Origin of the sequence: Streptomyces echinatus (assembly GCF_014203595.1) — a bacterium.
Classification (GTDB): Bacteria; Actinomycetota; Actinomycetes; order Streptomycetales; family Streptomycetaceae; genus Streptomyces; species Streptomyces echinatus.
Genome location: NZ_JACHJK010000015.1, coordinates 167,136 through 224,107 on the forward strand (window position 1 = coordinate 167,136; position 56,972 = coordinate 224,107).

General features: G+C 71.7%; 47 protein-coding genes and 1 pseudogene (1 of these 48 only partly in view). 21 read left to right on the top strand and 27 right to left on the bottom strand.

The genetic code is table 11. The features are described from left to right. The 8 genes from tpiA to uvrC form a co-directional block, all read right to left on the bottom strand. A protein-coding gene (gene tpiA, locus FHS34_RS33490) for a triose-phosphate isomerase (protein ID WP_184972511.1) crosses the window boundary here: on the bottom strand, positions 1–658 show its 5' portion. It extends 119 nt beyond the left edge of the window; only the first 658 of its 777 coding nucleotides appear in the window; the start codon lies at positions 656–658; its stop codon lies off the left edge, out of view. Positions 659–664: 6 nt separating this feature from the next. After that, a complete protein-coding gene (locus tag FHS34_RS33495; protein WP_184972514.1) occupies positions 665–1,876 on the bottom strand; it encodes a phosphoglycerate kinase in 1,212 nt (403 codons plus the stop codon). Between the two features lie 132 nt (positions 1,877–2,008). Further along, positions 2,009–3,019 carry a type I glyceraldehyde-3-phosphate dehydrogenase gene (gap, locus tag FHS34_RS33500; RefSeq protein WP_184972516.1) on the bottom strand — a complete coding sequence of 337 codons (1,011 nt, stop codon included), beginning with the start codon at positions 3,017–3,019 and terminating at the stop codon, positions 2,009–2,011. A gap of 298 nt (positions 3,020–3,317) precedes the next feature. Next, positions 3,318–6,272 (bottom strand): M14 family metallopeptidase, encoded by a 2,955-nt coding sequence (locus FHS34_RS33505; protein ID WP_184972518.1) that lies wholly within the window; start codon positions 6,270–6,272, stop codon positions 3,318–3,320. Positions 6,273–6,424: 152 nt separating this feature from the next. Beyond that, positions 6,425–7,414 (bottom strand): DNA-binding protein WhiA, encoded by a 990-nt coding sequence (whiA, locus tag FHS34_RS33510; RefSeq protein ID WP_184972520.1) that lies wholly within the window; start codon positions 7,412–7,414, stop codon positions 6,425–6,427. Beyond that, positions 7,405–8,472, bottom strand: coding sequence for a gluconeogenesis factor YvcK family protein (locus tag FHS34_RS33515; protein ID WP_184972522.1), 1,068 nt, complete (start codon positions 8,470–8,472; stop codon positions 7,405–7,407). Before FHS34_RS33515 ends, whiA begins: the two co-directional genes overlap by 10 nt. Next, positions 8,469–9,491, bottom strand: a complete 1,023-nt coding sequence (rapZ, locus tag FHS34_RS33520) for an RNase adapter RapZ (RefSeq protein ID WP_184972524.1) — start codon at positions 9,489–9,491, stop codon at positions 8,469–8,471. The genes FHS34_RS33515 and rapZ overlap by 4 nt, the downstream gene beginning before the upstream one ends. Continuing rightward, positions 9,488–11,731 (bottom strand): excinuclease ABC subunit UvrC, encoded by a 2,244-nt coding sequence (gene uvrC / locus FHS34_RS33525; protein ID WP_184972526.1) that lies wholly within the window; start codon positions 11,729–11,731, stop codon positions 9,488–9,490. Before uvrC ends, rapZ begins: the two co-directional genes overlap by 4 nt. A 632-nt stretch (positions 11,732–12,363) precedes the next feature. Here uvrC and FHS34_RS33530 point away from each other — a divergent pair. After that, on the top strand, positions 12,364–13,311 hold the full coding sequence (locus FHS34_RS33530) for a hypothetical protein (RefSeq protein ID WP_184972528.1): 948 nt from the start codon (positions 12,364–12,366) through the stop codon (positions 13,309–13,311). Between the two features lie 67 nt (positions 13,312–13,378). On the opposite strand, the gene FHS34_RS33535 is transcribed toward FHS34_RS33530, so the two are convergent. Further along, positions 13,379–13,801, bottom strand: coding sequence for a Rieske (2Fe-2S) protein (locus tag FHS34_RS33535; protein ID WP_184972530.1), 423 nt, complete (start codon positions 13,799–13,801; stop codon positions 13,379–13,381). 681 nt (positions 13,802–14,482) lie between these two features. Between FHS34_RS33535 and FHS34_RS33540 the strand changes: the two genes are divergently transcribed. Continuing rightward, positions 14,483–15,700, top strand: coding sequence for a LacI family DNA-binding transcriptional regulator (locus FHS34_RS33540; protein ID WP_184972532.1), 1,218 nt, complete (start codon positions 14,483–14,485; stop codon positions 15,698–15,700). Then, positions 15,697–16,617, top strand: a complete 921-nt coding sequence (locus FHS34_RS33545) for a carbohydrate kinase family protein (protein WP_184972534.1) — start codon at positions 15,697–15,699, stop codon at positions 16,615–16,617. The genes FHS34_RS33540 and FHS34_RS33545 overlap by 4 nt, the downstream gene beginning before the upstream one ends. 283 nt (positions 16,618–16,900) lie before the next feature. Here FHS34_RS33545 and uvrA read toward each other — a convergent pair whose 3' ends face one another. Next, entirely contained in the window at positions 16,901–19,927 is a 3,027-nt protein-coding gene (gene uvrA, locus FHS34_RS33550; RefSeq protein ID WP_184972536.1) for an excinuclease ABC subunit UvrA, read from the bottom strand. Positions 19,928–20,151: 224 nt separating this feature from the next. Here uvrA and FHS34_RS33555 point away from each other — a divergent pair, with 224 nt between their 5' ends. The 5 genes from FHS34_RS33555 to FHS34_RS33575 all read left to right on the top strand — a co-directional run bounded on the left by FHS34_RS33555 (position 20,152) and on the right by FHS34_RS33575 (position 24,647). Next, on the top strand, positions 20,152–20,838 hold the full coding sequence (locus tag FHS34_RS33555; protein WP_184972538.1) for a maleylpyruvate isomerase family mycothiol-dependent enzyme: 687 nt from the start codon (positions 20,152–20,154) through the stop codon (positions 20,836–20,838). Between the two features lie 67 nt (positions 20,839–20,905). Beyond that, positions 20,906–21,562, top strand: coding sequence for an MBL fold metallo-hydrolase (locus FHS34_RS33560; protein WP_184972540.1), 657 nt, complete (start codon positions 20,906–20,908; stop codon positions 21,560–21,562). A gap of 490 nt (positions 21,563–22,052) precedes the next feature. Then, positions 22,053–22,937, top strand: a complete 885-nt coding sequence (locus FHS34_RS33565; protein ID WP_184972542.1) for an ABC transporter substrate-binding protein — start codon at positions 22,053–22,055, stop codon at positions 22,935–22,937. Continuing rightward, positions 22,934–23,854, top strand: coding sequence for an amino acid ABC transporter permease (locus FHS34_RS33570; RefSeq protein ID WP_184972544.1), 921 nt, complete (start codon positions 22,934–22,936; stop codon positions 23,852–23,854). The genes FHS34_RS33565 and FHS34_RS33570 overlap by 4 nt, the downstream gene beginning before the upstream one ends. A 22-nt stretch (positions 23,855–23,876) precedes the next feature. Further along, positions 23,877–24,647, top strand: coding sequence for an amino acid ABC transporter ATP-binding protein (locus FHS34_RS33575; RefSeq protein ID WP_184972545.1), 771 nt, complete (start codon positions 23,877–23,879; stop codon positions 24,645–24,647). Between the two features lie 13 nt (positions 24,648–24,660). On the opposite strand, the gene aroQ is transcribed toward FHS34_RS33575, so the two are convergent. After that, complete coding sequence (aroQ, locus tag FHS34_RS33580) at positions 24,661–25,134, bottom strand: type II 3-dehydroquinate dehydratase (protein WP_184972546.1); 474 nt, start codon at positions 25,132–25,134, stop codon at positions 24,661–24,663. 177 nt (positions 25,135–25,311) lie between these two features. On the opposite strand from aroQ, the gene FHS34_RS33585 reads away from it, so the two are divergent. Then, positions 25,312–26,613: an MFS transporter gene (locus FHS34_RS33585; protein WP_372478626.1), complete on the top strand. Its 1,302-nt coding sequence runs from the start codon at positions 25,312–25,314 to the stop codon at positions 26,611–26,613. A gap of 26 nt (positions 26,614–26,639) precedes the next feature. Here FHS34_RS33585 and FHS34_RS33590 read toward each other — a convergent pair whose 3' ends face one another. The 6 genes from FHS34_RS33590 to FHS34_RS33615 all read right to left on the bottom strand — a co-directional run bounded on the left by FHS34_RS33590 (position 26,640) and on the right by FHS34_RS33615 (position 35,212). Continuing rightward, positions 26,640–27,740 (bottom strand): calcium:cation antiporter, encoded by a 1,101-nt coding sequence (locus FHS34_RS33590; protein ID WP_184972548.1) that lies wholly within the window; start codon positions 27,738–27,740, stop codon positions 26,640–26,642. 180 nt (positions 27,741–27,920) lie between these two features. Then, positions 27,921–28,919: a TerC family protein gene (locus FHS34_RS33595; protein WP_184972550.1), complete on the bottom strand. Its 999-nt coding sequence runs from the start codon at positions 28,917–28,919 to the stop codon at positions 27,921–27,923. A gap of 222 nt (positions 28,920–29,141) precedes the next feature. Continuing rightward, the gene (locus tag FHS34_RS33600) at positions 29,142–31,229 is read right to left on the bottom strand and encodes a TerD family protein (protein WP_184972552.1); all 2,088 of its coding nucleotides are present in this window, start codon (positions 31,227–31,229) and stop codon (positions 29,142–29,144) included. Positions 31,230–31,393: 164 nt separating this feature from the next. After that, entirely contained in the window at positions 31,394–31,972 is a 579-nt protein-coding gene (locus FHS34_RS33605) for a TerD family protein (protein ID WP_184972554.1), read from the bottom strand. 173 nt (positions 31,973–32,145) lie between these two features. Next, positions 32,146–34,293, bottom strand: coding sequence for an excinuclease ABC subunit UvrB (uvrB, locus tag FHS34_RS33610; RefSeq protein ID WP_184972556.1), 2,148 nt, complete (start codon positions 34,291–34,293; stop codon positions 32,146–32,148). Positions 34,294–34,342: 49 nt separating this feature from the next. After that, positions 34,343–35,212, bottom strand: a complete 870-nt coding sequence (locus FHS34_RS33615) for an MHYT domain-containing protein (protein ID WP_184972558.1) — start codon at positions 35,210–35,212, stop codon at positions 34,343–34,345. 279 nt (positions 35,213–35,491) lie between these two features. On the opposite strand from FHS34_RS33615, the gene FHS34_RS33620 reads away from it, so the two are divergent. Further along, entirely contained in the window at positions 35,492–36,364 is an 873-nt protein-coding gene (locus FHS34_RS33620; RefSeq protein WP_184972560.1) for a glycerophosphodiester phosphodiesterase, read from the top strand. Positions 36,365–36,404: 40 nt separating this feature from the next. Then, on the top strand, positions 36,405–36,959 hold the full coding sequence (locus FHS34_RS33625) for a methylated-DNA--[protein]-cysteine S-methyltransferase (protein WP_184972562.1): 555 nt from the start codon (positions 36,405–36,407) through the stop codon (positions 36,957–36,959). Positions 36,960–37,012: 53 nt separating this feature from the next. Here FHS34_RS33625 and FHS34_RS33630 read toward each other — a convergent pair whose 3' ends face one another. Further along, positions 37,013–37,444, bottom strand: a complete 432-nt coding sequence (locus FHS34_RS33630) for a VOC family protein (protein ID WP_184972564.1) — start codon at positions 37,442–37,444, stop codon at positions 37,013–37,015. A 102-nt stretch (positions 37,445–37,546) separates the two neighbouring features. Between FHS34_RS33630 and FHS34_RS33635 the strand changes: the two genes are divergently transcribed. Then, complete coding sequence (locus FHS34_RS33635; protein ID WP_184972566.1) at positions 37,547–38,455, top strand: pseudouridine-5'-phosphate glycosidase; 909 nt, start codon at positions 37,547–37,549, stop codon at positions 38,453–38,455. Beyond that, the gene (locus tag FHS34_RS33640; RefSeq protein WP_184972568.1) at positions 38,440–39,375 is read left to right on the top strand and encodes a carbohydrate kinase family protein; all 936 of its coding nucleotides are present in this window, start codon (positions 38,440–38,442) and stop codon (positions 39,373–39,375) included. Before FHS34_RS33635 ends, FHS34_RS33640 begins: the two co-directional genes overlap by 16 nt. A 201-nt stretch (positions 39,376–39,576) precedes the next feature. On the opposite strand, the gene FHS34_RS33645 is transcribed toward FHS34_RS33640, so the two are convergent. Continuing rightward, positions 39,577–40,371, bottom strand: a complete 795-nt coding sequence (locus tag FHS34_RS33645) for a methyltransferase domain-containing protein (protein ID WP_184972570.1) — start codon at positions 40,369–40,371, stop codon at positions 39,577–39,579. A 177-nt stretch (positions 40,372–40,548) separates the two neighbouring features. Here FHS34_RS33645 and corA point away from each other — a divergent pair, with 177 nt between their 5' ends. Beyond that, a complete protein-coding gene (gene corA / locus FHS34_RS33650; protein WP_184972572.1) occupies positions 40,549–41,676 on the top strand; it encodes a magnesium/cobalt transporter CorA in 1,128 nt (375 codons plus the stop codon). A gap of 85 nt (positions 41,677–41,761) precedes the next feature. Here the strand turns inward: corA and FHS34_RS33655 are convergent, their stop codons facing one another. Beyond that, complete coding sequence (locus FHS34_RS33655; RefSeq protein WP_184972574.1) at positions 41,762–42,403, bottom strand: nucleoside/nucleotide kinase family protein; 642 nt, start codon at positions 42,401–42,403, stop codon at positions 41,762–41,764. A gap of 256 nt (positions 42,404–42,659) precedes the next feature. On the opposite strand from FHS34_RS33655, the gene FHS34_RS33660 reads away from it, so the two are divergent. The 3 genes from FHS34_RS33660 to FHS34_RS33670 all read left to right on the top strand — a co-directional run bounded on the left by FHS34_RS33660 (position 42,660) and on the right by FHS34_RS33670 (position 45,676). After that, positions 42,660–43,355, top strand: a complete 696-nt coding sequence (locus FHS34_RS33660; RefSeq protein WP_184972576.1) for a DUF2293 domain-containing protein — start codon at positions 42,660–42,662, stop codon at positions 43,353–43,355. Between the two features lie 109 nt (positions 43,356–43,464). Next, complete coding sequence (locus FHS34_RS33665) at positions 43,465–43,944, top strand: anthrone oxygenase family protein (RefSeq protein ID WP_184972696.1); 480 nt, start codon at positions 43,465–43,467, stop codon at positions 43,942–43,944. A 244-nt stretch (positions 43,945–44,188) separates the two neighbouring features. Continuing rightward, positions 44,189–45,676, top strand: coding sequence for a glutamate synthase subunit beta (locus FHS34_RS33670; protein WP_184972578.1), 1,488 nt, complete (start codon positions 44,189–44,191; stop codon positions 45,674–45,676). Between the two features lie 52 nt (positions 45,677–45,728). On the opposite strand, the gene FHS34_RS33675 is transcribed toward FHS34_RS33670, so the two are convergent. Next, positions 45,729–46,247 carry a carboxymuconolactone decarboxylase family protein gene (locus FHS34_RS33675; protein ID WP_221509789.1) on the bottom strand — a complete coding sequence of 173 codons (519 nt, stop codon included), beginning with the start codon at positions 46,245–46,247 and terminating at the stop codon, positions 45,729–45,731. Between the two features lie 46 nt (positions 46,248–46,293). On the opposite strand from FHS34_RS33675, the gene pdxR reads away from it, so the two are divergent. After that, the gene (pdxR, locus tag FHS34_RS33680) at positions 46,294–47,766 is read left to right on the top strand and encodes a MocR-like pyridoxine biosynthesis transcription factor PdxR (protein ID WP_184972580.1); all 1,473 of its coding nucleotides are present in this window, start codon (positions 46,294–46,296) and stop codon (positions 47,764–47,766) included. A 369-nt stretch (positions 47,767–48,135) separates the two neighbouring features. On the opposite strand, the gene FHS34_RS33685 is transcribed toward pdxR, so the two are convergent. From FHS34_RS33685 to FHS34_RS33695, 3 genes are all read right to left on the bottom strand, one after another. Continuing rightward, the gene (locus tag FHS34_RS33685; protein WP_184972582.1) at positions 48,136–48,945 is read right to left on the bottom strand and encodes an SAM-dependent methyltransferase; all 810 of its coding nucleotides are present in this window, start codon (positions 48,943–48,945) and stop codon (positions 48,136–48,138) included. 112 nt (positions 48,946–49,057) lie between these two features. Beyond that, positions 49,058–49,312, bottom strand: coding sequence for a DUF397 domain-containing protein (locus tag FHS34_RS33690; protein ID WP_184972584.1), 255 nt, complete (start codon positions 49,310–49,312; stop codon positions 49,058–49,060). Then, a complete protein-coding gene (locus FHS34_RS33695) occupies positions 49,313–50,173 on the bottom strand; it encodes a Sco1979 family transcriptional regulator (RefSeq protein WP_184972586.1) in 861 nt (286 codons plus the stop codon). It lies immediately after the preceding gene. A gap of 189 nt (positions 50,174–50,362) precedes the next feature. Between FHS34_RS33695 and FHS34_RS42865 the strand changes: the two are divergent. From FHS34_RS42865 to FHS34_RS33710, 3 genes and pseudogenes are all read left to right on the top strand, one after another. Then, positions 50,363–51,049: pseudogene (locus tag FHS34_RS42865) on the top strand (ATP-binding protein); the annotation flags it as partial. A gap of 338 nt (positions 51,050–51,387) precedes the next feature. Then, the gene (locus FHS34_RS33705) at positions 51,388–51,810 is read left to right on the top strand and encodes a hypothetical protein (RefSeq protein ID WP_184972699.1); all 423 of its coding nucleotides are present in this window, start codon (positions 51,388–51,390) and stop codon (positions 51,808–51,810) included. 471 nt (positions 51,811–52,281) lie between these two features. Then, positions 52,282–54,339, top strand: coding sequence for an ABC transporter ATP-binding protein (locus tag FHS34_RS33710; protein WP_225817753.1), 2,058 nt, complete (start codon positions 52,282–52,284; stop codon positions 54,337–54,339). A gap of 52 nt (positions 54,340–54,391) precedes the next feature. Here the strand turns inward: FHS34_RS33710 and FHS34_RS33715 are convergent, their stop codons facing one another. From FHS34_RS33715 to FHS34_RS33725, 3 genes are all read right to left on the bottom strand, one after another. After that, positions 54,392–54,568, bottom strand: coding sequence for a DUF8839 family protein (locus FHS34_RS33715; RefSeq protein WP_184972590.1), 177 nt, complete (start codon positions 54,566–54,568; stop codon positions 54,392–54,394). Positions 54,569–54,720: 152 nt separating this feature from the next. Then, a complete protein-coding gene (locus FHS34_RS33720) occupies positions 54,721–55,365 on the bottom strand; it encodes a DUF899 domain-containing protein (protein WP_184972592.1) in 645 nt (214 codons plus the stop codon). A 195-nt stretch (positions 55,366–55,560) separates the two neighbouring features. Next, complete coding sequence (locus tag FHS34_RS33725) at positions 55,561–56,940, bottom strand: amidohydrolase (RefSeq protein ID WP_184972594.1); 1,380 nt, start codon at positions 56,938–56,940, stop codon at positions 55,561–55,563. Positions 56,941–56,972 lie beyond the last annotated feature (32 nt).

A 56,972-nucleotide genomic window follows, 5' to 3' on the forward strand; every position in this document is an offset into this window, starting at 1 on the left:
CGGAGCCGCCGTACTGGATGCGGATCTTGTCGGCCACGTCCTGCGAGTACAGCTCGGCGAGCTTGGCGCGGATGGCGGCGCAGACCTCCTGGGCGTCCTCGGCGCCGCAGACCTTGCCGGTGCCGATGGCCCAGACGGGCTCGTAGGCGATCACGACGGTCTCGGCCTGCTCGGCCGGGAGGTCCTTCAGGCCGCCCTCGACCTGGGCGAGGGTGTGGGTGACGTGGTTGCCCGCCTCGCGGACGTCCAGTTCCTCGCCGACGCACAGGATCGGGGTGAGGCCGTGCTTGTAGGCGGCCTTGACCTTGGCGTTGACCAGTTCGTCGGTCTCGGCGTGGTACTGCCGGCGCTCGGAGTGGCCGATCACCACGTAGGTGCACTTCAGCTTGGACAGCATCGGGCCGGAGATCTCGCCGGTGTAGGCGCCGGAGTCGTGCTGCGAGATGTCCTGGGCGCCGTACTTGATCTTGAGCTTGTCGCCGTCGACCAGGGTCTGCACGGAGCGCAGGTCGGTGAAGGGCGGCAGGACGGCGACCTCGACGGCCTCGTAGTCCTTGTCGGCCAGGGCGAAGGCGAGCTTCTGGACGTGCGCGATGGCCTCGAGGTGGTTGAGGTTCATCTTCCAGTTGCCCGCCATCAGCGGCGTGCGCGTGCTCATTGAGAGTCAGTCCTCCAGTGCGGCGAGGCCGGGGAGCGTCTTGCCCTCGAGGTATTCGAGGGAGGCGCCGCCACCGGTCGAGATGTGGCCGAATGCCTTCTCGTCGAAGCCGAGCGTACGCACGGCCGCGGCGGAGTCACCGCCGCCCACGACGGTGAAGCCGTTCGAGTCGACGAGGGCCTGGGCGACCGCCTTGGTGCCCTCGGCGTAGTCGGGGTGCTCGAAGACGCCCATGGGACCGTTCCAGAACACGGTCGCGGCGTCGGCGAGCTTCGAGGCGTAGAGCTCTCGGGTCTTCGGGCCGATGTCCAGGCCCTCCTGGTCGGCCGGGATCTTGTCCGCGGCGACGGTCGTCGGGTTGGCCGGCGCCTTCGTCTTCAGGTCCGGGAACTCCGGCGAGACGAGGACGTCGACGGGGAGCACCAGCTCGACGCCCTGCTTCTCGGCGCGCTCCATGTACTCGGTGACGGCCGGGAGCTGGTCCTCCTGGAGGAGGGAGATGCCGACCTCGTGGCCCTGAGCCTTGAGGAAGGTGTAGGCCATGCCGCCGCCGATGAGGAGGCGGTCGGCCTTGGCCAGCAGCTCGTCGATGACGGCCAGCTTGTCGGAGACCTTGGCGCCGCCGAGCGCGACGACGTAGGGGCGCTTGACGTCCTCGGTGAGCTTCTTCAGGACGCCGACCTCGGTGGCGATGAGGTGACCGGCGTAGTGCGGCAGCCGGGCCGGGAGGTCGTAGACGGAGGCGTGCTTGCGGTGCACGGCGCCGAATCCGTCTCCGACGTAGACGTCGGCGAGGCCGGCCAGCCGGTCGGCGAAGGCACCGCGCTCGGCGTCGTCCTTGGCCGTCTCGCCGGGGTTGAAGCGCAGGTTCTCCAGGACGGCGACCTGTCCGTCCGAGAGGCCCGCGACCGTGTCCTGGGCGGACTGCCCGACGGTGTCGGTCGCGAAGGCCACGGCGGAACCGAGGAGTTCACCCAGGCGGGAGGCGGCGGGAGCGAGGGAGAAGGCGGGGTCCGGGGCGCCCTTGGGGCGGCCCAGGTGCGAGGCGACGACCACCTTGGCGCCCGCGTCCGCGAGGGCCTTGACGGTGGGCAGGACGGCGCGGATGCGGCCGTCGTCGGTGATCGTCCCGCCGTCCAGCGGCACATTGAGGTCGGCGCGGACGAAGACCCGCTTTCCGCTCACGCCGTCGGCGAGAAGTTCGTCGATCGTCTTCATGGGTGGACTCCTGAGGAGGGCTCGTGGTGCACCTGATCGTAAAAGGACGTGGTCAGTACGTGGGACAGGGCCCGGACAGCGCGACGGTGCGCTGCCCGAGCCCTGCTCTCACTTCGGGGTCCTGCTCGACGATCAGAGCTGGTCGCCGACGAAGACCGTGAGGTCGACGAGGCGGTTGGAGTAGCCCCACTCGTTGTCGTACCAGCCGAGGATCTTCACCGAGTTGCCGTCCTGAACCATGGTCAGGGAGGAGTCGAAGGTGCACGAGGCCGGGTCGCCGACGATGTCCGAGGAGACGATCTCGTCCTCGGTGTACGCCAGGTAGCCCTTGAGGTCGCCGTCCTCGGCGGCCTTCTTGAACGCGGCGTTGACCTCGTCCTTGGTGACCTCGCGCTGGAGCTGCACGACGAGGTCGGTGGCGGAGCCGGTGGGAACCGGCACGCGCATGGCGATGCCGTCCAGCTTGCCCTTGAGCTGGGGCAGGACCAGGGCGGTGGCCTTCGCGGCACCCGTCGTGGTCGGGATGATGTTCTCGGCGGCGGCACGGGCGCGGCGCAGGTCCTTGTGCGGGAAGTCCAGGATGCGCTGGTCGTTCGTGTACGCGTGCACCGTCGTCATCAGGCCCTTGACGATGCCGAAGTTCTCGTCGAGGACCTTCGCCATCGGCGCCACACAGTTGGTGGTGCAGGAGGCGTTGGAGATGACGTGGTGGTTCGCCGGGTCGTACTTGTCCTGGTTGACGCCCATCACGATGGTGATGTCCTCGTCCTTGGCCGGGGCCGAGATGAGGACCTTCTTCGCGCCACCGGCGATGTGCTTCGCGGCGTCTTCCTTCTTGGTGAAGATGCCGGTGGACTCGATGACGATGTCGACGCCCAGCTCGCCCCACGGGATGTCGGCCGGGTTGCGCTCGGACAGCACCTTGATGGTGTGACCGTCGACGGTGATGGTGTCGGCGGTGTGGGAGACCTCCTGCTTGAGGCGGCCCAGGATCGTGTCGTACTTCAGCAGGTGAGCGGTGGTCGCGGTGTCACCCAGGTCGTTGACAGCCACAACCTCGATGTCGGCACCCTGCTCCAGGAGTGCGCGGAAGTAGTTACGACCGATACGACCGAAGCCGTTGATGCCTACGCGGATCGTCACGAACCGATCTCCTCGTTGGTACGCCGGCCATGCGGTGCCGGCGAGCTCTGTTTGGGATGTCCCCGACCACCACCGACCCTACCTCTCTGAGGGCCCCTGAGTGACATCGAGATGCCGCATACACGGGCAGGCAGTCCGTACCCGTCAGTAGGGGTACGGACCACCTCGGATCGGCAGTGGATTCGTCCGCATTTATTGCGGAATGCCGGGCACTCTTGGCGCCTTTTTCACTCGTTCGTGAGCGGGTCGGCTCACTTGATGGGTACCCCGTTCGCGCACCGTTGATAGGGGGTTCCGCTCACCTGTCGAGTGCGTCGAACGCCTTCCTCAGCAGGGCCGCCCGATCGGCCGCCGACGGCACCTGTTCGAGGCCGAAACCGAGCAGCACGGTGTCGTCCGTCGCGACGGCTCCGTAGGTGTTGAACAGGGTCCCGGTCCGCGTCCAGTCCTTCAGTACCGCCGGGCTGCCCTCGGGCGGTCCGGCCGCCTTCCAGGCGCCCAGCGACGACTCGAAGCCCTCGGTCTCCTTCGCCGTGCCGCCGACGACCAGTGAGGCGTCGTCGGCGAGGACGCCGTGTCCGCCGCTGCCGGGGTCGGTGATGTAGCTGATCGAGATCTCGACGGACTTCCCGGCGTACGCGCTCAGGTCGAAGCCGACCTGCCGCCAGCCGCCGGAGCTGCCGGTGAGGCTGTTCCAGGCACCGGTGGTGCCGGTCGCGGCGCAGGAGTTGCCGGTGAGCGTCAGATAGTGCTTCAGCCAGGGGTGCTCACCGATCAGGAACCCGGCCCCGCAATCGGCCGGCACGTCCGTCTTCGTGGCCCCTCCGGCCTCCGGCAGCGTGGTCCAGTCGTCGGCGCCCACGATGTGCGCCTCGACCACCGCGTGGTCGTAGCCGGGCTCGGTGTCCCACAGCAGCCGGGTGCTCAGGGCCGGCCTGTCGGCCGCGGTGACACCGGTGAGGTCGATGGTGCGGGTGAGGCGCTTGTAGGCGTCGTCGGTGTGCACGGCGGCGGCCATGGAGGTGCCGGTGTACGGCCCGTACGGGTTGACGGTTCCGGCGAACGCGCCCGCGCCCGCACTCCTGAACTGCGGGTAGGTGGTGGCCGGCAGCTCGTCGGAGGTGACGCCGTAGGTGCCGGCCTTGTCGAGCGGGTTGCCGGGGGCGTCGCCGAGGGCGCCGGTGACGCCGTCGAGCGCGCCGGAGCCGGTGAAGCCCGTGGCCCCCTTGGTCGAGGTACGGCTGTAGGCACCCAGGTAGTACTGGCTGAAGTCGTCCGACAGGGTGCCGTCGCCGAGGTCGACGCTGCCGCCGGCCAGCTCACCGGCCTCGATCAGCCGGCCGCCCTGGTTGAGGTGGGCGCGCAGCTGGAGCTGGGTGGGGTTGGCGGGGCCCTTCGTGCCCGAGTAGTGCACGACCGTCCGGAAGTGCCCCAGCACACCGAGCGCGTCCGGCACGCCCTGGGTGGCCACGTTCCACACGATCGCCCGGTGGCCGGCCGCCTTCAGCGCGTCCACGTACGTCCGTGCCTGCGCGGCGGCCGTGCCCTCCTCGGCGACCACGAGGGTGTCGGCCTTCGGCCGCTTGGCGACGGTGTAGGTGAAGTGGGAGCTGGAGACCTTCTTGCCGGCCCTGGTCTCGCCGGTGAACCACACCTCGACCTTGTCGCCCGGCCGGCCGTCCCGCACCTTTGCGCGGTACTCGTCGAAGTAGAGGTTGTCGTCGCCGCCGTAGGTCTGTCCGCCCCTCCAGCGCTTCAGCGCCTGGTCGAGCGTACGGCCGCCGTTGACGCGGTACTTCAGCTCCTTGTCCCGGACCGCCTTGCGGACGACGACGGAGACCTCCTGGCCGGCGCCGCGGGAGTACGACGTGGTGAACGCGGCCGGGGTGAAGTCGGCCGCGGCCAGCCCGACCGAGGAGGCCGGCTTGTCGGGATGCGCGGCGGTCTCGGCGACGGAGAGCGCGAACGGGACGTTCTTCTCGAACTCCTGCTGGATCAGCTTCTCGTCGTCGGGGAAGTTGAAGACCGACCGGCAGTCCTCGGGCTTCCAGGCGTCGTCCGGATCGACGTTCGAAGCGGTCTGGCAGGTCGACATCTCGGGGGTGAACATCGCCAGGCCGTTGACGTTCGACGCGTGCCCGTCCGCCTCGCCGTTGGTGGTGTACAGCTCCGAGGAGAGCTGCGAACGGTAGCCGGGGATGGCGGGGTTGTCCGGCGTGCCGGCGAGTGCCTTGTAGAGCACGTCGTCCGGGGTCGGGGTGGCCACCTGCCAGCCGACGCCGTAGAGGAGGAGTTCGGCGGCGGAGTGGTAGTTGATCGCGTACCTGAACCCGATCCGCTTCTCGAAGCCGTCCATGGCCCGGGTCTCGGGCTCGGACTCGGGGCCGGCGCCGCGGTAGGTCTGGCTGGTGGGGTTGGGGGACGAACCCTCGTCGTCGTAGCCCCACTTGTAGGCGAAGTTGCGGTTGAGGTCGACGCCGTCGCCCGTGCTGATGACACCGTCGCCGTTGACGTCCCGCAGGTTCTTGCGCCACAGGCGGTTGGCGGGGGCCTGGAAGGTGTAGTCGTAGCCGTCGGGGTTGGCCGAGAGGACGAACCACAGCTCGGTCGAGTCGACGAGCTTCTTGATGCGCCTGTCGGTCTTGTAGTGGTCGAGGTAGTAGTGCATCAGTCGCCGGGTCATCTCCGGCGTGATCCACTCCCGCGCGTGCTGGTTGGACATGTAGAGCACGGAGGGCCTGGAGCCGTCCTTCGTTTTCCTCGCGTTCCCGGTCAGCTTGAGCGCGAGGATGTCCTGGCCCTTGACGGTCCTGCCGATGGACTCGACCTTGGTGAGGCCGGGGTTGGCCCGGGCGGTGCGGAGGATCTCCTCCTTCAGCCCGCCGCTGCCGCTGTACGGGCGGAACACGCCCTGGGCGGCGTCCTCGACCCGGGCCCGCGCGCTGGCCGAGAGGGTGCGCTCGGTGAGCGCGACGCCCTGCTTGCGGAGCTGCGCCGCCTGCTTGTCGGTGAGGTAGACCTCCACCGCGGCCTTGCCGCCCCCGGCCAGCCGCTCACCGAGTTCGTGGCCGTCCTGGCCGGCCTTGAGCAGCAGGGGAACCTGCTGCGGGGTGACTTCGGCGTGGAAGACCTTGACCTCGTCCGGGTCGGACGCGGTCCGGCCCGCGCTCTGTGCCTGGGCTGTGGGCGCGAGGCTCGCTCCGCCGATCAGGAGCGCGCCGACAGCGAGGATCGTTCTCGCTCTGTGTCTCATGAACCCCCCTGGAGGTGGTCCGCCACAGCGGCGAACAGGCTGCCAGGCTCATGTCACACGATGATCGAGTCAAGAGCGCCGCACGGACACGCAGACGCCGGTGCCGACCACCCGAATGGGGGTCGGCACCGGCGAGTTGACGGTCCGTCCGGTCAGCCGGCCAGGTTCTCCGCCAGCTCCTCGGAGAGGTTCGCCTCCGTGCCCGGGATGCCCAGATCGGCGGCGCGCTTGTCCGCCATCGCCAGCAGACGGCGGATCCGGCCGGCGACCGCGTCCTTCGTCAGCGGCGGGTCGGCGAGCGCGCCCAGCTCCTCCAGGGACGCCTGCTTGTGCTCCATGCGCAGCCGGCCGGCGGCGGCGAGGTGCTCGGGAACCTCGTCGCCCAGGATCTCCAGGGCCCGCTGGACGCGGGCGCCGGCGGCCACGGCGGCGCGGGCCGAACGGCGCAGGTTGGCGTCGTCGAAGTTGGCGAGCCGGTTGGCCGTGGCCCGCACCTCGCGGCGCATCCGGCGCTCCTCCCAGGCCAGCACGGACTCGTGCGCGCCCAGCCGGGTGAGCAGCGCGCCGATCGCGTCGCCGTCCCGGACGACCACCCGGTCCACGCCGCGCACCTCGCGGGCCTTCGCGGCGATCGACAGTCTGCGGGCCGCACCGACCAGCGCGAGCGCCGCCTCCGGGCCCGGGCAGGTCACCTCCAGGGAGGAGGAACGGCCGGGCTCGGTCAGCGAGCCGTGCGCCAGGAAGGCCCCGCGCCAGGCGGCCTCCGCGTCACAGGTGGCCCCGGAGACCACCTGCGGGGGCAGGCCGCGGATCGGCCGTCCCCGGCCGTCCACCAGGCCGGTCTGCCGGGCCAGCTGATCGCCACCGGCGACGACCCGCACGACGTACCGCGAGCCGCGGCGCAGCCCGCCCGGCGCCATCACGATCAGCTCGGAGCTGTGGCCGAAGATCTCCAGGATGTCCCGCTTGAGCCGGCGGGCCGCCATCGCGGTGTCCAGCTCCGCCTCGATCACGATGCGCCCGCTCACCAGGTGGAGGCCGCCGGCGAACCGCAGAATGGCGGAAACCTCCGCCTTCCTGCAGCAGGTCCGGGTGACGGGGAGCCGGGAGATCTCGTCCTTCACCGCTGCCGTCATCGCCATGGGCCGATCCTTCCATGCATCCGAAAAATACGGTCGTACGCGGCGGCCAACAGCTCCGGATCGTGCCGGGGTGATCCGTCGGTCCGGGCCACGGGCGCCAGCTCGACCGCGGCTCCCAGCCGCTTGGCGGCTTCGGTGAGCGAGTCACGGTCGGGCACGGCGGCCTCGTCGGCCAGCACCACGTCCAGGGCGAGTTTAGGGGCGTGTCGCCCCAAAACCTCCAAATGACGCTGCGGGGAGAACCCCTCGGTTTCTCCCGGCTGCGGAGCCAGGTTCAAGGAGAGCACACGGCGTGCCTTGGTCTCCGTGAGAGCGTCCAGCAGCTCGGGGACGAGCAGGTGCGGGATGACCGAGGAGAACCAGGAGCCGGGACCGAGCACCACCCAGTCCGCGTCCAGGACCGCGGCCACCGCTTCGGGGACGGCGGGCGGGTCGTTGGGCACGAGATGCACCGACTGCACCTCGCCGGGGGTCAGGGCGACGGTCGCCTGTCCGCGCACCGTGTCCACGTCGTCCGGACGCTCCGGGTCATGCCCCTTGACCAGGGCCTGCAGCTCCAGCGGCACGGCGGACATGGGCAGCACGCGGCCGTGCGCGCCGAGCAGCTTGCCGACCAGGTCGAGCGCCTGCACATGGTCGCCGAGCTGCTCCCACAGCGCGACGATCAGGAGGTTGCCGACCGCGTGCTCGTGCAGTTCGCCCTGGGACTGGAAGCGGTGCTGGATGACCCGGGCCCAGGTCTGGCCCCAGTCGTCGTCGCCGCACAGCGCGGCCAGCGCCTTGCGCAGGTCGCCGGGGGGCAGCACGCCCAGCTCGTCCCGGAGCCGGCCGCTGGAACCTCCGTCGTCGGCCACGGTGACGACGGCGGTGAGATCGCCGGTGATCCGGCGCAGCGCGGCGAGCGACGCGGACAGGCCCATGCCGCCGCCGAGCGCGACCACCTTGGGCTGGGTGCCACGCCGGCGGGGCCGGCCCCCGCGGGCCTCGACCGGGCGGCCGGCACGCGTGTCCGGCACCATCCGGCGCAGCCTGCCCAGCCGCGGTGTACGTTCCGTCATTCCCGTCCCATGTCCCGGTGCACGACCACCGTCTCCACGCCCTCGGCCGCGAGGCGCGCGGCGAGCTTCTCCGACATCGCGACCGAGCGGTGCTTGCCGCCGGTACAGCCGATCGCGATGGTCACGTACCGCTTGCCCTCGCGCCGATAGCCGGCCGCGATCAGCCGGAGGAGTTCGGCGTACCGGTCGAGGAAGTCCTTCGCGCCGGGCTGGTTGAAGACGTAGGAGGCGACCTCCTCGTTGAGGCCGGTGTACGGGCGCAGCTCCGGGACCCAGTGCGGGTTGGGCAGGAACCGCATGTCCGCGACCAGATCGGCGTCGACCGGGAGGCCGTACTTGAAGCCGAAGGACATCACGGTGGCCCGCAGCTCGGGCTCCTCCTCGCCGGCGAACTGGGCGTCCATCTTGGCGCGCAGCTCGTGCACGTTGAGGCTGGAGGTGTCGATCACCAGGTCGGCGTCGCCACGCAGCTCGCGCAGCAGCTCGCGCTCGGCGGCGATGCCGTCGACGATGCGCCCGTCCCCCTGGAGCGGGTGCGGGCGGCGCACCGACTCGAAGCGGCGCACCAGGGCCTCGTCGGAGGACTCCAGGAAGACGATCCGCCGGGTGACGCCCCGGGTGTCCAGGTCGGCGAGGGACTCGCGCAGGTTGTCGAAGAAGCGCCGGCCGCGGACGTCCACGACGACCGCGATCCGTGCCACGTTGCCCTGCGAGCGGGCGCCCAGCTCGACCATGGTGGGGATGAGGGCGGGCGGGAGGTTGTCCACGACGAACCAGCCGAGGTCCTCCAGACACTTCGCGGCCGTGGACCGCCCTGCTCCGGACATGCCGGAGATGATCACCAGCTCGGGGATGGCCGCCTCGGGGACCCCGGCTGTCTCGCTGCCCGTACTCACCTGTGCTCCGTTGTCCTGGCCCGTGTCCCGGCCGGCCTCGGTGTCGTGTCGGGCGACCTCGTCGCCCGTGTCGCCGTGTTCCTGATCTCGCTGTGCTGTGACGTGTTCGTCGTGCTCGGTCATGTCTCCTGCCCCCGTCGTTCGTCCGGGGCGCCCGCGGTCACGGGCTCCCCCGAGGAACCGCCCGTCGTATCGGGTTCCTCGTCCTCAATGATCTCTCCGGTCGCCGTGTTCACGGCCGGGGCGGCCGGTGCCGCCTGGGCGAGGGCCACGGCGATGGTCTCGGCCGTCTTGCGGCCTATCCCGGGCACTTCCTGGATCTGCTCGATTGTGGCGGACCGCAGCTTCTTCACCGAGCCGAAATGCTTGATGAGCGCCTGTTTGCGGGTCTCGCCGAGGCCGGGGACGTCGTCCAGCGGGCCCGCGCGGAAGCGCTTGGCGCGCTTCGTGCGCTGGTAGGTGATCGCGAAGCGGTGGGCCTCGTCGCGGACGCGCTGGAGCAGGTAGAGGCCCTCGCTGGTGCGGGGCAGGACCACCGGGTCGTCCTCGGTGGGGACCCAGACCTCCTCCAGGCGCTTGGCGAGGCCGCACACGGCGATGTCGTCGATGCCCAGCTCGTCCAGCGCGCGCCGGGCCGCCGCGACCTGCGGCCGGCCGCCGTCGACGACCACCAGCTGGGGCGGGTAGGCGAACTTCTTGGGGCGGCCGTCGTCGTCCTTGAGGGAGTCGGTGATCACGTCCGTGCCGGTGATCACGTCCGTGCCGGTGAGCATGTCCGCGTCCGTGAGTGCGTCCGTGCCGGGGAGTGCGTCCGCGCCGGGGAGCGTGCCGTCGCCGTCGGCGAGGGCCGCCTCGGCGCCCGTGCCGGTGCCGGTGCCGGCGCCGGTGCCGGTGCCGGTGCCGTCAGGGCCGTCGGGCAGAGCACCCCCGGTGCCGGAACCGTCGGTCCACTCCCCCGTCCGCTCCTTCTCGGCGAGGTAGCGCCTGAAGCGGCGGGTGATCACCTCGTGCATGGAGCGAACGTCGTCCTGGCCGGCGAAGCCCTTGATCTGGAAGCGGCGGTACTCGCTCTTGCGCTGCAGGCCGTCCTCGAAGACGACCATGGAGGCCACCACGTCGTCGCCCTGGAGATGCGAGATGTCGTAGCACTCGATCCGCAGCGGGGCGCTGTCCAGGTCGAGGGCGTCGGCGATCTCCTCCAGCGCGCGGGAGCGCGTGGTCAGGTCGGAGGCGCGCTTGGTCTTGTGCAGCGCGAGGGCCTGCTGGGCGTTGCGCTGCACGGTCTCCATCAGCGCCTTCTTGTCGCCGCGCTGCGGTATGCGCAGCGAGACGTTCGACCCGCGGCGGCCGGTCAGCCAGTCCTGGACCGGCTCGACCGGGTCGGGGAGGGCCGGGACCAGCACCTCCTTGGGGACGGCGTCCCCGCTCTCCTCGCCGTACAGCTGCTGCAGGGCGTGCTCGACCAGGGCGCCGGTGGTGACCTCCTCGACCTTGTCGGTCACCCAGCCGCGCTGGCCGCGGACCCGGCCGCCACGCACGTGGAAGATCTGGACGGCCGCCTCCAGCTCGTCCTCCGCGACGGCGATGAGGTCGGCGTCGGTCGCGTCGGCGAGGACGACCGCGTTCTTCTCCATGGCCTTCTTCAGGGCCCCGATGTCGTCGCGCAGGCGGGCGGCCCGCTCGTACTCCATCTCCTCGGCCGCCTCCGCCATCTGCTTCTCCAGACGGCGGAGGTAGGTGCCGGTGCGGCCGGCCATGAAGTCGCAGAACTCCTCGGCCAGATCCAGGTGGTCCTCGGGTGTGATCCGGCCGACGCAGGGCGCGGAGCACTTGCCGATGTAGCCCAGCAGGCAGGGGCGGCCGGTACGGGCGGCGTTCTTGAAGACGCCGGCCGAGCAGGTGCGCACGGGGAACACGCGCAGGAGCAGGTCGACGGTGTCCCTGATGGCCCACGCGTGCGCGTACGGCCCGAAGTAACGCACGCCCTTCTTCTTGTGACCGCGCATCACCTGCACGCGCGGGAACTGCTCGTTCATCGTGACCGCGAGGTAGGGGTAGCTCTTGTCGTCGCGGTACTTGACGTTGAACCGGGGGTCGTACTCCTTGATCCAGGAGTACTCCAGCTGGAGTGCCTCGACCTCGGTGGACACCACCGTCCACTCCACGGACGCGGCGGTGGTGACCATCGTCCGGGTGCGCGGGTGCAGGTTCGCCAGGTCCTGGAAGTAGTTCGCCAGGCGCTGGCGCAGGCTCTTCGCCTTTCCGACGTAGATCACCCGGCGGTGCTCGTCACGGAACCTGTACACCCCCGGGGAGTCCGGGATCTCACCCGGCCTGGGGCGGTAGCTGGAGGGGTCGGCCATGTCTCACACCCTACTGGCGAGCACCGACACCGTGCCGGGCCTGTGGACAACGCCCGTGCCGGACGGCGGGCCACCGGGGACCGGCGGTGCGTTTCCCGCCGGCTCGGGCGTGCGCCGCCTCCGGTCTGCCGGTACCCGCCCTCCCCGGGCCTCCTCCGACCCGCGCCTCCTCCGGGCCTGGCGACACCCGCCTCCCCGGGCCCGCCGGCACGCGCCTCCCCCGGATCCGCCGGCACGCGCCTCCATGGGTCCGCGGCACGCGTATGCCCGGACCGCCGTCCGGGGTGCCCCGGAACGTCCGGCGGTCGGGTTCCGGCCATGCCGGGGCCGCACCGTCCGCCGCCGGCCCTGCCGGTGCGGCCCGGAAGGAGGCCCGCGGGAGCCCTCGCCGCCCCCGTCCGCCGTCCGCCGAACGGCTGGGTCCGGCCAGTCGCCCGGAACGGCCCGGTCCGAGGTGTTGTCGCGTTCTGGTCAACACGCTTCAATGCGGGGGAACTCGGGGCCGTGCACACATGTGTACGGGCGCGGCGTGCCCGGCCACGGGCATCGGCGGCGCCCACGGGGGCGGCCCAGCACACCCGCACAGGCGGTCTGACCAGCCGTAGCGACACCTCACAGAAAGGCCTCCCGGCATGCGGCATGCCACAGAGCACGCGGATGTCCCCACCGCGGAACTGGACACGGCCCTGCGGGGCGGCCCCTTCCACGTGGCGCTGCGCGCCGCGATCGCCGCCCGCGGACTGCCGCTCCAACGCGTGCAGCACCATCTGTCGCGCCATGGGGTCAAGGTGGGTGTCACCAGCCTCAGTTACTGGCAGCAGGGGGCCCGCCGCCCGCAGCGCCCGGAGTCGCTGCGGGCCGTACGGGCGCTGGAGGAGATCCTCCAGCTGCCGGAAGAGTCGCTGATCCGGCTGCTCGCCGAGGCCGACGAGCGGGCGACCGCCGACCGCCCGGCGGGCCGCTCCTACCGCTCCCTGATCGAGGCCTCGGACGTCCTGGACCGGCTCACCGCCGGCCTCGACTGGTCCCTGGACGGCGGACTGCAAACCCTGGGTCACCACGAGTGCGTCCGGATCGGCGCCGGGCGCGAACTGGCGAGCCGCGAGGCCCACCACATCGTGCGGGCCCACCGCGACGGCGTCGACCGCTTCGTCGCCGTCCACCACGGCGACCCGGGCTGCGACCCGCGCCGCATCGCCGTGCACGCCCTGGAGAACTGCCGCACCGGCCGCCTCCGCTGGGACCGGGACACCGGCGTCCTGGTGGCCGAGCTGCTCTTCGGCACCCGGCTGCGTTCCGGCGACACCTTCCTCTTCCGGTACGTCGTCGAGGACGGCACCGCGGGACCGTCCCGCGAGTATCTCCACCGGTTCGGCCACCCCGGCGGCCAGTACGCGCTGCAGGTGCGTTTCGACCCGGCCGCGCTGCCGGTGCGCTGTCACCGCTTCGCCCAGCACTCGGCGGCGGCCCCGCGCAGCGGCCGACAGGAACTGTCCGTGACCGGCCCCCACCACTGCGCCCATGTGGTCGAGCCGCGGATCCGGCCGGGCGTCGTGGGGATCGCCTGGGACTGGGAGTGAGCGGAACGCCGTAGCCGACCCGCCCGGCCGCGGTTCCCCAACCCCGCGGCACCCCCCAGCTCTCCGGTCAGTCCGCCGGGCCGGCGATGATCTTGCCGTTCGCGGCCTTCACCGACAGCTCGGTCAGCGGCTCGGTGGCCGGCGCCTGGACCACCTCGCCCGTCATGGCGTCGAACTCGCTGCCGTGGCAGGGACAGATCAAGGTCGTCCCCTGCAGCTTGTTGATCGGGCACCGCGCGTGCGTGCAGATCGTGCTGTACGCCTTCAGCGTGCCGTCCTTGTCACGGCTGACCACCACGTTGTGATCCCGGTAGAGCTTCGCCCCGCCCTTCGCGACCTCGGTCTCCTGGCCGAGGTCGACGGGCGCGGTCGGAGCGGTCGAGGCCGCACCGTCCGGGGCCGAGCACGCGGCCAGGCCCAGCCCCGCGACCGGGGCAGCGGCGGCCCCTCGGAGGACGGTACGGCGGCTCGCGGAGGGGCGGGTGGGCATCTGGGACTCCACTGGTCAAGGGGTGTGCAGAGCGACGATACCGGGACAGGGAAACCGGCCCCGGGGCGGGGCGGAGGGGGCGGCGGACAGCGGCGGCGAGGGGGCGGCGCAGGGGGGCCTGGCGGAGGGGCGGGCGACGTTAGAAGGGCCTGGCGGAGGGGCGCGCGCGTGGGTGGGACGGACAGGACGCGGGACGGTCAGGGGGGCGGGCGGGGCAGAGAGGGAGGGGCGGGGTAGGGCAGGCCAGGGCGGGGCGGGCACCGAGGGCCGTGTGAGGCTGGCCGCGCGGCATCCGGGCGGTGCCCTGCTCGCGTCGGAGCCCGGACCGGGTGGCGTTGGGGATGGGACCGGATGGCGTCCGGGCGGGGTGCGGCGGTGCCGGGGGCGCGGTCTGTCGGAGGCGTTGTATGGAGGTGAGCGGGAGCCGAAGGTGCGGCACGTGCCGACGTAAACGTTTGCGCAAGCGTTTACGCGGGGCTGGGCCATGGGATAACGTCCCGGCCGGAAGGCGGCCGGCGCGCGGACCGGTCGCCCGGGCAGGGGTGCCCGGCCGAGTCGGTCGGACCGGCCACGCGACAAGTTCTGCGCGCCGTCGGCCCGCCGACTCAAGGAGGGCCCGTCCGCTCAGGGCGTCCCCCGTCGGCTCGTGGGTCGACCCCTCGGCTCAGCGAAGGGAGCACGATGGCCACCATGACGGATGTCGCCCGGCGTGCCGGAGTCTCCGTGGCGACCGTTTCCCACGTCCTCAACGGCACCCGCCCGGTACTCCCCCACACCCGCCAGGCCGTGCTCGACGCCGTCGAGGCCCTCGGCTACACCCCCAACACCCTGGCCCGCTCGCTGGTGACCTCGCGCACCCGCTCCATCGGCCTCGCGGTGTCGGCCATCAGCAACCCGTACTTCACGGAGATCCTGCAGGGCGTCGAGGCCGCCGCCCTGGAAGCCGGCTACAGCCTTCTCATCGCCGATCCGCACGACGATCCCCGCCATGAGCGCAGGGTGGTGCAGCTCCTCCACGAACGCCGGGTGGACGGCATGATCGTCGCCCCGTCCGCGGAACCACGCGAACTGGTCGGCTACCTGCGCCGCCACGCGGTGCCGACGGTCTTCCTGGACCGGCTCGTCGACGCGCACATGGCCGAGCACGATCCGCCGGGCGGCGCGGGGACCGCTGTGTCTGCGGGGGCCGCTGTGTCTGCGGGGGCCGCTGCGTCTGCGGGGGCCGCTGCGTCTGACGGGGCCGCTGTGTCCCCCGCCGCGCCTGTGGCCCCGGATGCGCCTCGCTTCGACCAGGTCTGTGCCGAGAGCGCCGCCCCGACGGCCCTGCTCGTCACCCACCTCGCCGGCCTCGGGCACCGTCGGATCGGGCTGATCGCCGGCCAGTCCGGCCTCAGCACCACCGGTGAACGCGTCACCGGCTACCGAGAGGGCCTCGCCGCCGCCGGCCTGGAGTACGACGCCCGTCTGCTCGTCTCCGGCAACTCCGAGTCGGACGGCGCCGAGCGGGCCACGGCCGCCCTGCTCGGCCTGCCCGATCCGCCCACGGCACTCGTGACCGCCAACAACGCGATGACCATCGGCGCCCTGCGGGCGCTGCGCCGGCACGGCCGGTCCGTACCGGACGACCTCGCCCTGTGCTGCTTCGACGACTTCGCCTGGGCCGACCTGTTCTCGCCCCGGCTGACCGCCATCGCCCAGCCCAGCCGGGAGCTGGGCGCCCAGGCCGTCCGGGTGCTCCTGGACCGGCTGGCGGAGCCGCACCGGCCGGCCCGGACGGTCCGGCTGCCGTGCGCGTTCGTCCACCGGACGTCCTGCGGCTGCCCGGAGGAGCCGGGCCGCACCGACGCGGCCGGGCGCACCGCATCATCCACGCTGACCGAGAAGGGAACCGCCTCGTGATCGTCGTCGCCGGTGAGGCACTGATCGACCTGGTACCGCACGGCCCCGGTGCCCTCGCGGACCTGAAGCCGGCGCTCGGCGGCGGCCCGTACAACACCGCCGTGGCCCTCGGCAGGCTCGGCTCCCCCACCGCCTTCTGCTCCCGGACATCGGACGACGCCTTCGGTGAGGCCCTGCTCGCCGGGCTGCGGCGGGCCGGGGTCGACGTGTCCGGCGTGCAGCGGGGACCGGAGCCGACGACTCTCGCCGTGGCCACGGTCGACGCCGCCGGCTCGGCCGCCTACTCGTTCTATGTCGACGGCACCGCCGACCGCCTGTTCACGGTGCCCGACGCGCTCCCCGCCGGTGCGCGCGCGGTGTCCTTCGGTACGTGCTCGCTCGTGCTGGAACCGGGGGCGAGCGCCTACGAGGAGCTGATGCGTACCGCTGCCGGGCAGGGGCTGTTCACCGCGCTCGATCCCAATGTCCGGGCGGGGCTGATCCCGGACGCGGACGCCTATCGGGAGCGTTTCAAGGGCTGGCTGCCTTCGGTGACGCTGCTGAAGCTGTCGGCGGAGGACGCGGCGTGGCTCGGCGGCACCCCGCGCGAGTGGCTGGCCGCGGGACCGGCGGCCGTGGTGGTCACGCGGGGCGGCGACGGTCTGACCGTGTTCACACGGGACGGCGGGGAGCACTCCGTGCCGGGTGAGAAGGTCGATGTCGTGGACACCATCGGCGCCGGTGACACGGTGAACGCGGCCCTGCTGCACGGGCTGGCCGCACGGGACGCGCTGTCCGGGGAAGCGCTCGCAGCCCTCGGGACGGAGGGCTGGACGCGGCTGCTGCGCTTCGCGGCACGAGCGGCGGCGATCACCTGCTCGCGGGCCGGGGCCGAGCCGCCGTACGCGGCGGAGCTGGGTGAGCCGGCGGGGCTGTGAGCGGTCTGTCTTCCCTGTGCTGTTGACAAGGTACGGCCGGGCCTGCGGTGTGCGGGACCTGTCGGACCGCCGGACCTGATCGGCTGATACTGGAACGAGCGGCGCCCCGCGGGGAGTTCCCGCGGGGCGCCGAATTTTTGATGCGATGTCAGGCGGAGAACGGCGGATGTCCTGACCGATCTCCGAGCCGACCGACCCGACAGACCGTGCGCCGACCGGATCAGGCCGTGCGCCGACCGTCCCTGGTCGCGCGCCGGCCATCTCCGGGCGGGCGCCGGCCGTCTCAGGCCGTGCGGGTCCGCGTGGTCTTCTTCGCGGGCGTCGCCTTCTTGGTGGCCGCGGCGGCCTTCTTGGTCGCGGTGCTGTTGGCCTTGGCCGTCACCGTCCTCTTCGTCGGGGACTTGGCCGCGGCCGTCTTCCGGGTGGTGCCGCCACGCCGCGCCTGCACCGGCTCGGCGTCGCTGATGCGGTCGGCGCCGAGGATCTCCCTCAGGAACTTGCCGGTGTGGCTCGCCGGGACCCCGGCGACCTCCTCCGGCGAGCCCTCGGCGACCACCAGGCCACCGCCGGCGCCGCCCTCCGGCCCCATGTCGACGAGCCAGTCGGCGGTCTTGATCACGTCGAGGTTGTGCTCGATGACGATGACCGTGTTGCCCTTGTCGACCAGTCCGCCGAGCACCGTGAGCAGCTTGCTGATGTCCTCGAAGTGCAGACCGGTGGTCGGCTCGTCCAGGACGTAGACCGTGCGTCCGGTGGACCGCTTCTGCAGTTCGCTGGCGAGCTTGACGCGCTGCGCCTCACCACCGGAGAGGGTGGTGGCGGACTGGCCGAGGCGGACGTAGCCGAGACCGACGTCGTTGAGCGTCCTCAGGTGCCGGGAGATCGCCGGGACCGCCTCGAAGAAGTGCATGGCCTCCTCGATCGGCATGTTCAGCACCTCGGCGATGGACTTGCCCTTGTAGTGGACCTCCAGGGTCTCCCGGTTGTACCGGGCGCCGTGGCAGACCTCGCACGGGACGTAGACGTCCGGAAGGAAGTTCATCTCGATCTTGATGGTGCCGTCGCCCGCGCAGTTCTCGCAGCGGCCGCCCTTGACGTTGAAGGAGAAGCGGCCGGGCAGGTAGCCGCGGACCTTCGCCTCGGTGGTCTCGGCGAACAGCTTGCGGATGTGGTCGAAGACACCGGTGTACGTCGCCGGGTTGGACCGCGGGGTGCGGCCGATCGGGGACTGGTCGACGTGCACGACCTTGTCGACGAGGTCGTCGCCGTCGACGCGCGTGTGCCGGCCGGGGACGCTCCGGGCGCCGTTCAGCTCGCGGGCCAGGTGCGTGTACAGGATGTCGTTGACCAGGGTCGACTTGCCGGAGCCGGAGACGCCGGTGACGGCCGTGAACACGCCCAGCGGGAAGGACACGTCGATGTCCTGCAGGTTGTTCTCGCGGGCGCCGTGCACGGTGAGCTGGCGGGACGGGTCGCGCGGGCGGCGTACGTCCGGGAGCGGGATCGACTTGCGCCCCGAGAGGTACGCGCCGGTCTGCGACTCGGCGTTGTCGAGCAGTTCCTTCACGGAGCCGCTGTGGACGACCTTGCCGCCGTGCTCGCCGGCGCCGGGGCCGATGTCCACGATCCAGTCGGCGACCTTGATCGTGTCCTCGTCGTGCTCCACGACGATGAGCGTGTTGCCCATGTCGCGCAGCCGAACCAGGGTCTCGATCAAACGGTGGTTGTCCCGCTGGTGCAGACCGATGGACGGCTCGTCCAGGACGTACAGGACGCCGACGAGACCGGAGCCGATCTGGGTGGCCAGGCGGATGCGCTGGGCCTCGCCGCCGGAGAGAGTGCCGGCCGCGCGGTTGAGCGAGAGGTAGTCCAGGCCGACGTCGACCAGGAAGCGCAGCCGCTCGTTGACCTCCTTCAGAACCCGCTCGGCGATCTTCTTGTCGCGGGCGTTCAGCTTCAGCTCGCCCAGGAAGTGAGCGCAGTCGCTGATCGACATCGAGGAGACCTCGGCGATGGACTTCTCCATGATCGTGACCGCGAGGACGATCGGCTTCAGACGCGTGCCCTCGCAGGAGGGGCAGGGCACCTCGCGCATGTAGCCCTCGAAGCGCTCACGGCTGGCGTCGCTCTCGGCCTCGCTGTGCCGGCGCTTGACGAAGGGCACCGCGCCTTCGAAGGGCGTGGTGTACACGCGCTCGCGGCCGTACCGGTTGCGGTAGCGGACCTCGATCTGGGTCTTGTGGCCGTGGAGCAGCGCCTTCTTGGCACGCTGCGGCAGCCCCGCGAAGGGGATGTCGGTGCGGAAGCCGAGCGCGTCCGCGAGGGCACCGATGAGACGGCCGAAGTAGTCCTTGGTGTGCCCGTGCGACCAGGGGTGGATGGCGCCCTCGTCCAGGGACTTGTCCGGGTCGGGGACGATCAGTTCCGGGTCGACCTCCATGCGCGTGCCGATGCCGGTGCACTCGGGGCAGGCGCCGAAGGGCGAGTTGAAGGAGAAGGAGCGGGGCTCCAGCTCTTCGAAGGACAGGTCGTCATACGGGCAGTAGAGGTGCTCCGAGTACATGCGCTCGCGCTCGGGGTCGTCCTCGGGGAGGTCCACGAAGTCGAGCACGACCATGCCGCCGGACAGGCCGAGCGCCGTCTCCACGGAGTCCGTGAGGCGTCGCTTGGCGGAGTCCTTCACCGTGAGGCGGTCCACGACCACCTCGATGGTGTGCTTCTCCTGCTTCTTCAGGGTCGGCGGCTCGGACAGCTGGACGGTCTGCCCGTCCACACGCGCACGGGAGTAGCCCTTGGTCTGCAGGTCGGCGAAGAGGTCGACGAACTCGCCCTTGCGCTCGCGCACCAGCGGGGACAGCACCTGGAAGCGGCTCCCCTCCGGCAGCTCCAGGACCTTGTCCACGATGGCCTGCGGCGACTGGCGCGAGATCGGGCGGCCGCACTCGGGACAGTGCGGCTTGCCGATGCGCGCGAAGAGCAGTCGCAGGTAGTCGTAGACCTCGGTGATGGTGCCGACCGTCGAGCGGGGGTTGCGGGAGGTCGACTTCTGGTCGATGGAGACCGCAGGGGAGAGACCCTCGATGAAGTCGACGTCGGGCTTGTCCATCTGGCCGAGGAACTGCCGGGCGTACGAGGAGAGCGACTCCACGTAACGGCGCTGGCCCTCCGCGAAGATCGTGTCGAAGGCCAGGGAGGACTTGCCCGACCCGGACAGGCCCGTGAAGACGATGAGCGAGTCACGAGGCAGGTCGAGCGAGACATTCTTCAGGTTGTGCTCGCGCGCGCCACGGACGATGAGACGGTCGGCCACGCCGGTCCGCACCTTTCTTGAGAGAAGTGACAGGGGCGGGGCCCCCGTCGTTCTTCAGACTAGGGGGAGCCACTGACAACGCCGGTCGGATTTCCCGGTTGCATAACAACCCCCGGCCATCCAGCATGCCCGACGCCACCTTCGACGATATAGCACGTGCATTCGATTCGAGGGCGGGGTTCATCACCTTCACCCGAAGGTGTGGCCGGGCTAGGGTCGGCGCCATGATTGATCACGCTCATGACCTGGCCTGTGTACGTGAAGCGACGGACCGGCTCCTCACCGCGGTCGCCGCACTGGACAACGCCTCGCTCGCCGAGCCGTCACGGCTTCCGGGCTGGAGCCGGGGGCACGTCCTCGCCCACCTCGCCCGGAACGCGGACGCGCTCGTGAACGTCCTCCAGGGCCGTCCCATGTACGCGAGCGCCGCGGCGCGGGACGCCGACATCGAGCGCGACGCCTCGCGGCCCCTGGCGGCGCAGGTGACCGACGTCCGGGAGACCGCGGACCGGTTCCGGGCGACCGGGGACGCCCCCGCGGACTGGACGCGCACGGTGGAGCTGCGCAACGGCGTCACCGACTCCGCGTCCCGGGTGCCCTTCCGCCGGTGGGTGGAGGTGGAGCTGCACCACGTCGACCTCGGGATCGGGTACGAGCTGGAGGATCTTCCGGCGGAGTTCCTGGAGCGGGAGACCGACTTCCTCACGCAGCGGTTCGCCGGACACCCCGACGTCCCGGCGACGCGCGTCACGGACGGCACACGCGCGTGGACCACCGGTCGCGAGGCCGACGCGCCCGAGGTCACCGTCACCGGCCGGCCGGCGGACCTGGTGGGCTGGCTCGCCGGGCGCCGCGACGGGACGGCTCTGGAGGTGCGCGGCGGGGAGCTGCCCAAGCTGCCGCCGCTGTAGGCGGCGACCGCCCACGGACGCGCCCGTGCGGCCCTCTCCCGGGGCCCGCCCGCTATAGGCTGCCGCCATGACGTACTCCGGAGAGGTCAAGGTCGGCGGACCGGCGGATGTGCACGAGCTGAAAGACCTGATGATCACCAAGATCGCGGTCGGCCCGATGGACAACAACGCCTATCTGCTGCGCTGCCGGGCCACCGACGAGCAGCTCCTGATCGACGCCGCCAACGAGGCGGAGACACTCCTCGCCATGATCGGTGACGACGGCATCGCGTCCGTCGTCACCACCCATCAGCACGGCGACCACTGGCAGGCGCTCGCCGAGGTCGTCGCGGCCACGGGCGCGCGTACGTACGCCGGCCGCGACGACGCCGGCGGCATCCCGGTACCCACCGACGTCCTCGTCGACGACGGCGATGTCATCAGGGTCGGCCGGGTGGAGCTCACCGCGCGCCACCTGGTCGGCCACACACCCGGTTCTATCGCACTGGTCTACGACGATCCGCACGGCCATCCGCACGTCTTCACCGGTGACTGCCTCTTCCCGGGCGGCGTCGGCAACACGCGCAAGGACCCGAAGGCCTTCGCCAGCCTGATCCACGACGTGGAAACGAAGATCTTCGAGGCACTGCCGGACGAGACGTGGGTCTATCCCGGGCACGGCAACGACACCTCGCTGGGCGCGGAGCGCCCTCATCTGCCGGAGTGGCACGCGCGCGGGTGGTGAGCGGGCGCGGGGCGGCCCGGCGTAAGTGCGGCCCGCTTGTGCGCGTGTCTCGGGTGGCCGTGCGGTGCCCCCCGGCCCGGTGCCATGGGCCTGGCGCCGAACAAGGGTGTGCGCTCCGGCGTGCAGTCCGTGCGCGCGTCCCGCGCATGCGAGTTGCGCCCACGCCGGGCGCGCGCCTGGCACTCGTGCCGGGCGCACATCGCTCCTTCGCGCGCCCCGTGTGAATCCTTCGCACGCACCGAACCCGCGTGCGCACTCCCGGAGAACGCGCGCCCGCAGTCAACTGGTAGCAGCCCCGCACAGGATGACGGCTCCTGAGCGGTAGGGGCCGCCGGTCTCCAACCCCGCCCTCGGCCGGCGGCCCAGGCTCGGGCACGCGCGCGTGGGCCGCGCACAGCCGCGTTCACACCGCCGCAACACCCGTTCCCAGTATGCGGACAACCACCGCCGTGACCTGGACAGACGGGGCGTTCGCTGCCACTCTCCCGCCATGCATCCTGCCCCTCGCGCCCTGCGCCGCGCGGTCGCCGCCGTCACCGTAGCCCTGCTCGCCACCGCTGTCGGCTGTGCGCCGCAGCCCGAGGAGAAGGCGTCGGCCGCCTCGTCCGGGCCGGCCGGGAAGAGCTGCGCCAAGGGCCAGCTCGCCACGAGGACGTCCGGGAAGCTGACGATCGCGACGGACGAACCGGCCTACGAGCCCTGGTTCAAGGACGACAAGCCCGCCAACGGCAAGGGTTTCGAGTCGGCCGTCGCCTATGCCGTGGCGAAGCGGCTCGGGTACGACAAGAGCGCGGTCGTATGGCAGAGCGTCCCGTTCAACAAGGCGTTCGCGCCGGGGGTGAAGACCTTCGACTTCGACATCAACCAGGTGTCGATCAGCACCGAGCGCAAGAAGGCCGTGGACTTCTCCTCCGGTTACTACGACGTGCGCCAGGCGGTCATCGCGCTCAAGGGCGGCAGGGCCGCCCGGGCCACGAGCATCGCGGATCTGAAGAAGCTGAAGCTGGGCGCCCAGGTGGGCACCACCAGCCTCGACTACATCACCGACCTCGTGAAGCCGGCGCAGGACGCGGCCGTCTACGCCAAGAACGACCAGGCGAAGTCCGCGCTGAAGAACGGTCAGGTCGACGCCATCGTCACCGACCTGCCGACGGCGTTCTACATCACCGCGGCCGAGGTGACGGACGCGAAGATCGTCGGCCAGTTCGAGAACCAGGGCGGCACGCCCGAGCAGTTCGGGCTCGTGCTGGACAAGGGAAGCGCGCTGACCTCGTGCGTGACCGGCGCCGTCGAAGCCCTGCGCAAGGACGGCACGCTGGCCGGGATCGAGAAGCAGTGGCTCTCGGACGCCGTCGACGCCCCGGTGCTCAAGTGACCGTCACCAAGGACGACTCGGCCCGGGAGGGGGCGGACGACAAGGGTGACATGTCCGGTGGCGCCGATGACGGCTACGTTCCCTCCGAGCGGCGCCTGGCGCGCGAGCGCTACCGGCGCGCGCGGGCGCGCCGCGCCACGGCCGTGGCGGCGCTGTCGACCCTCGTCACGGCCGCCGTGCTCTACCTGGTCGTCGTCAGCGCACCGGGCTGGCCACGCACCAAGGAGACCTTCTTCAGCGCGCACTACGCGCGCGAGGCGTTCCCGAAGGTCCTCGAAGGGCTGTGGCTGAACGTCCGTCTGCTGCTGATCTGCGGTGCCGCCGTTCTGGTCCTCGGCATGCTGATCGCCGTCGCGCGGACCCTGCGCGGCCCGGTCTTCTTCCCGCTCCGGGTCCTGGCGGCGGCCTACACCGACTTCTTCCGCGGGCTGCCGCTGATCATCAACCTGATGATCGTGGTTCTGGGCGTGCCGGCGCTCCGGCTGCAGGGCGTGACGGTCGATCCGGTGCTGCTCGGCGGTACGGCGCTGACGCTGACGTACTCGGCTTACGTGGCGGAGGTGTTCCGGGCCGGCATCGAGTCCGTCCACCCCTCCCAGCGCGCGGCGGCTCGCTCGCTGGGCCTCACCAACCGGCAGGCCCTGCGCCACGTCGTACTGCCGCAGGCGGTGCGCCGCCAGGTGCCGCCGCTCCTCAACGACCTCGTGTCGCTGCAGAAGGACACCGGGCTGGTGTCCATCGGGGGCGCGGTGGACGCCGTACGGGCCGCCGACATCATCGTGGGCCGCAGTCTGAACTACACGCCGTACATCGTCGCGGGGCTGGTGTTCGTGGCGCTGACCATCCCGATGACCCGGTTCACCGACTGGGTGACGGCCCGGACGGACCGGCGGCGGGCCCAGGGAGGGTCCTTGTGAACCCAGGAGGATCCCTGTGAGCATGTCTGAGAACCCGCCTGTGGGCGCCGCGCCGGTCCTGCGGATGGAGTCCGTCCGCAAGACCTTCGGCGGCTCGGTCGTCCTGCGGGACATCGGTCTGGAGGTCGCTCCGCACACGGTGACCGCGCTGATCGGCGCCTCCGGCTCCGGAAAGTCGACGCTGCTGCGCTGCGTCAATCTCCTGGAGGAGATCGACGACGGGGCGATCTGGCTGGACGGCGAGGAGATCACCGATCCCCGTGCGGACCAGGACGCGGTACGGCGCCGGATCGGCGTCGTCTTCCAGGCGTACAACCTCTTCCCGCACATGAGCGTGCTCGAGAACATCACGCTCGCCCCGCGCAGGGTGCACGGCGTCTCCCGCGCGGAGGCCGAGGAACGCGCCAGGGAGCTGCTGGAGCGCCTTGGACTGGGCGGCAGGGCGGACGCCTACCCGGACCGGCTCAGCGGCGGTCAGCAGCAGCGTGTGGCGATCGTCCGGGCTCTCGCGGTGCGGCCTCGGCTGTTGCTGCTGGACGAGATCACGGCCGCGCTCGACCCGGAGCTCGTGGGCGAGGTGCTGGAGGTGGTCCGCGGCCTGAAGGACGACGGCATGACCATGGTGCTGGCGACGCACGAGATGGGCTTCGCCAGGGACGTCGCCGACCAGGTCTGCTTCCTGGACGGTGGGGTCGTTCTGGAACGCGGCACCGCCGAGCAGGTCTTCGGCGACCCACGGCAGGAGCGCACACGGCGCTTCCTGCGGCGGATCGTGGAGGCGGGCCGGCTGTGAGTCCCGCTCAGGATCACCCGTCCGTCCGCGCCGCCCCGACCAGCGCCGCGACCCGCTCCACCCCGAACGCGTAGCCCTGCACCCCGCAGCCGGCGATCACGCCGTCGGCGCGCAGCGAGACGTACGAGTGGTGCCGGAACGATTCCCGCCGGTGGATGTTGGAGATGTGCACCTCGATCACGGGCATGCCGTCGCAGGCGTTGAGTGCGTCCAGAATGGCGACCGACGTGTGCGAGTAGGCGCCGGGGTTGATGACGATCCCGCAGTGGCCGAGCCGGGCCTCGTGGATCCAGTCGACCAGTTCGCCCTCGTGGTTGGACTGCCGGAAGTCCACGGTGCCGCCGTGCGCGGCCGCCGCCTTGGCGCACAGCTCCTCCACGTCGGCCAGCGTCTCCTTGCCGTAGATCTCGGGCTGGCGCTGGCCGAGCAGGTTCAGATTGGGCCCGTTGAGGATCATGATCGGGGCGTTGGCCAGGGTGCGGGGCACGGTTCCTCCGGTCCGTTCGGGGCGATGCGGCTGCGACCGCTGTCCGCACCCGGTCTATCACGCCTACCAGGGCGGACAGCGGCCCGTGTGCGCCGGTCGCCACGGCGTGCACTCCGGTCCCGTGATCACCTCCGTACGCCCCCGTAACTCCCGATCACTGTGGGTAGTTGACGCGGCATGCGCGATGTACACGCCGTAAGCACCCCGTCCATGCCGCGGCTCGCCGCCGCCTCGCTCGCGGGGACAGCGATCGAGTTCTACGACTTCTTCGTCTACGGGACCGCGGCGGCCCTGGTCCTGGGGCCGCTGTTCTTCCCCACCTTCTCACCGGTCGCGGGGACACTGGCGGCGTTCGGCACGTTCGGGGTGGGATTCCTGGCCCGGCCGCTGGGCTCGGTGCTGTTCGGGCACATCGGGGACCGGCGCGGACGGCGGCCGGTACTCGTCGTCTCGCTGCTGCTCACCGGCGCCTCCACGGTCGCCGTCGGCTGTGTGCCGTCGTACGCGGCCATCGGCGTCGCCGCACCCGTGCTCCTGCTGGTCCTCCGCTTCCTGCAGGGACTGGGACTCGGCGGGGAGTGGGGCGGGGCGGTGCTGCTGACCGCGGAGCACGCTCCCGCCGGCCGGCGCGCCCTGTGGTCGAGCTTCCCGCAGGTGGGTCCGGCGCTCGGCTTCGTCCTGGCCAACGGGGTGATGCTCATGCTGTCGGCGACGCTGTCCGACGCGGAGTTCGCGCGCTGGGGCTGGCGGGTGCCGTTCTGGGCGGCCGGCGCGCTGGCGCTGGCCGGTCTGTGGCTGCGCTCCTCGCTCACGGAGAGCCCTCGGTTCCTGGAGATCGACGACCACGCGCGCGTGCCGCTCGTCGAGGTCGTACGTCACCACGGGCGGCTGGTGCTGCTGACGGCGGGCGCGCTGGCGGTGGGCTACGCGGTGTTCTACGCGGTGACGACCTGGTCGCTGGCGTACGCGACGGAACGGCTGGGCGTGAGCCGTACGGTCATGTTGATGTGCGTCATGGGCGCGGTGCTCGTGCAGGGCGCGCTCATCCCCGTCGCGGCGCTGCTCGGCGACCGGTACGGGCGGCGGCCGATGTGCCTGGCGGGGTGCGTGGCCAGTGTGCTGTGGATGCTGCCGATGGTCGCGCTGCTGGCGAGCGGCGAGCCGCTGCTGATGTTCCTCGCCATCCTGGGCGCCCTGCTCGCCTTCGTCACCATGTTCTCGGTGATCGCCGCCTATCTGCCGGAGCTGTTCGAGCCTCGGGTGCGCTGCACGGGTGCGGCCGTCGGCTACAACCTCGGCGGGGTCCTCGGCGGTGCCCTCACCCCGATTGTCGCGACGACGCTCGCGGAGCGGGGCGGGCGGGTGCCCTGGGGCGTGGGGGCGTATCTGACGGGCATCGCGCTGATCAGCCTGGTGTGTTTCGCTCTGCTGCCGGAGACACGGCCGGTGCCCGTGGCGGCGGAGCCGGTCACGGGCTGACCTGGAGGCGCAGGCCCGGCCGTCGGCTAGGGATTGATCGCCAGTTCCAGGTAGGCCGCGAACAGCACCAGGTGGACGCCACCCTGCAGGGGTGTGGCCCGGCCCGGCACCACGGTCAGGGAACTGACCACCACGGTCAGCGCGAGCATCAGCATGTGGGTCGCACCGAGGCCGAGGACGAGCGGCCCGGACAGCCAGACGGAGGCGAGGGCCACCGCAGGGATGGTCAGTCCGATGCTGGCCATCGCGGAGCCGAGCGCGAGGTTGAGGCTGGTCTGCACCCGGTCACGGCGCGCGGAGCGCAATGCGGCGATCGTCTCGGGCAGCAGGACGAGCAGGGCGATGATCACGCCGACCACCGCTTGCGGCAGGCCCGCCGCGGCCACGCCCGACTCGATCGTGGGCGACACGCCCTTGGCCAGGCCGACCACCCCGACCAGGGCCAGCCCGAGCATGCCGAGGCTGATCCAGGCGGTGCGCGCGGACGGGGGGCCGGCGTGGGCATCGGCGGTGATGACCTCGCCCTGCCGGGTGATGGGCAGGAAGTAGTCGCGGTGGCGCACGGTCTGGGTGGTCACGAACAACCCGTACAGGATCAGTGAGGACAGCGCGGCGAAGGTCAGCTGGACGGTGGAGAACTCGGGTCCGGGCTTGCTGGTGGTGAAGGTCGGCAGCACCAGACTGAGCGTGGCCAGCGTCGCCACGGTCGCCAGCGCGGCACCGGTGCCCTCGGGGTTGAAGACGGCCGTGCCGTGCCGCAGGGAGCCGACGAGCAGGCAGAGCCCGACGATGCCGTTGCAGGTGATCATCACGGCGGCGAAGACGGTGTCCCGGGCCAGGGTGGAACTCTTGTCCCCGCCGTCGGCCATGAGGGTGACGATCAGGGCCACCTCGATGACGGTGACGGCGATGGCGAGCACCAGGGAACCGAAGGGCTCACCGACCCGGTGGGCGACCACCTCGGCGTGGTGCACCGCCGCCAGGACGGCGCCGGCGAGTACGAGGGTCACCAGGCCGACGACGGCGCCGGGCAGGTCCCGGCCCCAGGTGAAGACCAGCAGGACGACCGCGAGCACCGGCACGAGCATCGTCCATTGATGGGTGAGCGACCGGAGCCGAGTGATCATGCGGCGATGGTCGCAGAGGCCTACAGAATTCGCATTACGCTCTTTTCGCTCTTTACGTTCTTTTCGGATACCTCTCATCCTTTCCGGTGCGGGGCCCGGCGCCGGTGGGACCGGGCCCCGCGTCGCATCGGGACCCCGCAGAGGGGCTGTGCGCGGTCACGGACCTCCGCGACGGCGCGGTCAGACGTCGACGCCGCTCCTACGGGTGTCTTCGCCGGCGTGCGCCGCCTCGGCCGCCGCCTGCTTCCTGGAGGCGAGCAGGCTGGTGACGGTGGTGACGACGAGGACCGCGCAGATCACGCCGAGCGAGACCGGGATGCTGATCTCGGGCACGTGGACACCGGACTCGTGCAGGGCGTGCAGCACCAGCTTGACGCCGATGAAGCCGAGAATGATCGACAGCCCGTACGAGAGGTGGACCAGCTTCCTGAGCAGCCCGCCGATGAGGAAGTACAGCTGGCGCAGGCCCATCAGGGCGAAGGCGTTGGCGGTGAAGACGATGTACGGATCCTGGGTCAGACCGAAGATCGCGGGGATGGAGTCCAGGGCGAACAGCACGTCCGTGGTGCCGATGGCGAGCATCACGACCAGCATGGGTGTCATGACACGCTTGCCGTTCTGCCGGATCCACAGCTTGGTGCCGTGATACCGGTCGGCCACGCCGAACTTGCGCTCCGCGGCCTTCAGGAGCTTGTTCTCCTCGTACTCCTCGTCCTCCTCGTCCGAGCGGGCCTCCTGGATGAGCTTCCAGGCGGTCCAGATCAGGAAGGCGCCGAAGAGATAGAACACCCACGAGAAGCTGGTGATGATCGCGGCCCCGGCAGCGATGAAGACCGCCCTCAGGACCAGGGCTATGAGGACTCCGACGAGTAGGACGCGCTGCTGGTACTGGGTGGGCACCGCGAACTTCGCCATGATCAGGACGAAGACGAAGAGGTTGTCGACGCTCAGCGACTTCTCGGTGATGAAGCCCGCGAAGAACTCGCCGGCCGGCCGGCCACCGCCGAAGACGAGAAGGCCGAGCCCGAAGAGGCCGGCCAGGGTGATCCAGACGACCGTCCAGACACCCGCTTCCTTGATCGACACCTCATGCGGCTTGCGGCCGATGAAGAAGTCGACCGCGATCAGGGCGGCCAGGCCCACGATGGTGAGGACCCACAGGGTCATGGAGACTTCCACTGCACCTCCGGCATTACGTGACGGCAAACACAACAGCGCTGTCGCTGCCGGAGGTCTCTTCCACCCGGGATGGGCCGACGCCCCGGGACCGGAACCGGTCCGTACTGACGGGTGCGCCGCAGTCAGGGAGTACTCCCCTCCGCACGTAAAACGGTACCCAATCACCAAGGAAAGGTAAAGCGATCGGTAAAAGTAATACCAAGTTGCCTGCTCAGAAGCGCTTTACCAATGCTTGGCGCGTGCCTTGACCACCTCGGCGAGCACCTCTTGCAAGATCCCGCTGCCGGCCGGGACGAGTGAAGATTCGTAGGTCCAGGCGTGGCCGATCCACGGGTCGGCGAGATGGTCGTCCGGCAGCGGGGTGAGTCGCAGCAGCGAACGCCACAGCGGATCGAGCAGGGGGCCGTAGGCGGCGGCGTCCTCACGGTCGGCGACCAGCAGGAGGTGCACGCCGACGGCAGGCCCCTCGTCGGCGAGGTATCGGAGCCGGGTCACCGACCGCTCGTCGAATCCGTGCGGGAAGTCGTTGACGATCAGCAGCTGCTGTGCGGTGTCCACATCGGCCGGCAGCGCCTCGGCCGCACCGTTGCGCAGCGCCATCTGCACCAGGTCGACCCGCCGGGTGAGCCTCTCCAACATCTGTGAGACCCCTGCCGCCCCGGTCGCGGGCGGTGCCGCGAGAACCCCGGCCTGGGTCAGCGGCAGCAGCGCCCGCGCCCCGGCGCCGGCCGCGTCGACGACCTGCACGGCGAACGCCCCGGGCGGGTGGACGGCGAGCAGGCGGGCCGCGACGGCGACCGCAACCTCGACCGCCAGATGCCGCACCTCGGCGGAGTCCGGCCCGGGGTCGTCGAAGGCCGCGGCCGGGCCGCTGTCGATCCACAGCCCCCGTTCCAGCGGCATCCTCACCAGCAGCGGGATACGCAGCGGGACGCTCTCGGGAAGATGGAGATCACCGAGCCGCAGGGCCATCGGTGGCTCGGACGGGGCACGGTGGGCATGCCAGACGGGGTTGTCCCAGCGGGCATAGGCGGGTGGGAGCGCGGGCTCGACCACCTCCGCCTCGGCGGTGAGCTGGGCCAGGTCGCGGTCGAGGGCGGCACGTGCCTGGTCGGCCAGCTGCGTCCGGCGGGCGAGGGCCGCCTCGCGGGCGGCGTCGACCGCCCCGCCGAGCCGCGCGCGCGGGTCCGCGAGGGCCTGGTCCAGCTCCTTCTCCAGGCGGGAGTCGGCGAATTCGACGGCACTGCGGTAGGCGGCGGTGGTGCGGGCCAGGTCCTCGAACATGCCCCAGATCTGGTTGTACAGCCGCTCCTCCAAGGACCAGCCCACGGCGTCTCCGGCGACGGGCCGAGCGGGCTGCCCGTCGGCGTCCGAGGGCACCGGAGGCGGGGGCGGCGAGGGAGTGACGCGGGTGCGCCGGGGATGCGTGTAGTCGACCGGGCCGGCGGGGTGGCGGAGCCCGGAACCGCCGTCGCCGTCGGGGCTCTGCGGGCCGTGCGGGCGTGCCGGCTCCGCCGGCCCGGAGGCGGAGATCTCCTCTGAAGCGGACGCGGCCGGCGGTGCGGAGGCGGCCTGAGAGCCCGGAGAGGTGTGCGGAGAGGTAGGCGTCCGAGGGGCCGAAGGCTGCTCGGGTCCGGAAGCGGTCTGAGCTGTCTGCGGAGCGGAGGGCGCCCGGCGGCCCGGCACGGGCTGGGTGGCGGAAGCCGTGGCCGTCCGGGGGGACGGCTCGCCCGGCGGTACGGGTGCCGTGTGGTGCGGGTCGTGGGCCGCCGCCTCGTAGATCACCGTCGCGAGGTCGTCGGCGGTGTCATGCAGCCCCTGGTCGGCGAGGAGCGCGGGAAGACCGTCCGCGTAGCCCTGGCCCATCGCCCGTACCTTCCAGGCGCCCTGTCTGCGGTACAGCTCCAGGGCGATCACGGCCGACTCGGCGTTCAGGCCGGTGACCGTGTAAGAGACCTGTTCGGCGCCGTCGAGACCGCACACGGCGGTGTGCGGGGCCGGGACGGCACCGAAGCGGAGCGGCCCCGCTGTGCCGGTGGGCAGGGCGAGGAACACGTCGACGCGGTGCACGGCCGCGGGCAGGCCGGTCAGGTCGACGGTCACACGGTGCTCGGCGGCGGCGTGCCGCGGCACCTCGACGCCGGACAGGGCGGGGGCGCCGGGGTGGGCCACCCACTCGCGGCCGTGCACCGTGCCGTGCTCGTCACCCAGTGCCACGCCGGCCACGACCGGCACTCCGGCGGAGATCCGGATCTCCAGCCGGTCCTGGGACAGCGGGTGGTTCTGCCCCCGCACCAGCTCGGCCGCCATCGCCGTCGCCCCCTGTGTCGTTCTGTCGTGCGTATCGCGCCCGGCGAGGGGCGGTCCGTTCCGGGGAGCCCTCTTCCGTATCGGGCCGGCGCCGGGCGATGACTTCGCCCGGCCGGCCCGAGCGCGCCGGGCCCCATGTCTCCCGCAGGAGCGGGAGTCGGGCTCTAGAGGTGCGGCAGGATCGCCGGCATCAGGTCCTGGAAGGTGCGGCCGTTGGCCGGGGCGCCGATGGCGGTCATCGTCCAGCTGGCGCCTGCCCGGTGCACCTTGGCCATGATCTGGGCGGTGTACTCGCCGCCGCCGGCCAGGGTGTATCGGGCGAGTTCCTGGCCGTTGGTCTCGTCCACGAGCCGGCAGAACGCGTTCTGCACCTCCTGGAAGGTCTGGCCGGTGAAGGAGTTCACGGTGAAGACGATCTGGTCGACGTGGACCGGGACGCGCTGCAGGTCGACCAGGATCGCCTCGTCGTCCCCGCCCTGACCCACTCCGCCGACGAGGTTGTCACCGGTGTGGCGCACGGAACCGTCGTCGCTCACCAGGTGACGGAAGAAGACGACGTCCGTGGGCTGTCCGTCGGCGAAGAGGACCGCCGAGGCGTCCAGGTCGATCTCCCGGGTGCGGGAGCCGAACAGCCCACGCCGCTTGGCCGCCTGCCAGCCCAGCCCCATACGGACCGCGGTCAGGGTGGCCCCGTCCTTCTTCTCCAGGCTGATGGCCTGACCCTTGGACAAGTTGACGGACACGGCTGAATCCCCTCTCGACGTTCCCCTGTTGCCGCGCCGAGCCGTTCCCGTGCCCTGCGCGGTTGTCCAGAACCCTACGCAGGGCCACTGACAGTGCCGACCCCGGCCCGCGCTTTTGTGTCGGTGTTGCAACACTTGGCGGATATGCCGAGGTCGGCGTCGGCAGCCGAGGCTCAGGCCAGGCCGGCCTCCCGCATCTGGCGCAGCTCCTTCTTCATCTCGGAGACCTCGTCCCGCAGCCGGGCGGCGATCTCGAACTGCAGCTCCGCCGCTGCGGCACGCATGCGCTCGGTCATCTCCTCGATCTGCTCCGCGAGTTCGGCCGCCGGACGGTCCGTGGGCACCGCCTTGCCCTTGGCGGTCTTGGCCGCCTTGCCGGCTTTCGCGCCCTTGGCCGCCTTGTCGCCGAGCGACGGAACGGGGGCCTTGGCGCCCTTGCCGTCCTTCGTGCTGCGGTAACCGGAGCCGAGGAGCTGTTCGGTGTCGACCTCCTCGCGGGCGATCTGCGCGACGATGTCGTTGATCTTCTTGCGCAGCGGCTGCGGGTCGATGCCGTTCGCCTTGTTGTAGGCGACCTGCTTCTCCCGGCGGCGGTTGGTCTCGTCGATGGCCTTCTCCATCGCCGGAGTGATCTTGTCGGCGTACATGTGGACCTGGCCGGAGACGTTGCGCGCCGCGCGGCCGATGGTCTGGATCAGCGACGTGCCCGAGCGGAGGAAGCCCTCCTTGTCGGCGTCCAGGATCGCCACCAGGGACACCTCGGGCAGGTCCAGGCCCTCACGGAGGAGGTTGATGCCGACCAGGACGTCGTACTCACCGGAGCGCAGTTCGCGCAGCAGCTCGACCCGGCGCAGGGTGTCGACGTCGCTGTGCAGGTAGCGGACCTGGATGCCGAGTTCCAGGAAGTAGTCGGTGAGGTCCTCGGCCATCTTCTTGGTCAGCGTGGTGACGAGGACCCGCTCGTCCTTCTCGGTGCGCCGACGGATTTCGTGCACCAGGTCGTCGATCTGGCCCTCGGTGGGCTTGACCACGACCTCCGGGTCGACCAGGCCGGTCGGGCGGATGATCTGCTCCACGGTGCCGTCGGAGCGGGACAGCTCGTAGGCGCCCGGGGTGGCCGACAGATAGACGGTCTGCCCGATGCGCTCCTGAAACTCTTCCCACTTCAGAGGGCGGTTGTCCAGGGCGGAGGGCAGACGGAAGCCATGGTCCACCAGGGTGCGCTTGCGGGAGGCGTCGCCCTCGTACATCGCGCCGATCTGCGGGACCGTGACGTGTGACTCGTCGATGACGAGCAGGAAGTCGTCCGGGAAGTAGTCCAGCAGGGTGTTGGGCGGAGAGCCGGGCAGGCGGCCGTCGAAGTGCATCGAGTAGTTCTCCACGCCGGAGCAGGAGCCGATCTGGCGGAGCATCTCGATGTCGTACGTGGTGCGCATGCGCAGGCGCTGGGCCTCCAGGAGCTTGCCCTGCTTCTCCAGCTCGGCGAGGCGCTCCCCCAGCTCCTTCTCGATGTCGTTGACGGCCCGCTCCAGGCGCTCGGGGCCGGCGACGTAGTGGGAGGCGGGGAAGACGTACAGCTGCCGGTCGTCGCTGATGATCTCGCCGGTGAGCGGGTGGAGCGTGGACAGGGCCTCGATCTCGTCGCCGAACATCTCGATGCGGACGGCCAGCTCCTCGTAGACCGGGAAGATCTCGATGGTGTCGCCGCGGACCCGGAAGGTGCCGCGGCTGAAGGCCATGTCGTTGCGCGTGTACTGGATGTCGACGAAGCGGCGCAGCAGTTCGTCCCGGTCGATCTCGTCGCCGACCCGGAGGGGGACCATGCGGTCCACGTACTCCTGCGGGGTACCGAGGCCGTAGATGCAGGACACCGAGGCGACCACGACGACGTCACGGCGGGTGAGCAGCGAGTTCGTCGCCGAGTGGCGCAGGCGCTCGACCTCCTCGTTGATCGAGGAGTCCTTCTCGATGTAGGTGTCGGACTGCGGGACGTAGGCCTCGGGCTGGTAATAGTCGTAGTACGAGACGAAGTACTCGACCGCGTTGTTCGGGAGGAGCTCGCGGAACTCGTTGGCCAGCTGGGCGGCCAGCGTCTTGTTCGGCGCCATCACGAGCGTGGGGCGCTGGAGCTTCTCGATCATCCACGCCGTGGTGGCGGACTTGCCGGTGCCGGTCGCGCCCAGGAGGACGACGTCCTTCTCGCCGGCCTCGATGCGCTTGGCCAGGTCGGCGATGGCCGTCGGCTGGTCACCGCTGGGCTGGTAGGGGCTGACGACCTCGAAGGGCGCCACCGTGCGTTCGATGTGGGAAACGGGCCGCATGTCATCCACCGTACGACCCCGCACTGACAACGGGTCCCGATCAGCGGTTTCAGGGGGTGCGGGAGCCGTGGTGCTCGGGCCGTCGGGCCGTCCTGCGGCCCTCGTGGAGCGCGGGGCGACGGTCCGTGTGGGAGGCGGCGGCGGTGGCCGGGACGCCCGGTTTGTGCTCGACGGGCCTCCAGGCGGGCCGGCCGACGGCCATCAGCGGGTCGAAGATCACGACGACGCCCGCGAGCAGCAGGAAGGCGAGGGGGCCGATCAGCATCGGCGCGAGTGTGGACGCCGCGGGCGCGCCCCCGGCGGTGTGGGAGGCACCGTCGAGGTGGACGCCCAGGGCGGCCATTCCGGTGTAGTGCATGCCGCTGACCGCGAGCCCCATGACGAGGCTCGCGCCCACGCTCCACGCGAAGCCCCGCACCTGTCCGGCGGCCCACAGGGCGGCGGTGGCGGCGACGACGGCTATGACGACGGAGGCGGAGACGGTGAACGTGTTGTAGGTGAACCGCCCGTGGAAACTGACACCCGCCATGCCGAGGTAATGCATCGAGGCGACGCCCAGACCGGTGATCGTGCCGCCGGTGAAGAGCGGGGTTCCGGTGGCGCCCCGGTAGCCCACGATGAAGATCCCGACGCCGACCATCACGATGGCGAGCCCGAGACTCGCGTAGGTGAGCGGCTTGTCGTAGTGGATCTGCGTCTCCTCGATGCTGAAGCCCATCATGGCGACGAAGTGCATGGTCCAGATGCCGGAACCGATCGCCGCCGAGCCGAGGGCCAGCCAGGCGGGGCGCCGGGAGTGCGTGACCAGCAGAGACCTCGTGGTGCAGCGGAGACCCAGGGCGCCGCCGAGGCAGGCCATCAGATAGGCCACCAATGGGGTGACGGCCCCATAGCTGAATCCGTCGACCGTGCCTTGCATCCGCGGCTGCCCTTCCGCCTTCTTGCGTCCCGGAAAACTCGAATATGCCCCCGTCCCAGGACCGCGCGGGCGGTCAGGGTTGTCGCAGAGAGTATGACCCCCACCGGAATGGTCGAACGATTTTCCGGCAAAGAAACACGGCCTTGCCCCAGATGTGCGCCACCGGTGAGTGGTCTGGGACATCTCCATTCAGTGTGTGGCCATCGTGCGCCCGGGTGCCGTTGACCCTGAAGTGTCACTCTGGTGGCTGTCGGTATTCATTCGACGCGAGGAGTGTGCATGTACGTACGCGTAGTCGCCGCCACGGTCGCCGCGGCCCTGGGGACGGCGGCGGCCCTGCTGAGCCCCGGCTCCGACGCCCGGGCGGGCGAGCACGGTGTCCCCACGGTGATCGCTCACCGAGGCGCCTCCGCGTACGCGCCCGAGAACACGCTGGCCTCCATCGACAAGGCCGCCGAGCTGGGCTTCTCCTGGGTCGAGAACGACGTGCAGCGCACCAGGGACGGCGAGCTGGTCGTCCTGCACGACGACAGCCTGCAGCGCACCACCAACGTCGAGGACGTCTTCCCCGGCCGGGCGCCGTGGAAGGTGCGGGACTTCACCGCCGCCGAGATCGCCCGGCTGGACGCGGGCAGCTGGTACTCCCCCGCGTACGCGGGCGCGCGCGTGCCGACACTGAAGCAGTACATGCGGCGGGTCGAGCGCAACCACGAGAAACTGCTCCTGGAGATCAAGAACCCGGAGCTGTACCCGGGCATCGAGCAGCAGACGCTGAAGCTTCTCGGCAACGAGGGCTGGCTGAGCGGCGGTCATCTGCGCCGGCTGATCGTGCAGAGCTTCAGCGCCGACAGCATGCGCACCGTGCACGAGCTGAAGCCGGCGGTCACCACCGCCTACCTCGGCAAGCCCTCCGTGGCGCAGCTGCACCAGTTCGCCGGCTTCACGGATCTCATCAATCCGTCGTACGGGTCGCTCTCCCGGGGCTACGTCTCGACGGTGCATGCCTTCGACGGGCCGCACGGACGGCCGCTCGGGGTGTTCGCCTGGACGGTGGACGACGCGGCCACCGCCCGCAGGGCCGCGGGCTACGGCGTGGACGGGGTCATCAGCAACAAGCCCGACGTGGTGCGGGCGGCACTGGGTTCGGACTGAGCCGGCGGGCGTTGTCAGTGGCGGGTCGTACCGTGGGCGCATGGACAGCCATGGGCAGGACGAGCAGCGGGTCGTGTGGGCCGTGGTCGGCACGGACATCGGGCCGCTGATGCTGGCGGCGACCGGCGACGGCCTGGTCAACGTCGTCTTCCACGCCTCGGACGCGGTGCGTGACCAGGCGCTGGAGCGGCTGGCCGCCCGGCTGGGCGGCAGGCCGGCGGAGGAGCCGGACTCACCGCTGCTGGCGGAGGCGATACGCCAGCTGCGGGCGTACTTCGCGGGCGAGCGGCACGACTTCGACCTGCCGCTCGACTGGTCGCTGATCTCCGGCTTCAACCGGCAGGTGCTCCGCGAGCTGGCGTCCGGCGTGCCGTACGGCACCGTCGTGGGCTACGGCGATCTGGCAGGGCGCGTGGGGCAGCCCGGCGGGGCCCAAGCGGTCGGCGCGGCGATGGGGGCCAATCCGCTGCCCGTGGTGGTGCCGTGCCACCGGGTGGTGGAGAGCGACGGTGGCCTCGGCGGTTTCGGGGGCGGTCTCGAGACCAAGCGCAAGCTGCTCGCTCTGGAGGGTGTGCTGCCCGAGCCGCTGTTCTGACGGCCCGGGACGCAGCTTCGGCTCTGGTTCGGCTCAGGCCGGGCGAAAGACCCTTAGTCCTCGTAGTGCCGGGCCTCGAAGACGTTGCCGTCGGGGTCGCGGAAATAGAAGCTGCGCGTGGCGTCGCCGCGGGCGCCGGACAGGCCGGTGTCGATGCCCGACACGGGGACACCGTGTTCCTCGAGACGGGCGCGCAGGGCGTCGAAGTCGTCCCCGGGCAGGGACAGGCAGACATGGTTGACCGGGTGGCCCGCGCTCTCGACCGAGCCGGGCAGCATCGTCATCCGTGGGGCGAAGCTGTGCGGAGCGAGGTCGAGGATGGTCTCCTCGTTGACGCGTATGGAGGGGAAAGCCACCTTTCCTTCGGCGAACTCGGCGACTCTCATCGGCTCCAGACCGACGGCCGTCTCGTAGAAGGCGGCCGCGGCGACCGGATCGGCCACCCACAGGACGAGGTGGTCGAAACGCATGGTGTTCTTCGTCATGGGACCCAGGCTGGTGTCCTCCGCCCATGAGGCACAAGCGGTTTATCCGTGGTCCCTGCCCGCCAGAGATGAGGGAGGGACCGACGGACAGGAGGCGGACACGTGGTGCTGGTGCTGTCGGAAGAAGTCCGGGAGGCGATCGACGCGCGGCGGCCGGTGGTGGCTCTGGAGTCCACGATCATCGCGCACGGCCTGCCCCGCCCCCGCAATCTGCAGGTGGCCCTGGAGCTGGAGGACATGGTGCGGCGGGAGGGCGCCGTGCCGGCGACCGTCGCCCTGCTCGACGGGCGGCCCCGGGTCGGACTGGACAAGGAGCAGCTGGAGCGGGTCGCGAACGAGGACGGCATCCGCAAGCTGGGCCACCGCGATCTGCCGCTCGCCGTGGCGGCGGGAGCGAGCGGGGCGACGACGGTGTCGGCGACGGCGCAGCTGGCCGCGCTGGCGGGGGTCCGGGTGTTCGCCACGGGCGGTCTCGGCGGTGTGCACCGGGAGTGGACGGTGACGCAGGACGAGTCGGCCGATCTGGGGCTGCTGGCGCGTACCCGGATCACGGTGGTGTGCGCGGGCGTGAAGTCGATCCTGGACGTGCCGGCGACGCTGCAGCGGCTGGAGACGCTGGGGGTGGCCGTCGCCGGGTACGGCACGGACCGGTTCCCCGGCTTCTACCTGTCGGACTCGGGGCATCCGGTCGACTGGACGCTGGACACCCCGGAGCAGGTCGCCGACGTGATGCGGGCCCAGGACGGGCTGGGCGTGCCGGAGTCGGCTCTGATCGTCGCCCACCCGGTCCCGGAGGCGGATCAACTCGATCCCGGGCTGCACGCACGTGTGCTCGCCGACGCGCTGCGGGCCTGCGCCGAGCAGGGTGTCACCGGTCAGGCGGTGACACCGTTCCTGCTGGACTACCTGGTCCGGCACACGGAGGGCGCCTCGCTGAGCGCCAACCTGGCGGCGGTGCGCGGCAACGTCCGGCTGGCGGCGCGGATCGCCACGGCGTGGACCAGGGGGTGAGCACCGCCCGGAACGGAGCGCTGCTGGTCGTGGGGGACGTGGTGACGGACGTGGTAGCCCGGCACCGGGGACCGCTGGCGGCCGGCACCGACACGGCCGCCGTGATCCGGACGCTGCCGGGCGGCGCGGGCGCCAACGTCGCCTGCTGGGCGGCCCACGCGGGCTGCGGGGACGTCAGGCTGCTGGGGCGGGTGGGGGCGGACGCCGCCGCGTGGCACGAGCGGGAGCTGGTCGCGGGCGGGGTGCGGCCGCGGCTGGTGGTGGATCCGGAGGCGGCGACCGGGACGGTGGTGTGTCTCGTCGACGCGGGCGCGGCGGCCGAGCGGACGTTCCTGACGGACAGCGGGGCGTCCCTGCGGCTCGGTCCGGCCGACTGGTCGGACGCACTGCTCGACGGGGTGGCCCGGCTGCATCTGTCGGGCTACCTGCTGTTCACGGAGTCGAGCCGGGCGCTCGCCGGGACGGCGCTCGCGGCGGCACGCGCGCGTGGCGTGCCGGTGAGTCTGGACCCGGCGTCGGCCGGCTTCCTGCTGGAGCTGGGGGCGGAGCGTTTCCTGGCCTTCGCGGAGGGGCTGGACCTGCTCCTGCCCAGCCGGGACGAGGCGTGTCTGCTGACCGGGCTGCCGGATGCCGCGGACGCGGCGGCCAAGCTGAGCCGTCTCGTGCCGCTGGTGGTGGCCAAGGCGGGGGCGGACGGGGCGCTGGTGGCGCGTTCCGGCACGGTACTGGCCCGGGTGCCGGCCCAGTCGGCTACGCCCCGCGACACCACGGGCGCGGGTGACGCCTTCACCGGTGCTTTCCTCGCCGCGCTGCTCGCGGGCGCGGCCCCGCAGGAGGCGGCGGCACAGGGCTGCCGGGCGGGCGCGGAAGCGGTGCGACGGGTGGGCGGCAGACCACCGCACCGAGGCCACGGACGCTAGGCAGCGGCGAACGCCGGAGGCCACTGTCACTCCTCTTCCGGAGGCGGGTGGCCGTACGACTTCCGGAGGTGGGTGGCCGTACGACTTAGGGAGGCAGGTGGCCGTCCCACTTCCGAAGGCGGGTGGCCGTACGACGGCAGCCGAAACGGTCCGGCACTTCCCCATGCCCCACTGCGGGAGACCATTCCGCCGGTGCGGGAGCTACTCCTTGCGGCCCCAGGCCGAGATCATCGGGGCGGTGACCAGGTCCATGGAACCGGCCTCGACATCGGCCAGGTGCTGGTCGATCTCCGCGTCGGTGGCGAGGCCGGCGGCGACGAGCCGGTCCCGGATCTGACGGACCGTCGCGGCCTCCAGGGCGGTGCAGGCGGGCGAGGTCACGGGGAAGTACGCGTCCGCCTCGACGCCCCGCAGCCCGGCCTCCCGGAGGAGCCGCGGGAGTTTGCGCCCGTAGGACAGGTCGGCGCCGCGGTCGGCGAGCAGCTTGCGGAAGCCGTGGCGCAGCCGGTTGGCGAGCCGCTGCTCGGGACCGTGCTCGTCGGGGCAGATCAGGGGCTGGAGGGCGGGGTCGGCGTCCTCGATCAGCAGTCGTCCGCCGGGCCGCAGGGACTTGATCATGGATCGCAAGGCCCGTTCCCGGTCGGGTACATGGACGAGGACCAGCCGGGCGTGGACCAGGTCGAAGCCCTCCCCCGGCGGCTCCTCGGCGCCCACGTCGTGGACGCGGACCTCCACCGGCGGGCGGGCCGCGGGGGTCAGCCGTGAGGTGTCGATGTCGGTGGCGACGACCTGCCCGGCCGGTCCGACCCTTTCGGCGAGCCAGGACACGACGGAGGTGCCGCCGGCCCCGACTTCCCAGCAGCGCCGGCCCGGTCCGACACCGAGGTCTTCGAGGTGACGGAAGGTCGTGGGGTCGAAGAGGGCTGCGAAGGCGTCGAAGCGCCGGCCTGCCTCGTTCTGCTGGTTGTCCAGGAGGTATCCGTCGGAAGGCGTCATGCCCCCGATCATCCCGGTCACCCGGGTTGTCCGCCTCGACCGACCCTTCATCCACAGGCGGGAACAAAGCGGAACTCGCCCTTCCCACAGGCTTGCCCGCAGATCGACCGGGGCTGGCAGACTTGCGGAGCAAGGCGCGGAAGCGTTACGCGAGGAGATCCACACGAGGAGATCCGGATGTCCATGGCAGGGAATCTGCGGAAGGTCACGGGGCTGAGCAGGGTCGGCGGCCTGCGCAAGGTGGCGCGGCTGGCCCGGCGGCGGCCGCGCGTGGACCTGAGCCATCCCGCCAGGTCGCCCCTGGGCTCATCGGTGGTGAACTGCGTGACGTATCAGGACGGCCTGCGCGTGCCGGGGTGTGCCGACCTGGTGGATGCCGTACGGCTGGTGCGCAAGACCGGCGAGGGTTTCGTCTGGCTCGGGCTCCATGAGCCGACGGACCGGGAGTTCGCGGGGATCGCCGAGCTGTTCGACCTGCATCCGCTGGCGGTGGAGGACGCGGTCGAGGCTCACCAGCGGCCGAAGCTGGAGCACTACGGGGACACGCTCTTCACGGTGTTCAAGACCGTCTGCTACGTGGAGCACGAGCAGCTGACGGCGACCAGCGAGGTGGTGGACACCGGCGAGATCATGGTGTTCGTCGGCGAGGACTTCGTGATCACGGTGCGGCACGGACGGCACGGCTCACTCGGCCCGCTGCGCGAGGAGTTGGAGGCGGACCCGCTCCAGCTCGCCAAGGGGCCGGCAGCCGTACTGCACGCGATCGCCGACCACGTGGTCGACGACTATCTGAACGTCACGGACGCGGTGCAGGCCGACATAGACCAGGTCGAGACGGAGGTGTTCTCGGAGAACGGGGCACGTCTCGACCCGGGCCGCATCTACCAGATGAAGCGTGAACTGCTGGAACTGAAGCGAGCGGTGGTGCCGCTGGGCCGCCCCGTGGAGGACCTGGCCACCCGGCCCATCCGGGTCGTCGCCCCGGAGATACAGGCCTACTTCCGGGATGTGCTCGACCATCTGATCCGGGCCAAGGAACAGATCGCCGCGTTCGACGAACTGCTCAACTCCATCCTGCAGGCACATCTGGCGCAGGTGACCGTCGCGCAGAACGAGGACATGCGGAGAATCACGGCCTGGGCCGCGGTGATCGCCGTGCCGACGATGGTGTGCGGGGTGTACGGCATGAACTTCGACCACATGCCGGAGCTGCACTGGCAGTTCGGCTACCCGCTGATCATGACCGTGATGGCGGGGGCGTGTCTGGCGCTGTACCGGGGCTTCCGGCGCAACGGCTGGCTCTGAAGCCGGAGGGAAACCTGAGCCGGGCCCACGCACCGGCGCCATGGCCCGCGAGCCGAGCCGGATCCGAGGGTTCCGCCCCGTCGGATCAGCCGCTCCAGGCGGGGTGGCGCGGGTCGTCGGCGCGGACCAGGACGTCCGCCGTCGCGCTCGGGTCGGTCTCGGCGCCGTAGCGCTCGAAGGCCGGGAGGGTCCACTGGTCGGCCTCGGCGGTGCGGCGGCGCAGGGCACCCGGGGAGAGGAGGAGGTGCACGGTCAGGTCGAAGGGGAACCAGTGGCGCAGGAGGAGGGGGCCGTGGAGCAGCAGGATTCCGCCGGGAGGGAGTTGGACGTAGGGGCTGCGTGTGGCCCGGTCCGTGTCCGGATCCCACAGGTCGGGCAGGATCCGCCCACTGCCTCCGGGATCGAGCGGTCCGAAGACCTCGCGCCACAGGGCGCCCGTGTCGAACCACCCGCTGTAGTACGACTCCTCGTCCCGGTGCCCGTGCTCCAGCCGCAGCGAGGCCGGGCGCAGGAATCCCTCGGTACCGATGACGAGCGAGGGGCGGCCGCGCACCCGCAGCGCCTCCCCGACACGCGCGGCGAGGTCTCCCGGATGTGAGGCAGGGGCGCCATCGAAGCCGGCGCGCTGCCAGTTCCCTCCGTCGGCCGGGGCGGCACCGGCCAGGCGGTCGGCGAGCCGCTCGGCCAGCCGGTCCCAGGTGATGGCTTCGAGTCGCACAGAGCCCATGATGCCGGGCCGCCCGGGAGACCGGCGAGGGCGGTCAGGCAAGGGGGCCGGCCGCGCGGCGGGCCGCGGGCAGGGCGGGCAGGGCGGGCAGGGCAGGCATTCAACTTCCGGGAGGGCAAGGACTAGTTCCGTCGGCTCAAGAGCAGAGGGGGCGTGCGGGACCCGAAGAGCAGGACGAGTGGAAGAGAAGGACGGGAGGAGGAGAAGGTGCGGGCGGGGGCGGGAGGCGTGGGCGGGGACGGGGAAAGTACCGCGTATGGCGCTACCCACGACTCCCCACTCCCCCGGCCGGCTTGTCGTCGTCCAGCCGCTGAAGCGCAAGCGGTGTGCCGGCTGCCTGCGAGGTCCGCTGTCGCTGCTGGTGCTGGAGGAGGGAGCACCGCGGTGTCTGGACTGCGCCGACCTCGGGCACCTGGTGTTCCTGCCGCGCGGCGACACGGCCCTGACGCGCAGATCGCGGGAGGAGAGCACGCTGTCGGCGGTGGTGGTGCGGTTCAACCGGCGCAGGAGCCGCTACGAACGCCAGGGCGTGCTCGTGGAGGAGGCCGCGCTGGCCCGGGCCGAGGCGCGCTGTCTCGCGGACGCGGAGGCACGGCGTCGGCGGCGGGCCCGGGACGCACGGCGCAGGGCCGGGGAGGACGAGCGGTTCGCGGCCGCGTTCACCGCCGAGATCCTCCGGCTGTTCCCCGGGTGTCCGGCCGAGCGGGCCCGGGCGATCGCGGCCCACGCCTCGGTGCGGGGCAGCGGGCGGGTCGGGCGCAGCGCGGCCGGGCGGGCGCTGACCGAGGGGGCGGTGATCTCGGCGGTCGTGGCGGCCGTACGGCATGTGGACACGGCGTACGACCAGCTGCTGATGGCCGGGGTGCCTCGGTTCGAGGCACGACGCCGGATCACGCCGGCCGTGGAGAGCGTGCTGCGGGGCTGGCAGGGAGCCGGGGAGGACGCGGGCTGAGTGCGCGGGGAGAAGACCGGCCCGTAGGGAAAGATCCGTGCCGGACCGGCGCGGAGGGGACGACCCGTGCCGGAGACTGGGCCGGGTGGAGTGGAATGGGGGCGTGGAGATGATCGACGGGCCGTTCTTCGTGCTGGTCGTGGTGGGGATTGTGGGGACCGGGCTGGTGGCCGGTGTCTTCTGCGGGTTCTCGACCTTCGTGATGCGGGGGCTGGCGGCGTTGCCGCCCTCGCAGGGGGTCGCGGCGATGAACGCGATCAACGTCGCGGCCGTCCGGCCGGCCTTCATGGCCGTCTTCGCCGGATCGGCGGCGCTGAGTGCGCTGATCGCGGTGGTGACGTTCGTCGTGTGGCCGGACGAGGGGACGGTGGAGCTGCTGCTGGGCAGCGCGTTGTACCTGGCCGGCTCGTTCGGGCTGACGATCGTCGCGAACGTTCCCCGCAACGACCGGCTGGCCGGACTCTCGCCAGGTGCGCAGGAGGCCGCCGACTACTGGCCGGCGTATGTACGCGAATGGACGTTCTGGAACCACGTCCGGACCGTCGCCTCGGCCGCGGCGTCCCTCGTCTACATACTGGCGCTCGCCTGATTCTCGGGCGCACGCGGTCGCACGCAGGCTCACCGAGCCCACCGGGCGCCGCCGACCCTGGAAGTCGGCTGAGAACCTCCCGGAGCCGGCCCGTCCCGTGCTGAGGAAACCCCGGGAGAAAGCGCTGTCCGCCACTCTGCGCGGCTGTCGGCGGGGACGTATCGTGGCCGAAAGAGTGCCGCCCGAAGACGCACGGCCCTTCGTACACCCGGTGCCACCGGTGCCCGTACGCGAGGAAGACGCCATGGCCGATCCCAAGGGGTTCATGACCACGCCGCGCCAGGAGTGGCCGCGGCGGCCCGTCGAGCAGCGGGTGCGGGACTGGGACGAGGTGTACGTCCCGGGAGCGCTGCTGCCCATCATCAGCAAGCAGGCCGACCGCTGCATGGACTGCGGCGTCCCGTTCTGTCACCAGGCCTGCCCGCTGGGAAACCTCATCCCCGAGTGGAACGACCTGGTCTCACGGGAGGACTGGCGGGCCGCGAGCGACCGGCTGCACGCCACCAACAATTTCCCCGAGTTCACCGGCAGGCTGTGCCCGGCGCCGTGCGAGGCGGGGTGTGTACTGGCGATCAACCAGCCGGCCGTCACCATCAAGAACGTCGAGTGCGCCATCGCGGACAAGGCGTGGGAGGAGGGGTTCACTCCGGCCCGGCCGCCCGAGCGGCTGTCCGGGAAGACGGTCGCCGTCGTCGGCTCCGGGCCCACCGGACTGGCCGCGGCGCAGCAGCTGACCCGGGCCGGGCACACGGTCGCGGTGTACGAGAAGGACGATCGGATCGGCGGGCTGATGCGGTACGGCATCCCCGAGTTCAAGATGGAGAAGCGGCATCTGGAACGGCGCATCGAGCAGATGCGGGCCGAGGGGACGAAGTTCCGTACCTCGACGGCGGTCGGCCGGGACGTTCCGGCGGAGGAGCTGCGCACCCGGTACGACGCGGTGGTGATCGCGACGGGTGCGACGGCGTGGCGGGAACTCCAGGTGCCGGGCCGCGCGTTGAACGGGATACACCAGGCGATGGAGTATCTGCCGCTTTCGAACCGGGTGCGTGAGGGGGATCTGGAGGCTTCGCCGCTGTCGGCGGCCGGCAAGCACGTGGTGATCGTGGGCGGCGGGGACACCGGCGCGGACTGTCTGGGCACCGCGGTGCGCGAGGGGGCCGCGTCCGTGAGCCAGCTGGACATCTACGCGCAGCCGGACACGGAGCGCGACGAGGACAGCGAGCCGTGGCCGACGTACCCGAAGATCTACCGGCTGTCGGCCGCGCACGAGGAGGCGGGGGAGCTGCGGACGGCGCCGGCGGCGGACGCGGACGCGCGGCTGTTCGCGGCGTCCACACTGCGCTTCACGGGGGACGAGAGGGGGTGGGTGCGGTCACTGCATCTGGTGGAGGTGGACGAGCGGCGGGTTCCGGTGCCGGACACCGGGCGGACGCTCCCGGCCGACCTGGTGCTGCTCGCCCTCGGGTTCTCCGGGCCCACGCGGGAGGACGGGCTGATCGACCAGTTGGGGCTGGCGCTGCGGCCGCGCGGCACGATCGCCCGGGACGACGGCTTCGCGACCAACGTCCCCGGGGTGTTCGCCGCCGGTGACGCGGCGCGCGGGCAGTCGCTCATCGTGTGGGCGATAGCGGAGGGACGGGCGGTCGCGGCGGCCGTCGACCGCTATCTGACGGGGCGTTCCCGGCTCCCGGCCCCGATCACGCCCACGGACCGGCCGATGGTGGTCTGAGCCGTGCCCGAGGGGTCGGGGCGGGCCGGGGCCACCGCCGCCGGCGGGGTGGTCAGGCGGTGCGCTCGTCCGTGCCCGCGATCTTCCCCGTGGCGAGGGCGACGCGGTTCCACGTGTTGATCGCGAGGATCAGGGAGAGTACCTGAGCCAGTTCCTCTTCCTCGAACCGCGCGGCGGCCTCGGCGTAGACGGCGTCGGGAACGCCGCCGTCGGCGACGAGGGTCACCGCCTCCGTCAGGGCGAGGGCGGCCTGTTCCTTCGGAGTGAAGAAGTGCCGGGCCTCGCGCCAGACGGCGACCATGTGGAGCCGGTCCTCGCTCTCGCCTGCCTTGCGGGCGTCGTTGGTGTGCATGTGCAGGCAGTAGGCGCAGTGGTTGAGGTGGGAGGCGCGGATCTGGATCAGTTCGACCAGGGCCGGGTCGAGGCCGGCGCGGGCGGCGGCGTCGAGGCCGATGATCGCGCGGAAGACCTTCGGTGCGGACTTGGCGAAGTCCAGGCGGCTGCGGACGGCCTCGGCGGCGGCGATCCCGGTGGTGATGTCGGTGGCGGCGGCGTTCGTGTTCGTCGTCATGCCTTGAATCTACGAGGCGGAAAGACCGGTTGTAGGGTGCATCTCCATGATGGAATCATGGGTCAATTCAGCGGAGCGGGTCGGGTCCGACCTGCATCTGGAGCTGTCGGGACCCGGGAGCCGGCGGGCGGCGCTGACCGGGGCGCTGCGGGAGGCCGTGCGCAGCGGCCGACTGGCGCCGGGCACCCGGCTGCCCCCGTACCGGTCGCTCGCCGCCGACCTGGGCGTGGCCCGCAACACGGTGGCCGACGCCTACGCGGAACTGGTCGCGGAGGGCTGGCTGACCGCCCGGCAGGGTTCCGGGACCCGGGTCGCCATGGGGCTGCCTTCCACGGCTTCCGGGCCGTGGCGGAAGGCCGGGCCGTCGCGGCAGAACCCGCGGACGCCCGTGCGGGCGCCGCTGCGCGCGCGGGGCCCGCGGCACGACCTGCGGCAGGGCACGCCGGACGCGTCGGCCTTCCCGCGGGCCGCCTGGACGGCCTCGTACCGCCGGGCGCTGCAGGCGGCGCCGAGCGAGGCGTTCGGGCCGGGCGATCCCGCCGGGCGCCTGGAGCTGCGCCAGGCACTGACCGAATACCTGGCACGCGCGCGTGGGGTGCGTACCGAGCCGGACCGGATCGTGATCTGCTCGGGCTTCGCGCACGCGCTGCGGCTCCTCTTCGGCCGGGGCACGAAGGACGGGCCGGCCGCGGGCGGGGTGCTGCGCGGTCCGCTCGGCGTGGAGGCGTACGGGCTGGGCTTCCACCGTGATCTGCTCGCGGCGGCAGGGACACGCACCGTACCGCTGCCGCTCGACGAGGACGGGGCGCGGGTGGAGGGGCTCGGGCGCGAGCGGGCCGTGCTGCTGACGCCCGCGCACCAGTTCCCGACCGGCGGCCCGCTGCACCCGGAACGCCGGGCGGCGGTGATCGACTGGGCACGCGCGCGGGGGGCGGTGGTGCTGGAGGACGACTACGACGGCGAGTTCCGCTACGACCGGCGGCCCGTGGGCGCGCTGCAGGGTCTCGATCCGGAGCGGGTGATCCACATCGGGTCGGTCAGCAAGAGTCTGTCACCGGCACTGCGGCTGGGCTGGATGGTCCTGCCGCAGCACTGTGTCCAGCCGGTGCTGGCGGCGAAGGGCGAGCGGGAGGCGTGGGCGAGCGTCCTGGACCAGCTCGCTCTCGCGGACTTCGTCGCCTGTGGGTCGTACGACCGTCATGTGCGGCGCATGCGGCAGTCGTACCGGCGCCGGCGTGACCGGCTCGTCGCCGCGCTCGCCGAACAGGCGCCGCACATCGAGGTGACGGGCATCGCGGCGGGGCTGCACGCCGTGCTGCGGCTGCCGCCCGGCACGGAACGGTCGACGGTGAAGGCCGCCAGGTGGCAGGGCGTCGCCCTCGACGGTCTCGCCGCGTTCCGGCATCCGCAGAGCCCGACGGCCGTCGGCGACGGACTGGTGGTGGGGTACGCGACCCCGGCCGAACACGCCTACGGGGCCGCCCTGGAGGCGCTGTGCGAGGCGCTCCCGCCGGCGTGAGCCCGGGGGAACGGGTGCCCTGACGTCCCGCAACGGGGCCCGCACGGGCGGGCCGGCCGCGGGACAGGCGCGGGCCGGTTCAGAGATCGGGGATCGGCGGCGGTGACGTGAACACCCGCGTGCCGATGACCGGCGTCGAAGCCGGGCACGGCATTGATCCGGCCTGCCGGAGTGGTACCGGCCGGCCGGGGGGTAGCGAGTACTGACGAAGGAAGGATCCGCTGCCTGCGCACCTGAACCGGGAACCACCGTAGGCGGAGCGCACGTGCCACGCAGCCCGATTTCGCGGGCGTGCCACGGCTCACGCCCCACCGCCGGCTCACGGCCGGCGCGCCACCGCCGTCCTGCCGCTCACGCGTCCCCGCCGGCTCACGGCTTGCGCGCCACCGCTCCGTACCCCGGAATGACGCCGTCGTCCTGGCCGGGCACCGGTTCGCCCAGTTCGGGATGCCACTGGTGCACGACCCGCACGCCGGGGTCGACCAGTTCGAGGCCGGTGAAGAAGCGGGCGACCTCCTCACGGGTGCGCAGGGCGAGGGTGATGCCGGCGGTCTTCAGGTTCTCGGTGGCCGTCGCCGACTCCTCGGGGGTGAAGTCGGCGGTGGCGTGGGTCATCATCAGGTAGCTGCCGGACGGCAGGGCGGACAGCAGCCGGGAGACGAGGTCGTGGGCGCCGTCCTCGTCGGAGATGAAGTGCAGCAGGGCGACGAGGGAGAGGGCGACCGGCCGGCCGAGGTCCAGGATCCGCCCGGCGCCTTCGATGATCGCGCCCGGGTCGCGCACGTCGGCCTGGAGATACTCGGTGACACCCTCCGGGGTGCTGCGCAGCAGGGCGGCCGCGTGGGCCAGCACGATCGGGTCGTTGTCGCAGTAGACGACCCGGGCGTCGGGCGCGATCCGCTGGGCGACCTGGTGCAGGTTCGGCTCGGTGGGTATGCCGGTGCCGACGTCCAGGAACTGCCGTACGCCCTGCTGGGCCAGCCAGCGCGTGGCGCGGTGCATGAACGCGCGGTTGACCCGGGCCATCACCGGCACCCGGGGCTCCAGGGCCAGCATCTGCCGGCCCATCGCCTCGTCGACGGGGTAGTTGTCCTTGCCGCCGAGGTACCAGTCGTACATCCGCGCGGGATGCGGCTTGCTGGTGTCGATCCCGATGGCCGTCGTGTCCTGGCCTGTCATGCGGCACTCCGTAAGCGTCGGACACACTGGAAGATCAAGTCACTGACACGATAAGGAAGTTGAGCAAAAGACAAAAACCGTCCACGGCCCCGGTGCCCGGCCACGGATGTGTTCAGGACAGCAGGAAGTCGGCCTCCCCGGCTTTGGCGCCCTCGATGAAGGCGGTCATCTCGTCCCTGGTGTAGATCAGCGCCGGCCCGTCCGGGTCGGTCGACTGGCGCACCGCGATCCGGCCGTCGGCCAGCTTCATCGCCTCCAGGCAGTTCCCTCCGTTGCCGCCGCTCCAGGGCTTGTGCCACCCCTCGCTGCCCAACTCCCGTGCGGGCATGCCGTTGTAGACGCGTCCGCGCGGCCTGATGCGGTCCATTCACAGCTCCTCGCGGAGATCCCGGAGGATCTCCTTCGTGCGTTGTGCCGTTGCGGCCTGCGCCGCCATGCGGTCCATGACCTCCAGGTGGGTCGCCACCTCGGTGCGCGCGTCCAGGTAGACGGCGCCGGTCAGGTACTCGCTGTAGACCATGTCCGGCAGTTCTGACATGGCAAATCGGAACAGCACGAAGGGCCCGTACGTTCCCGGGTGCGGCCCGTCGGCGAACGGGGCGACCTGGAGCGTCACATGGGCCAGCCTCGTGGCCTCGAGCAACTTGTCGATCTGCGCGCGCATCACCTCCGGTCCGCCGACCGGGCGGCGCAGGGCGGTCTCGTCCATCACCGCCCAGAAGCGGGGGGCGTCGGGGCGGGTGAGCAGGTCCTGGCGTTGCATGCGCAGCGCGACATGCCGCTCGATGTCCTCCGGGCTCGTCTGGCCGATGGCACCGGACTTCAGCACGGCGCGGGCGTAGTCCTCGGTCTGCAGCAGGCCGGGGACGAAGTGCGGCTCGTAGGAGCGGATGAGACCGGCCGCGCCCTCGAGACTGACGTACATCGAGAACCAGTTCGGCAGGATGTCGTGGAACCGCTGCCACCAGCCGGGCCGGTTCGCCTCCTCGGCCAGCTGGACGAAGAGCTCGGCCTCGTCCTCGGGGACGCCGTACGCCTTCAGCAGCAGTTGCAGGTAGGGGATTTTGAGGGCGACCTCGGCCATCTCCATGCGGCGGACGGTGGCGGGAGCCACGCGGAGGACGCGGGCGGCCTCCTCACGCTTCAGACCGGCGCGTTCCCGCAGGTCCAGCAGGCGCCGGCCGAGGACCACCTGGCCCACCGTCGGCGCGGACCGCGGTTCGCTCACGCTCCCACCTCCACCGTAAGCCTCCACCGAAGGATTCCTGACAGCCCTACGGCGCCATTCGAAGGTTCATTCGAAGATCGGGTCGGATCTCCGACGACTCCAATTGGCGCCGCGCGAGGTGCTGTTGCGTGCAGTGTGCCACGGCCTCTGACCGAGTCACACCGCACTCTGCAATTTTCAGAGTGACTCTTGCCAAGTGTCCGCGGCAGGGAGATAGTGGCAGGCGTGATTCCGTCCGCGCCTTTAGGAACAGACGCCGCCGCAGACCGTTCCGGTCTCGGCGCCGACCGGGGTCCCACCGCGTCGACCGGTTCGAGCGTGGGGGAGCGAGCAGTCCCCCAGGGCGGCGCCGCCGAGCACAGGTTCCGCTTCGAGCTGGCCGCGCATCCGGGTTCCGTGGCCCGGGCGAGAAATCTGGCGCGCGCCCGGCTGTCCGGCTGGTCGGTCTGCGCGGACACCTGTGACAACGCGGCCCTGGTCGTGTCCGAACTGGTCACCAACGCGATCGTGCACACAGCGAGCAGCCGGGTCGTGTGCGAACTGCACGACCACGACGGCATGGTGCGCATAGCCGTACGAGACGAGGGCTGTGCTCCTGGCGAACCCCACCCGTCACCGCAGCGACCCGACGAGGAGCACGGGAGGGGATTGCTTCTCGTCGACGCGCTGTGCCGGGCCTGGGGTGCCCAGGAGCACGGCCCCGGCCTGCTGGTCTGGGCGGAACTGCCCCGCCGGACCGAAGCGGCCGGAGACACCGGCGAGGCGCGGTGCGACCTCGGCTGGGGTGCCCGCCCGAAGCCGGGTCGCCCGGTCGACTCCGACGAGGACCAGTCGGCCGAGGCGAGCGGGCGGTCGCCTGAGCAGCACCGGCACGGGGCGGTGGAGCGACACCGGTCCACCCGTCCGGAGCAGCACTCGCACCCCGCGCATGCCGAGCAGCAGCCGCACTCCGCGCATGCCGAGCAGCACCCGCACGCGGCGCTCCCCCAGCAGCACAGACACGCCGCACACCCCGAGCAGCATCCACACGCCACCCCCACCGAGCAGCACCGGCACGTCACGCGTCCCGAGCAGCACCGGCACACGGCGCCGGAGCGGCACCCGTACCGCGCTCCGGAGCAGCGCCCTCGCGGGGAGCGGGCGTGACGGGCGCCGGCGACGCCGGACAGCCCGGTGGCACCGGAGCCGGACAGGAGCACGTCATCGGTCCCCACATGCGTACCGGCCAGGAGCACGCCATCGGCCTGAACACCCTCGTGCGCCTGCAGCGCCGGCGCCCGGCCCCGGATCCGGGCCGTCGTCTGCCGCTGCCGGACGGCATGACGGCTCCGCTCGGCTATGACGCCGTCGCCGTGCCCGACCGCCTCGGCCCGCTCGTCGTACCCCGGTTGCCGCGGGTGGGATGCGTGTACACCGACGGTTCGCACTGGTGGTGGATCGTTCCGTCGGACTCCGACTACGCCCTGCCCTGGCCGGCCCCGGCCCAGTACGCCGCGGGCGCCCTGGTCACCGGTGCCGCCCGGCTGATCCACCGCCCCGAGGGCACGGTCCCGTACACCCCGCCGATCCCGCTGTACCTGGCCCTGTGCCGGGTGACGGACACGACTCCGGACTGGTCGCGCGCCGTATCGGCGTAACCGCCACGCCCACCGCCACCGCCCCCGCCGGGGGTCCGCCACCACGGTCCTCGCGGGCGCACCCAGCCTCACGGCAACCACCGGTCCCCCGCCCCCAGCCTCACGGCAACCACCGGCCGCCCGGCCACATCAGCCCCACCGCCACCACCGGCCGCCCGCGCCCACCCCCGCGACCACCACCGGCCGCCCCCACCCAGCCCCGTGGCCAGTCCGCACCGCAGCGCGACCCGGGCCTCACGCACCCACCGTCACCGCGCCGGCCTCACCCAGCCGCAGTCACTGCACACGCCTCACCCACCCGCCGTCACCGGGCGCCACGCTCCGCACGCCCCCGCCGCACGACCCACGTTCGGCCGCCCACCGCCGCGGGGACCGCGCTCCCGTCGCGCCCCTCGTGCGTTCCCTCGCGCCCTGCCAAAGCGCCGCCCCGGCCGCGATAGTGGCCGTTCCGTCGCGGTCCGGGAGGTCACGGTGAGAAAGAGGCGGGAGGCGGCCGACCCTGCGGTGTCGGCGTCCGAGAGGCTGCTGTTCGGCGGGCCGCTGCGGTACGACATGGGCTGGAACCAGCACGCGGACGCCTTCCTCACGCTGAGCTTCCGGGCCATGCTGCTGCGGCTGCCCGGCATGCTGGCGTCCAGTCTGCGGCTGGCCCGGCAGGCCGACGCGCGGGCTGCACGTGTGGTGCTGGCCGCCGAGGTGAGCCGGGGCATGGCCCAGGCGGTGAGTCTGCTGGCCGTGAACAACGCGCTCGGCAAGCTGCTCACCGGCGCGGACATCGAGCAGCGGCTGCGCTCGGCCGGCCCCGCCCTCGTCGTGATGGCCGCCGTGATGCTGGTCGCCGCGCTGCTGCGGGCCGCCTCGACCTACGCCACGGGACGGCTGGAGCCCAAGGTGGAGCGGGTGGCGACCGAGCTGTACCTGGAGCGCGCGGCGAACGTCGAGCTGGCCGCGATCGAGGACCACGCCTTCCACAAACTGCTGGACACCGCCCAGTACGGCGCCCGGTCCGCCCGGCACATGATCGCTTACGGCGCCCGGGTCATCAACGCCATGATCTCGCTGGTCGCCGCGGCGGGCGTACTCACCGTGCTGCATCCGGCGCTGCTGCCCCTGCTGGTCACCATGACCCTGCCCAGCGCCTGGAGCGCGCTCACCAACGCCCGGCGGCGCTACGAGTCCTTCCACACCTGGGTGCAGCACGCCCGGGCCGGCCAGCTGATCAGCAGCCTGCTCACCGAGCCGGCCGCGGCCCCCGAGATCCGGGTGCACGGGGTGGGCCCGTTCCTGTTGCGCCACTTCCGGTCCATGTCGGAGACCGCGGAGGCGGAGCAGGCCCGGCTGTCCCGGCTGGCCGCCCGGACCGGTCTGATCGCCGCGGCCTGGACGGGCCTCGCGACCCTCGCGACGTACGCGACGCTGGGCGCGCTGCTGCTGGGCGGCGCGATGGCCCTGTCGGTGGCCGGTACGGCGGTGATCGCGATCCGCACGGGTGCGGCGAGCCTGGACACGCTCGTGCTGGAGATCAACCAGCTGCACGAGGAGGCCCTGTTCGTGGGCGATCTGCAGCGGCTGTACGCCGAGGCGGCCGAGCGGGCCATCCCGGCGGGCGGGGAGCCGCTGCCGGAGGACCCGAAGGAGATCCGCTTCGAGAACGTCAGCTTCAGCTATCCGCACGACGCGCACCCGGAGCCGGCGGACGCGCACTCGGGTGACTCCCGTCCGCAGGTCCCCCGTCCCGCCCTCGACGACGTCTCCCTCACCCTCCCCCTCGGCCGGATCATCGCGCTCGTCGGCGAGAACGGCTCGGGCAAGACCACGCTGGTCAAGCTGTTGGCGGGGCTGTACACGCCGGACCGGGGCCGGATCCTGTGGGACGGCGTCGACGCCGCGCGCGCCGACCGGCGGCGGCTCGCCGAACGCATCGCGATGGTGGCCCAGGACTTCAAGCGCTGGCCGTTCACCGCCCGGGTGAACGTGGCCGTCGGCCGCTCCACCGCACCGATGACCGAGGAGCGTCTGGCCGCGTCGATCGCCGAGGCGGGGGCCGAGGAGGTGGTCGCGGATCTGCCGCGCGGTCTGGACACGCTGCTGGCCCGGAACTTCAGCGGCGGGCACGAACTGTCCGGCGGCCAGTGGCAGCGGCTGGGCATCGCCCGGGCCGCCTACCGGCGCGGGAACATCCTGATCGTGGACGAGCCGACGGCGGCGCTGGACGCGCGGGCCGAGCTGGAGGTCTTCGAGAAGATCCGGGCACTGGCGGGCGGCGGGCAGACGGTCGTGCTGATCACCCACCGGCTGGCCTCTGTCCGGCACGCCGACCTGGTGCATGTGCTGGAACAGGGGCGCCTGGTGGAGTCCGGTACCCCGGAGGAACTGCTGGCCGGAGGCGGTGTCTACGCCGAGCTGTACTCGCTCCAGGCACAGCAGTTCACGGCGGGGTCGGGGACGGCCGGATCGGCATCGGCACCGCCCTCGACGCCACCGCGTCCACCGGCGGACCGCAAGGTACCCGCGCCGAAGCCGGCCTGAGCCGCTCCACCCGGGCCCCGCCCCGTCCCGGTACCCCGGCCCCGGAGCCGGCTCACTCGGTGCCGCCGCCCCCGCGGACGATCACCAGGAACGTGTCCGTGGCGAGGTCCATGACGACCTCGGCGGGCAGGCCTTCCTGACGCCGCGCGTGCGCGAACTCCTCGGCGGGCCAGGAGCCCCGCGGACCGCCGGCGGGAAAGCGTTCGAGCACCGTTCGCCCGTTCACCATCTCGCACCTCCAGAAGCGTCGTTCGTGTAGGAGTTAACGCTCTGGAGGGGGGAAACGCCTCGCTCAGTGACATGACTGAGACATTCTCGACACCGGTTCGGAGCGGACCGTGAGGATCCGTTCACCTTGTGACACGAATGGCACGCTCCGTGTCAGAAATCGTACTCGTCGTGAAGGCGGAGCCGGTCGCTGCCGGCGGGGCTGCGGCCGAGCGCGGTCAGGTCGAGCAGGGCCGAGGTCGTCCCCAGTCCGTCCAGCCCGCCCTCGTACACCGAGTAGGTGTGGAACACCCGGTCGTGGTCGCGCAGGAAGCAGCTGAGGCCGGGGCGCTCGGCCAGGTCGTCGCCCGACTCGACGGTGGCCTCGAAGTCGCGGTTGAAGTCGCTGTGGGAGGAGGAATACCAGGGCACGGCCCAGCCCATCCGCGCCTTGAACGGCAGGATCCGGGTGAACGGCGCCCGGGAGACGGCCGCGAAGGAGGTGTTCCGGGCACGCAGGTGGGCGAGGTGGCCGACCTGGTCCAGGAAGGCCGCGCAGCACGGGCAGCCGGCCTCCCACTCCGGGGCGAACATGAAGTGGTGGACGACGAGCTGGGCCCGCCCCTCGAAGAGGTCCAGGAGGGTGGCCTTGCCGTCGCCGCCCTCGAAGACGTACTCCGGGTCGGCCTCGACCATGGGCAGTCGCCGGCGTTCCGCGCCCAGGACCTCGCGCGCCCGTCTGACCGCCTCCTCCTTGCGCTGCAACTCCTCGCGCGCCGCGCGCCACTGCTCGCGCGAGACGATCTCCGGAAACGACATGAGCTCTCCTGTCCGACGGTCGGTCCGGGGTGGTGACCGTCGGCGGGAGCGGAACTCATCGCCGGGCGGAGAGAATTTTTCGGCCAGCCCTCAGAGGCACGCTTTCGGCCAGGCTCGGCCGGCTCGCCCTCCCCGCCGCCCGCCGCCCGCCGCCCGTCGGCCGACTCGTCCGCTGCCGGACGCCGGGCGGTCGGCTCAGGTGTCGTACTCCTGGACGCGCCGCCCGTGGTCGCGCGAGGTCAGCGCGGGCAGCCGCCCCGACAACTCCCGCACGGTCTTTGCCACGTCGAGGGTGAGGAGTTCGCGGTCCCGCATCAGGACGCGGCCGTCGACGACCGTGGTGCGGACGTCGGAGGCACGGGCGCTGTGCACCAGGGTGGCGGCGAGGTCATGGACCGGCTGGGTGTGCGGGCCGGTGAGGTCGACCAGGACGAAGTCTGCGCGCCGGCCGGGCTCCAGGGTGCCCACCCGGTCCCCGAGCCCGACCGCTCGGGCGCTCTGCACCGTGGCGTGGTGCAGGGCCTGACGGGAGGTCAGCCAACGGGAGTCGCCCTCGGCGGACTTCTGCGTCAGGGACGTCAGTGTCATCGCCTCCCACACGTCGAGGGAGTTGTTGGAGGCCGCGCCGTCCGTGGCGAGGCCCACGGGGACGCCGGCCGCGCGCAGGGCCCGTACCGGAGTGGTCGTCGGCCAGGCGAACCTGAGGTAGCCGCGGGGCGCGGTGGCCACCGCCGTACGGCCGCCCGTGCGTTCCAGCAGCGGCAGGTCCCGCTCCAGGATGCCGGTGCCGTGGGCGATGAGCAGGTCGGTGCCGAGGAGCCCGGTGCGGTCCAGTACCTCGATGGGGGTGAGGCCGTACCGGGCGAGGCTGGTGTCGGTCTGGTCGCGGTTCTCGGCGGCGTGGATGTGGACGGGCAGGCCGTGCTCGCGGGCGAGTTCCGCCGTGGCGGTGAGGTCGGCGTCGGTGACGGTGTAGGGGGCGTGCGGGGCGAGAGCGGTGGTGATGCGGCCGCCGGCGGCACCGCGCAGGCGGAGCGCGAAGTCCAGCGAGGCCTCCCGCCCTCGGGGTCCCTGGCTGGAGAAGTAGGCGGCGCCGAGGTGGGCGCGCAGCCCGCATTCGGCGACGACGGCGGCGACCGTGTCCATGTGGAAGTAGTGGTCGGCGAAGCAGGTCACCCCGCCCCGGATCATCTCGGCGCAGGCGAGGCGCGCCCCCAGCTCCACGTCCCGTTCGGTGAGGTTGGTCTCCACGGGCCAGACGACGTCGTTGAACCACTGCTCGACCGGCAGGTCCTCGGCGAGTCCGCGCAGGGCCACCATCGGTGCGTGCGTATGGCAGTTGATGAGTCCCGGCAGCGCGACCTGGCCCTGCGCCTCGATCCGGGTCACGGCCGGCACCTCGCGCGCCGCGGCGGCGGTGGTGACCGCGTCGATCACGCGGTCGCGGACGACGAGGGCGGCGTCCCGCCGGAAACCGATCCGTTCCGCGTCGTCGTGCCCCTCGTGGACGAGGACCGTGCAGCCGGTGACGACCAGGTCGGCGGGAGCGGCGCTCGGGGGCCCGGCGGGAGTCATGAACCCAACGTACGGCCCGGTCGTACGGCGGT

Coding starts and splice junctions, on each gene's coding strand:
- FHS34_RS33560 (WP_184972540.1), top strand. CDS start 20,906: ATGACGTACTCCGGAGAGGTCAAGGTCGGCGGACCGGCGGATGTGCAC.
- FHS34_RS33675 (WP_221509789.1), bottom strand. CDS start 46,247: ATGACGACGAACACGAACGCCGCCGCCACCGACATCACCACCGGGATC.
- pdxR (WP_184972580.1), top strand. CDS start 46,294: ATGATGGAATCATGGGTCAATTCAGCGGAGCGGGTCGGGTCCGACCTG.
- FHS34_RS33625 (WP_184972562.1), top strand. CDS start 36,405: ATGGACAGCCATGGGCAGGACGAGCAGCGGGTCGTGTGGGCCGTGGTC.
- FHS34_RS33590 (WP_184972548.1), bottom strand. CDS start 27,740: ATGATCACTCGGCTCCGGTCGCTCACCCATCAATGGACGATGCTCGTG.
- FHS34_RS33620 (WP_184972560.1), top strand. CDS start 35,492: ATGTACGTACGCGTAGTCGCCGCCACGGTCGCCGCGGCCCTGGGGACG.
- FHS34_RS33585 (WP_372478626.1), top strand. CDS start 25,312: ATGCGCGATGTACACGCCGTAAGCACCCCGTCCATGCCGCGGCTCGCC.
- FHS34_RS33615 (WP_184972558.1), bottom strand. CDS start 35,212: ATGCAAGGCACGGTCGACGGATTCAGCTATGGGGCCGTCACCCCATTG.
- FHS34_RS33495 (WP_184972514.1), bottom strand. CDS start 1,876: ATGAAGACGATCGACGAACTTCTCGCCGACGGCGTGAGCGGAAAGCGG.
- FHS34_RS33660 (WP_184972576.1), top strand. CDS start 42,660: ATGGCGCTACCCACGACTCCCCACTCCCCCGGCCGGCTTGTCGTCGTC.
- FHS34_RS33705 (WP_184972699.1), top strand. CDS start 51,388: ATGCGTACCGGCCAGGAGCACGCCATCGGCCTGAACACCCTCGTGCGC.
- FHS34_RS33645 (WP_184972570.1), bottom strand. CDS start 40,371: ATGACGCCTTCCGACGGATACCTCCTGGACAACCAGCAGAACGAGGCA.
- FHS34_RS33665 (WP_184972696.1), top strand. CDS start 43,465: ATGATCGACGGGCCGTTCTTCGTGCTGGTCGTGGTGGGGATTGTGGGG.
- FHS34_RS33515 (WP_184972522.1), bottom strand. CDS start 8,472: ATGACGGAACGTACACCGCGGCTGGGCAGGCTGCGCCGGATGGTGCCG.
- FHS34_RS33565 (WP_184972542.1), top strand. CDS start 22,053: ATGCATCCTGCCCCTCGCGCCCTGCGCCGCGCGGTCGCCGCCGTCACC.
- FHS34_RS33655 (WP_184972574.1), bottom strand. CDS start 42,403: ATGGGCTCTGTGCGACTCGAAGCCATCACCTGGGACCGGCTGGCCGAG.
- uvrC (WP_184972526.1), bottom strand. CDS start 11,731: ATGGCCGACCCCTCCAGCTACCGCCCCAGGCCGGGTGAGATCCCGGAC.
- whiA (WP_184972520.1), bottom strand. CDS start 7,414: ATGGCGATGACGGCAGCGGTGAAGGACGAGATCTCCCGGCTCCCCGTC.
- FHS34_RS33505 (WP_184972518.1), bottom strand. CDS start 6,272: ATGAGACACAGAGCGAGAACGATCCTCGCTGTCGGCGCGCTCCTGATC.
- FHS34_RS33555 (WP_184972538.1), top strand. CDS start 20,152: ATGATTGATCACGCTCATGACCTGGCCTGTGTACGTGAAGCGACGGAC.
- FHS34_RS33670 (WP_184972578.1), top strand. CDS start 44,189: ATGGCCGATCCCAAGGGGTTCATGACCACGCCGCGCCAGGAGTGGCCG.
- FHS34_RS33535 (WP_184972530.1), bottom strand. CDS start 13,801: ATGCCCACCCGCCCCTCCGCGAGCCGCCGTACCGTCCTCCGAGGGGCC.
- FHS34_RS33715 (WP_184972590.1), bottom strand. CDS start 54,568: ATGGTGAACGGGCGAACGGTGCTCGAACGCTTTCCCGCCGGCGGTCCG.
- FHS34_RS33725 (WP_184972594.1), bottom strand. CDS start 56,940: ATGACTCCCGCCGGGCCCCCGAGCGCCGCTCCCGCCGACCTGGTCGTC.
- FHS34_RS33685 (WP_184972582.1), bottom strand. CDS start 48,945: ATGACAGGCCAGGACACGACGGCCATCGGGATCGACACCAGCAAGCCG.
- FHS34_RS33600 (WP_184972552.1), bottom strand. CDS start 31,229: ATGGCGGCCGAGCTGGTGCGGGGGCAGAACCACCCGCTGTCCCAGGAC.
- uvrB (WP_184972556.1), bottom strand. CDS start 34,293: ATGCGGCCCGTTTCCCACATCGAACGCACGGTGGCGCCCTTCGAGGTC.
- rapZ (WP_184972524.1), bottom strand. CDS start 9,491: ATGACCGAGCACGACGAACACGTCACAGCACAGCGAGATCAGGAACAC.
- FHS34_RS33575 (WP_184972545.1), top strand. CDS start 23,877: ATGTCTGAGAACCCGCCTGTGGGCGCCGCGCCGGTCCTGCGGATGGAG.
- FHS34_RS33690 (WP_184972584.1), bottom strand. CDS start 49,312: ATGGACCGCATCAGGCCGCGCGGACGCGTCTACAACGGCATGCCCGCA.
- corA (WP_184972572.1), top strand. CDS start 40,549: ATGTCCATGGCAGGGAATCTGCGGAAGGTCACGGGGCTGAGCAGGGTC.
- FHS34_RS33630 (WP_184972564.1), bottom strand. CDS start 37,444: ATGACGAAGAACACCATGCGTTTCGACCACCTCGTCCTGTGGGTGGCC.
- FHS34_RS33530 (WP_184972528.1), top strand. CDS start 12,364: ATGCGGCATGCCACAGAGCACGCGGATGTCCCCACCGCGGAACTGGAC.
- FHS34_RS33720 (WP_184972592.1), bottom strand. CDS start 55,365: ATGTCGTTTCCGGAGATCGTCTCGCGCGAGCAGTGGCGCGCGGCGCGC.
- FHS34_RS33540 (WP_184972532.1), top strand. CDS start 14,483: ATGGCCACCATGACGGATGTCGCCCGGCGTGCCGGAGTCTCCGTGGCG.